The organism is Acinetobacter sp. CS-2, from assembly GCF_016599715.1.
In the GTDB taxonomy this organism is placed as follows: domain Bacteria; phylum Pseudomonadota; class Gammaproteobacteria; order Pseudomonadales; family Moraxellaceae; genus Acinetobacter.
On record NZ_CP067019.1, the window covers coordinates 1,489,660 to 1,547,330 of the forward strand.

At 40.8% G+C, this 57,671-nt stretch carries 58 protein-coding genes, 2 tRNA genes, 3 rRNA genes, 2 pseudogenes, 1 riboswitch and 1 other annotated feature (2 of these 67 only partly in view); of the genes and pseudogenes, 35 read left to right on the forward strand and 30 right to left on the reverse strand.

Annotated features, from left to right (window positions below):
- The 5 genes from ftsB to JFY49_RS07430 all read left to right on the forward strand — a co-directional run.
- Positions 1-27, forward strand: the final stretch of a protein-coding gene (gene ftsB / locus JFY49_RS07410) for a cell division protein FtsB (protein WP_200224671.1). It extends 378 nt beyond the left edge of the window; only the last 27 of its 405 coding nucleotides appear in the window; the start codon falls outside the window, past its left edge; it ends in the stop codon at positions 25-27.
- Positions 17-715 (forward strand): 2-C-methyl-D-erythritol 4-phosphate cytidylyltransferase, encoded by a 699-nt coding sequence (gene ispD, locus JFY49_RS07415; RefSeq protein WP_200224672.1) that lies wholly within the window; start codon positions 17-19, stop codon positions 713-715. The genes ftsB and ispD overlap by 11 nt, the downstream gene beginning before the upstream one ends.
- A gap of 101 nt (positions 716-816) precedes the next feature.
- Positions 817-1,953 (forward strand): rod shape-determining protein RodA, encoded by a 1,137-nt coding sequence (gene rodA / locus JFY49_RS07420; protein WP_166168392.1) that lies wholly within the window; start codon positions 817-819, stop codon positions 1,951-1,953.
- 61 nt (positions 1,954-2,014) lie between these two features.
- On the forward strand, positions 2,015-2,359 hold the full coding sequence (locus JFY49_RS07425; RefSeq protein WP_200224673.1) for a DUF6988 family protein: 345 nt from the start codon (positions 2,015-2,017) through the stop codon (positions 2,357-2,359).
- The gene (locus JFY49_RS07430) at positions 2,352-2,690 is read left to right on the forward strand and encodes a DUF6988 family protein (protein WP_200224675.1); all 339 of its coding nucleotides are present in this window, start codon (positions 2,352-2,354) and stop codon (positions 2,688-2,690) included. Before JFY49_RS07425 ends, JFY49_RS07430 begins: the two co-directional genes overlap by 8 nt.
- Before the next feature lie 46 nt (positions 2,691-2,736).
- Here the strand turns inward: JFY49_RS07430 and JFY49_RS07435 are convergent, their stop codons facing one another.
- The 10 genes from JFY49_RS07435 to JFY49_RS07480 all read right to left on the reverse strand — a co-directional run bounded on the left by JFY49_RS07435 (position 2,737) and on the right by JFY49_RS07480 (position 10,696).
- The gene (locus JFY49_RS07435; RefSeq protein WP_086196312.1) at positions 2,737-3,033 is read right to left on the reverse strand and encodes a cyd operon YbgE family protein; all 297 of its coding nucleotides are present in this window, start codon (positions 3,031-3,033) and stop codon (positions 2,737-2,739) included.
- Positions 3,034-3,036: 3 nt separating this feature from the next.
- Entirely contained in the window at positions 3,037-3,138 is a 102-nt protein-coding gene (gene cydX, locus JFY49_RS07440) for a cytochrome bd-I oxidase subunit CydX (protein WP_002120988.1), read from the reverse strand.
- 24 nt (positions 3,139-3,162) lie between these two features.
- The gene (cydB, locus tag JFY49_RS07445; RefSeq protein WP_086196311.1) at positions 3,163-4,308 is read right to left on the reverse strand and encodes a cytochrome d ubiquinol oxidase subunit II; all 1,146 of its coding nucleotides are present in this window, start codon (positions 4,306-4,308) and stop codon (positions 3,163-3,165) included.
- On the reverse strand, positions 4,305-5,891 hold the full coding sequence (locus JFY49_RS07450; RefSeq protein WP_166168401.1) for a cytochrome ubiquinol oxidase subunit I: 1,587 nt from the start codon (positions 5,889-5,891) through the stop codon (positions 4,305-4,307). The genes cydB and JFY49_RS07450 overlap by 4 nt, the downstream gene beginning before the upstream one ends.
- Positions 5,891-6,082 (reverse strand): cytochrome oxidase putative small subunit CydP, encoded by a 192-nt coding sequence (cydP, locus tag JFY49_RS07455; RefSeq protein ID WP_086196309.1) that lies wholly within the window; start codon positions 6,080-6,082, stop codon positions 5,891-5,893. The genes JFY49_RS07450 and cydP overlap by 1 nt, the downstream gene beginning before the upstream one ends.
- A gap of 446 nt (positions 6,083-6,528) precedes the next feature.
- On the reverse strand, positions 6,529-7,620 hold the full coding sequence (locus JFY49_RS07460) for a porin (RefSeq protein WP_200224676.1): 1,092 nt from the start codon (positions 7,618-7,620) through the stop codon (positions 6,529-6,531).
- Between the two features lie 304 nt (positions 7,621-7,924).
- Complete coding sequence (locus JFY49_RS07465; protein ID WP_086196307.1) at positions 7,925-8,338, reverse strand: HIT family protein; 414 nt, start codon at positions 8,336-8,338, stop codon at positions 7,925-7,927.
- Positions 8,339-8,370: 32 nt separating this feature from the next.
- Positions 8,371-8,640, reverse strand: a complete 270-nt coding sequence (locus tag JFY49_RS07470; protein ID WP_086196306.1) for a YARHG domain-containing protein — start codon at positions 8,638-8,640, stop codon at positions 8,371-8,373.
- Between the two features lie 81 nt (positions 8,641-8,721).
- Entirely contained in the window at positions 8,722-9,594 is an 873-nt protein-coding gene (locus tag JFY49_RS07475; RefSeq protein WP_200224677.1) for an NAD(P)-dependent oxidoreductase, read from the reverse strand.
- Positions 9,595-9,604: 10 nt separating this feature from the next.
- On the reverse strand, positions 9,605-10,696 hold the full coding sequence (locus tag JFY49_RS07480; RefSeq protein WP_180081597.1) for an alpha/beta fold hydrolase: 1,092 nt from the start codon (positions 10,694-10,696) through the stop codon (positions 9,605-9,607).
- 135 nt (positions 10,697-10,831) lie between these two features.
- Between JFY49_RS07480 and JFY49_RS07485 the strand changes: the two genes are divergently transcribed.
- From JFY49_RS07485 to trpB, 9 genes are all read left to right on the forward strand, one after another.
- Positions 10,832-12,019: an O-succinylhomoserine sulfhydrylase gene (locus JFY49_RS07485; protein WP_180043453.1), complete on the forward strand. Its 1,188-nt coding sequence runs from the start codon at positions 10,832-10,834 to the stop codon at positions 12,017-12,019.
- Positions 12,020-12,059: 40 nt separating this feature from the next.
- Entirely contained in the window at positions 12,060-12,389 is a 330-nt protein-coding gene (locus tag JFY49_RS07490) for a YbaB/EbfC family nucleoid-associated protein (protein WP_086196303.1), read from the forward strand.
- Between the two features lie 12 nt (positions 12,390-12,401).
- On the forward strand, positions 12,402-12,998 hold the full coding sequence (gene recR / locus JFY49_RS07495; RefSeq protein WP_092819481.1) for a recombination mediator RecR: 597 nt from the start codon (positions 12,402-12,404) through the stop codon (positions 12,996-12,998).
- Between the two features lie 226 nt (positions 12,999-13,224).
- Positions 13,225-14,367, forward strand: coding sequence for a ribonuclease D (locus JFY49_RS07500; RefSeq protein WP_166168416.1), 1,143 nt, complete (start codon positions 13,225-13,227; stop codon positions 14,365-14,367).
- A gap of 129 nt (positions 14,368-14,496) precedes the next feature.
- Positions 14,497-14,805 carry a YcgL domain-containing protein gene (locus JFY49_RS07505; protein ID WP_166168475.1) on the forward strand — a complete coding sequence of 103 codons (309 nt, stop codon included), beginning with the start codon at positions 14,497-14,499 and terminating at the stop codon, positions 14,803-14,805.
- Between the two features lie 22 nt (positions 14,806-14,827).
- Positions 14,828-15,211 (forward strand): hypothetical protein, encoded by a 384-nt coding sequence (locus JFY49_RS07510; RefSeq protein ID WP_086196299.1) that lies wholly within the window; start codon positions 14,828-14,830, stop codon positions 15,209-15,211.
- 21 nt (positions 15,212-15,232) lie between these two features.
- Positions 15,233-16,084 (forward strand): AAA family ATPase, encoded by an 852-nt coding sequence (locus JFY49_RS07515; RefSeq protein WP_180044321.1) that lies wholly within the window; start codon positions 15,233-15,235, stop codon positions 16,082-16,084.
- Positions 16,085-16,097: 13 nt separating this feature from the next.
- Entirely contained in the window at positions 16,098-17,285 is a 1,188-nt protein-coding gene (locus tag JFY49_RS07520) for a vWA domain-containing protein (RefSeq protein ID WP_200224678.1), read from the forward strand.
- 45 nt (positions 17,286-17,330) lie between these two features.
- Positions 17,331-18,539 (forward strand): tryptophan synthase subunit beta, encoded by a 1,209-nt coding sequence (trpB, locus tag JFY49_RS07525; RefSeq protein ID WP_180044317.1) that lies wholly within the window; start codon positions 17,331-17,333, stop codon positions 18,537-18,539.
- 166 nt (positions 18,540-18,705) lie between these two features.
- Here the strand turns inward: trpB and JFY49_RS07530 are convergent, their stop codons facing one another.
- The 3 genes from JFY49_RS07530 to JFY49_RS07540 all read right to left on the reverse strand — a co-directional run bounded on the left by JFY49_RS07530 (position 18,706) and on the right by JFY49_RS07540 (position 20,017).
- Positions 18,706-19,137, reverse strand: a complete 432-nt coding sequence (locus JFY49_RS07530; RefSeq protein WP_200224679.1) for a CBS domain-containing protein — start codon at positions 19,135-19,137, stop codon at positions 18,706-18,708.
- 132 nt (positions 19,138-19,269) lie between these two features.
- A complete protein-coding gene (locus JFY49_RS07535) occupies positions 19,270-19,644 on the reverse strand; it encodes a DUF2750 domain-containing protein (RefSeq protein WP_166168428.1) in 375 nt (124 codons plus the stop codon).
- Positions 19,645-19,783: 139 nt separating this feature from the next.
- Positions 19,784-20,017: a hypothetical protein gene (locus JFY49_RS07540; protein WP_166168431.1), complete on the reverse strand. Its 234-nt coding sequence runs from the start codon at positions 20,015-20,017 to the stop codon at positions 19,784-19,786.
- A 220-nt stretch (positions 20,018-20,237) separates the two neighbouring features.
- Here JFY49_RS07540 and JFY49_RS07545 point away from each other — a divergent pair, with 220 nt between their 5' ends.
- On the forward strand, positions 20,238-20,597 hold the full coding sequence (locus tag JFY49_RS07545) for a hypothetical protein (RefSeq protein WP_086196292.1): 360 nt from the start codon (positions 20,238-20,240) through the stop codon (positions 20,595-20,597).
- A 108-nt stretch (positions 20,598-20,705) separates the two neighbouring features.
- Entirely contained in the window at positions 20,706-21,026 is a 321-nt protein-coding gene (locus tag JFY49_RS07550) for a hypothetical protein (RefSeq protein WP_200224680.1), read from the forward strand.
- Here the strand turns inward: JFY49_RS07550 and JFY49_RS07555 are convergent.
- Together JFY49_RS07555 and JFY49_RS07560 are read right to left on the reverse strand one after the other, a co-directional pair.
- On the reverse strand, positions 20,953-22,428 hold the full coding sequence (locus JFY49_RS07555) for a M16 family metallopeptidase (protein WP_200224828.1): 1,476 nt from the start codon (positions 22,426-22,428) through the stop codon (positions 20,953-20,955). The two genes, JFY49_RS07550 and JFY49_RS07555, sit on opposite strands and share 74 nt — an antisense overlap.
- A gap of 14 nt (positions 22,429-22,442) precedes the next feature.
- Positions 22,443-23,591, reverse strand: a pseudogene (locus tag JFY49_RS07560) (M16 family metallopeptidase); the annotation flags it as partial.
- A gap of 252 nt (positions 23,592-23,843) precedes the next feature.
- On the opposite strand from JFY49_RS07560, the gene ftsY reads away from it, so the two are divergent.
- The 9 genes from ftsY to rrf all read left to right on the forward strand — a co-directional run bounded on the left by ftsY (position 23,844) and on the right by rrf (position 33,362).
- Positions 23,844-24,959: a signal recognition particle-docking protein FtsY gene (gene ftsY / locus JFY49_RS07565; protein WP_166168447.1), complete on the forward strand. Its 1,116-nt coding sequence runs from the start codon at positions 23,844-23,846 to the stop codon at positions 24,957-24,959.
- A 174-nt stretch (positions 24,960-25,133) separates the two neighbouring features.
- Positions 25,134-25,820: a nitroreductase family protein gene (locus JFY49_RS07570; protein ID WP_200224683.1), complete on the forward strand. Its 687-nt coding sequence runs from the start codon at positions 25,134-25,136 to the stop codon at positions 25,818-25,820.
- A gap of 187 nt (positions 25,821-26,007) precedes the next feature.
- Positions 26,008-26,601, forward strand: coding sequence for a nitroreductase family protein (locus JFY49_RS07575; protein WP_200224684.1), 594 nt, complete (start codon positions 26,008-26,010; stop codon positions 26,599-26,601).
- Between the two features lie 211 nt (positions 26,602-26,812).
- Entirely contained in the window at positions 26,813-27,481 is a 669-nt protein-coding gene (locus tag JFY49_RS07580) for a DUF2057 family protein (RefSeq protein ID WP_200224685.1), read from the forward strand.
- A gap of 497 nt (positions 27,482-27,978) precedes the next feature.
- A 16S ribosomal RNA gene (locus JFY49_RS07585) occupies positions 27,979-29,516 on the forward strand.
- 61 nt (positions 29,517-29,577) lie between these two features.
- Positions 29,578-29,654 (forward strand) — tRNA-Ile (locus JFY49_RS07590).
- 48 nt (positions 29,655-29,702) lie between these two features.
- Positions 29,703-29,778: transfer RNA gene (locus JFY49_RS07595), tRNA-Ala, on the forward strand.
- Positions 29,779-30,177: 399 nt separating this feature from the next.
- Positions 30,178-33,070: ribosomal RNA gene (locus JFY49_RS07600) — 23S ribosomal RNA — on the forward strand.
- 177 nt (positions 33,071-33,247) lie between these two features.
- Positions 33,248-33,362 (forward strand): 5S ribosomal RNA (rrf, locus tag JFY49_RS07605).
- The 16S, 23S and 5S rRNA genes sit together here with 2 tRNA genes alongside, the layout of an rRNA operon.
- A 273-nt stretch (positions 33,363-33,635) precedes the next feature.
- Here the strand turns inward: rrf and JFY49_RS07610 are convergent.
- From JFY49_RS07610 to JFY49_RS07640, 7 genes are all read right to left on the reverse strand, one after another.
- The gene (locus tag JFY49_RS07610; protein WP_200224829.1) at positions 33,636-34,223 is read right to left on the reverse strand and encodes a lytic transglycosylase domain-containing protein; all 588 of its coding nucleotides are present in this window, start codon (positions 34,221-34,223) and stop codon (positions 33,636-33,638) included.
- A gap of 201 nt (positions 34,224-34,424) precedes the next feature.
- Positions 34,425-34,967 (reverse strand): type 1 glutamine amidotransferase domain-containing protein, encoded by a 543-nt coding sequence (locus tag JFY49_RS07615; protein WP_200224686.1) that lies wholly within the window; start codon positions 34,965-34,967, stop codon positions 34,425-34,427.
- Between the two features lie 378 nt (positions 34,968-35,345).
- Complete coding sequence (locus JFY49_RS07620) at positions 35,346-35,831, reverse strand: GNAT family N-acetyltransferase (RefSeq protein ID WP_200224687.1); 486 nt, start codon at positions 35,829-35,831, stop codon at positions 35,346-35,348.
- Positions 35,832-35,933: 102 nt separating this feature from the next.
- Positions 35,934-37,133 carry an acyl-CoA dehydrogenase family protein gene (locus JFY49_RS07625; RefSeq protein WP_200224689.1) on the reverse strand — a complete coding sequence of 400 codons (1,200 nt, stop codon included), beginning with the start codon at positions 37,131-37,133 and terminating at the stop codon, positions 35,934-35,936.
- A gap of 24 nt (positions 37,134-37,157) precedes the next feature.
- Positions 37,158-38,444: an acyl-CoA dehydrogenase family protein gene (locus tag JFY49_RS07630; protein WP_200224830.1), complete on the reverse strand. Its 1,287-nt coding sequence runs from the start codon at positions 38,442-38,444 to the stop codon at positions 37,158-37,160.
- Between the two features lie 235 nt (positions 38,445-38,679).
- Positions 38,680-40,053, reverse strand: a complete 1,374-nt coding sequence (locus JFY49_RS07635; RefSeq protein ID WP_200224690.1) for an ABC1 kinase family protein — start codon at positions 40,051-40,053, stop codon at positions 38,680-38,682.
- A gap of 200 nt (positions 40,054-40,253) precedes the next feature.
- Positions 40,254-40,559 (reverse strand): hypothetical protein, encoded by a 306-nt coding sequence (locus tag JFY49_RS07640; protein ID WP_166171817.1) that lies wholly within the window; start codon positions 40,557-40,559, stop codon positions 40,254-40,256.
- A gap of 200 nt (positions 40,560-40,759) precedes the next feature.
- Between JFY49_RS07640 and JFY49_RS07645 the strand changes: the two genes are divergently transcribed.
- The 5 genes from JFY49_RS07645 to JFY49_RS07665 all read left to right on the forward strand — a co-directional run bounded on the left by JFY49_RS07645 (position 40,760) and on the right by JFY49_RS07665 (position 45,661).
- Positions 40,760-41,125, forward strand: coding sequence for a lysozyme inhibitor LprI family protein (locus tag JFY49_RS07645; RefSeq protein WP_200224691.1), 366 nt, complete (start codon positions 40,760-40,762; stop codon positions 41,123-41,125).
- Positions 41,126-41,228: 103 nt separating this feature from the next.
- Positions 41,229-42,239 (forward strand): 50S ribosomal protein L3 N(5)-glutamine methyltransferase, encoded by a 1,011-nt coding sequence (gene prmB, locus JFY49_RS07650; protein WP_180081632.1) that lies wholly within the window; start codon positions 41,229-41,231, stop codon positions 42,237-42,239.
- Positions 42,240-42,251: 12 nt separating this feature from the next.
- Complete coding sequence (gene aroC / locus JFY49_RS07655) at positions 42,252-43,346, forward strand: chorismate synthase (RefSeq protein ID WP_166171813.1); 1,095 nt, start codon at positions 42,252-42,254, stop codon at positions 43,344-43,346.
- Positions 43,347-43,458: 112 nt separating this feature from the next.
- Entirely contained in the window at positions 43,459-44,004 is a 546-nt protein-coding gene (locus tag JFY49_RS07660) for a GNAT family N-acetyltransferase (RefSeq protein ID WP_200224692.1), read from the forward strand.
- Positions 44,005-44,178: 174 nt separating this feature from the next.
- Positions 44,179-44,268: riboswitch (glycine riboswitch) on the forward strand.
- A 148-nt stretch (positions 44,269-44,416) separates the two neighbouring features.
- Complete coding sequence (locus tag JFY49_RS07665; protein WP_200224693.1) at positions 44,417-45,661, forward strand: D-amino acid dehydrogenase; 1,245 nt, start codon at positions 44,417-44,419, stop codon at positions 45,659-45,661.
- A gap of 78 nt (positions 45,662-45,739) precedes the next feature.
- Here the strand turns inward: JFY49_RS07665 and JFY49_RS07670 are convergent, their stop codons facing one another.
- Together JFY49_RS07670 and JFY49_RS07675 are read right to left on the reverse strand one after the other, a co-directional pair.
- On the reverse strand, positions 45,740-46,192 hold the full coding sequence (locus JFY49_RS07670) for a hypothetical protein (protein ID WP_200224694.1): 453 nt from the start codon (positions 46,190-46,192) through the stop codon (positions 45,740-45,742).
- An 87-nt stretch (positions 46,193-46,279) separates the two neighbouring features.
- The gene (locus JFY49_RS07675) at positions 46,280-46,930 is read right to left on the reverse strand and encodes a hypothetical protein (RefSeq protein WP_200224696.1); all 651 of its coding nucleotides are present in this window, start codon (positions 46,928-46,930) and stop codon (positions 46,280-46,282) included.
- A 99-nt stretch (positions 46,931-47,029) separates the two neighbouring features.
- Here JFY49_RS07675 and ispF point away from each other — a divergent pair, with 99 nt between their 5' ends.
- On the forward strand, positions 47,030-47,521 hold the full coding sequence (gene ispF / locus JFY49_RS07680) for a 2-C-methyl-D-erythritol 2,4-cyclodiphosphate synthase (protein WP_086197430.1): 492 nt from the start codon (positions 47,030-47,032) through the stop codon (positions 47,519-47,521).
- Here the strand turns inward: ispF and JFY49_RS07685 are convergent.
- The 3 genes from JFY49_RS07685 to JFY49_RS07695 all read right to left on the reverse strand — a co-directional run bounded on the left by JFY49_RS07685 (position 47,509) and on the right by JFY49_RS07695 (position 50,205).
- A complete protein-coding gene (locus tag JFY49_RS07685; protein ID WP_180176584.1) occupies positions 47,509-48,033 on the reverse strand; it encodes a protein tyrosine phosphatase family protein in 525 nt (174 codons plus the stop codon). The two genes, ispF and JFY49_RS07685, sit on opposite strands and share 13 nt — an antisense overlap.
- 62 nt (positions 48,034-48,095) lie before the next feature.
- A complete protein-coding gene (locus tag JFY49_RS07690; protein WP_180176592.1) occupies positions 48,096-49,187 on the reverse strand; it encodes a 3-deoxy-7-phosphoheptulonate synthase in 1,092 nt (363 codons plus the stop codon).
- 127 nt (positions 49,188-49,314) lie between these two features.
- Positions 49,315-50,205 (reverse strand): sulfite exporter TauE/SafE family protein, encoded by an 891-nt coding sequence (locus JFY49_RS07695; protein ID WP_086197427.1) that lies wholly within the window; start codon positions 50,203-50,205, stop codon positions 49,315-49,317.
- A 629-nt stretch (positions 50,206-50,834) separates the two neighbouring features.
- Here JFY49_RS07695 and lpxB point away from each other — a divergent pair.
- Positions 50,835-52,028: a lipid-A-disaccharide synthase gene (gene lpxB, locus JFY49_RS07700; RefSeq protein ID WP_180043970.1), complete on the forward strand. Its 1,194-nt coding sequence runs from the start codon at positions 50,835-50,837 to the stop codon at positions 52,026-52,028.
- Between the two features lie 3 nt (positions 52,029-52,031).
- Here lpxB and JFY49_RS07705 read toward each other — a convergent pair whose 3' ends face one another.
- Entirely contained in the window at positions 52,032-52,955 is a 924-nt protein-coding gene (locus JFY49_RS07705; RefSeq protein ID WP_180043971.1) for an AraC family transcriptional regulator, read from the reverse strand.
- Positions 52,956-53,146: 191 nt separating this feature from the next.
- On the opposite strand from JFY49_RS07705, the gene JFY49_RS07710 reads away from it, so the two are divergent.
- On the forward strand, positions 53,147-54,349 hold the full coding sequence (locus JFY49_RS07710) for an alkane 1-monooxygenase (RefSeq protein WP_200224697.1): 1,203 nt from the start codon (positions 53,147-53,149) through the stop codon (positions 54,347-54,349).
- Positions 54,350-54,871: 522 nt separating this feature from the next.
- A pseudogene (locus JFY49_RS07715) lies at positions 54,872-55,081 on the forward strand (MarR family transcriptional regulator); the annotation flags it as partial.
- 39 nt (positions 55,082-55,120) lie between these two features.
- On the opposite strand, the gene JFY49_RS07720 reads toward JFY49_RS07715, so the two are convergent.
- Positions 55,121-56,340 (reverse strand): IS3 family transposase gene (locus JFY49_RS07720; RefSeq protein WP_200224698.1). Its coding sequence is split into 2 segments (ribosomal slippage): positions 55,121-56,064 and positions 56,064-56,340, totalling 1,221 coding nucleotides; the frame shifts between segments, so codons are not numbered across the junction.
- Positions 55,949-56,065 (reverse strand) — a sequence feature (AL1L pseudoknot). It overlaps the preceding gene by 117 nt.
- Positions 56,341-56,555: 215 nt before the next feature.
- Between JFY49_RS07720 and JFY49_RS07725 the strand changes: the two genes are divergently transcribed.
- Positions 56,556-57,020: a hypothetical protein gene (locus tag JFY49_RS07725; RefSeq protein ID WP_086197414.1), complete on the forward strand. Its 465-nt coding sequence runs from the start codon at positions 56,556-56,558 to the stop codon at positions 57,018-57,020.
- Between the two features lie 374 nt (positions 57,021-57,394).
- On the opposite strand, the gene JFY49_RS07730 is transcribed toward JFY49_RS07725, so the two are convergent.
- A protein-coding gene (locus tag JFY49_RS07730; RefSeq protein WP_200223737.1) for an IS4 family transposase crosses the window boundary here: on the reverse strand, positions 57,395-57,671 show its final stretch. Its footprint extends 1,058 nt past the window's final position; 277 of the gene's 1,335 nt are visible here — the last part of the coding sequence; its start codon lies off the right edge, out of view — the gene reads right to left on this strand; the stop codon is at positions 57,395-57,397.

A 57,671-nucleotide genomic window follows, 5' to 3' on the forward strand; every position in this document is an offset into this window, starting at 1 on the left:
GGAGCACCCGTAGAAAGTGCACCATAAAATTTGGGCAGTTATTCCTGCTGCTGGTTCCGGAAGTCGTTTTTCTAAAACTGACCTTAAACAATATCAACAGATTCAAGATCGAACCGTACTTGAGCATACCGTTGCACGTCTGAATCAGTTACCTCTGGCGGGTTATGTTCTTGCTATTGGGGTACAGGATGATGTTGCAAAAACCTTGACATTCTCTCATCATGAAAAGGCTCATTTTTGTCCGGGTGGCGCAGAACGGGTGAATTCTGTTCTGAATGCCTTAAGCTATCTTGAAGCATTTGCAGCTGAAGAGGATTGGGTATTTGTACATGATGCTGCGCGTCCTTGTGTGACCCAAGACTGTTTGCAGAGTTTAGTGAATACGGCTATTCAGGAAAATTGCAGTGCGATTTTGGCGATTCCCGTACGTGACACCTTAAAATATGTTGCACAGGCAAATGCAATTGCCAAGACAGTTAGTCGCGACCATTTATGGCAAGCTCAGACACCCCAAATCTCAAGATTAGGTATCTTAAAACATGCCATTGAAAAAGCATTGCAGGATGGTATGACCATTACCGATGAAGCCAGTGCTCTGGAATATGTGGGCGAACCAGTAAAAGTGGTACAGGGCCGATCAGATAATATTAAAATTACCTATGCCGATGATCTGGAGTTGGCACGTTTAATATTAGCCTCCCAGCAAGTAGTTTAAAGTCTACAAGATAAAAATGCAGAAATATGGGACTTAATGATGTTATTTAAACACTTTAAACTTATAATTTGCGCTGTCTCTAGCTTGTTCAAATATTTCAAATGATACCATCCCCCCAGTATCGTTTTTTACGTCACTCTTTACGTGATGGTAGAAGCATTAAACATGACTCATCCAGATGGGCCAAATTACACTTAGATCCATGGCTGCTTTCTTTTCTGGTATTGAATTCAATATTGGGATTGATGGTGGTCTATAGCGCAACCCTGCAAGATAGCAGTATGGTGATTCGTCAGGCGACCAGTTTTGGTGTCGGTTTCATCCTCATGTTTTTATGTGCCCAGGTTCCGCCAAAAGTTTATCAGGCGGTCAGTCCATATTTTTATATGCTGGGCATGGTGCTACTGGTGCTGGTTCTGGTGATTGGTGATACGCGTTTGGGGGCAAAGCGTTGGCTGACGGTTCCGGGCATTGGCAGTATGCAGCCCAGTGAAATCATGAAATTTGCCATGCCGCTGATGATGGCATGGTATTTTTCACGTCGTGTATTTCCACCTACGTTTTTGCAGATCGTGACTGGACTCATCCTGATGATGATTCCGTTTGTACTGGTGGCACTACAACCAGATTTGAACATTGGTCTGATTATTCCCGGTGTTTTTGTCTTGTTCCTATGTGGCATGTCTTGGCGTTTGATTTTGGGAGCCCTAACGGCTTTGGCTGTTGCAGCACCGGTTTTATGGATGTTTGTACTGCAAACCTATCAAAAGAAACGTATCTTGACCTTATTTGATCCTGAGTCCGATGCATTGGGCGCTGGCTGGAACATCATCCAGTCCAAAATTGCTATTGGTTCTGGGGGGTTAACCGGGAAAGGATATTTGACCGGTACTCAGTCGCATTTGGGTTACTTGCCTGAACATCATACCGACTTCATTATGTCTGCCTATGCTGAAGAATATGGCTTTGTCGGGGTATTTTTATTATTTAGTCTGTTTGCTGCAATTATTATTCGTTGCTTGATGATTGGCTTGAATAGTTTTCATAATTTTGGACGCTTATATGCGGGTGCTATCGGACTGACGTTCTTTTTCTTTGTATTTTTAAACTCGGGCATGGCCAGCGGAATTTTACCTGTAACTGGGGACCCTCTGCCACTGATGAGTTATGGTGGCTCGGCAGTAATTTCGTTACTGGCGAGTATGGGGATTGTGATGTCGATCCATACCCATCGTTGATGTTGATATTAATATTGAAAAGCTAGATTTGATCTAGCTTTTTTGTTTTGTGGGAACATACATGGATTTATTTGAACAATCTTTGCTGATGATGGATGAGCTAAATAGGGAACTGGAAAGTTCTGAATTAATGGATGGGCTTATGCGATTAGATCTGGTTTATCAGTGTTGTTATATTTCGATAGAACATAGTGTGGCTGTTAAGTCCTTATTAAAAGAAAAACTTTATACATCCGCACTCGCATTGTTTCGTATTCAATTTGAGTCTGTTGTGCGTGCTTATTGGATATTATTTGCAGCAACGGATGAGCAAGTGTGTGAGTTGGGCGTGCTGGATTCAATAGAGCAGCTTACTTTAAAGGAACATAAAAGTATTAGCCCGTTTTACTGCAACGCCGATGATTGAAGCTTTGAAGGAAATTCAGGAAATCAAGCATATTGTCGCTCAACTCGAAGAGTTCAAGTTATTCTCTTTGGATTATCTTAATTCAATTGTACATAGTGGGAAGCAAACATTTTTGCGTCACACCTTTGGTTTGGGTGATGAACACAAAAAATTGATTATTAAGCAATCTAACAATTTAACGATGATGAGTGCACAGATTTATTTAAAACATACATTGCCTGATTGTCAAAAGCTTATTCAGATTTTTCTTCAAAAGTATCGTGAATGTTTTATGTTGCCTGAGGATATATCGAAAGAAGAGCGGGAAAAGATTTTAGCGCGTTATAAGTAGATGTAAAAAAGCCCACAAATGTGGGCTTTTTAGAACGTTTAAAGAATTAGGTGAGGAACCAGGTGTAATAACCCCAGATCATCAATGGCCATGCGATATATGGACTAAATAGCCATTTCCACAGCCAAAACTTAGGCAGAAATCCTACGCCGTAAATAAATCCACCTGAAATGCCAATCATGATCATCATCAAGGCTCTATGATTATAGTGACCATTGGCATCGAGCATGAGGGCTGGGTGAATTAGCAACACCGTAGCAAGAGGCAATGCCATCAAAAATGAAATGGCCATTACAAATTTATTTGGCTTGCTTCCTTCTGCTGTCATTGCGATCTCTGTCATTGTTTATTCCTCATCCAAATCTTGATGATGTTCGATATAAAGGGCACTTAATACGCCTGCAAAGCACGCCATTAAAATCCCGAGAATCCATGCGAAATACCACATAATTTTATCTCCTAAAACACAGCCTTAGTACAGGCTGTGTGAATTCTCTTGAATATGTTTTTTGGTAATTACGCCCCACATCTTATAGTAACACCAAGTGGTGTAACTCAAAATAATTGGAACAAAAATACAGGCAGCAACAGTCATTACAGTCAGTGTGTTTTTACTTGATACGGCATCCCACATGGTCAAGCTGGCAACAGGGTTGATGCTTGAAGGCATAAGGAATGGGAACAATGCAAAACCAGCTGTTAAAATTGCCCCAATTACCATCAGCGATGTACCCAGGAAGCTTAAACCTGCTTTGGCTTTCGCAGCAGCGGCAATTACAATCAGGCTTCCCAAGATTGCCATGATCGGTGCAATCATAGTGATTGGGTAAGTCGAGTAGTTATTCATCCAGCCATGGTTGCCATTGGTAATGACTTCTTTGGCAAGAGGGTTTGCAACTCCATTGGTATCAAATGGTTGCGCTAAAGTATAACCTTCAATATTACCGAAGTATAACCATGCTCCAGCGCCCAGGAAGCAAACCAAGAATACCACACCCATCAATTGAGTTGCTTTGGCAGAACGTGCATGTAAGTCGCCATCGGTACGAAGCATCAACCACGCACCACCATGCGCACTCAGCATGGATAAGCTGACAATACCACAAACCAGAGCAAATGGATTGAGTAGGGCAAAGAAGCTACCAGTATAAGTTGAACGTACGGTTTCATCTAAAGTAAACGGCACACCCAGGAACATATTACCAAAGGCAACACCGAAGACTAAAGCAGGAACTGCACCACCAACAGCCAAACCCCAGTCCCAAGAGTTACGCCATTTTTTGTTCTCAAGTTTAGAGCGGTAGTCAAAACCTACAGGTCTTAAGAACAGGGCAAACAGTACCAGTAATAGTGCCCAGTACATACCGGAGAATGCTGTTGCATAAACCATTGGCCATGCAGCAAACAGTGCGCCACCAGCTGTAATGAACCAAACCTGGTTACCGTCCCAGTGCGGGGCAATGGTATTGATTGCTGCACGACGCTCTTCATCGTTTTTGCCCACGAATGGCATGATTGCCATAGAGCCCATATCGAAGCCATCGGTGAGGGCAAAGCCAATCAGTAGTACACCTACCAAAACCCACCAGATTATTTTGAGTAATTCATATTCGATCATGATTGAGCCTCCGCAGCAGCGTGGTTTTGATCAGCGCCTTTTTCAAAGTGGTATTTACCAGTATGTAAAGAACTTGGACCTAAGCGAGCGAATTTGATCATCAAGTACATTTCGATAATTAGAAGTACTGTATAGAACGCTGCAAGTGCCAGGATTGAACCCCAAATATCACCAGTGCTTAAGCTTGAAGCAGAAAGATGTGTAGGTAGAACCTCACCAATTGTCCATGGTTGACGACCACCTTCAGCCACATACCAGCCAGTTTGTGTAGCAATCCATGGTAATGGTAAGCCGTAAAGCGCAAATTTAAGTAACCAAGGTTTGCTTTCTGCATTACGTTTAGCGACTGCAAAAGTTGCAAGGACAAACAGAAGCAGCATCAAGAAACCAGAAGCCACCATGGCACGGAACGAGAAGAACAGGGCAGTTACGTTAGGAACAGTATCTTTGGTTGCTGCTTTGATTTGCTCTTCAGAAGCATCTACTACATTTGGTGTGTATTTTTTAAGAAGTAAGCCATAGCCCAAGTCTTTCTGATTTTCTTTGAACGAAGCCATAAGTGCTGGTGAGCGGTCGCCTGCACGAAGTTTTTCAAGTTCGGCATATGCAGTCATACCATTACGGATACGAAGCTCATGTTGAACCATCAGGTCTTTCAGGCCAGTTACTTCTTTATCAAGCGAACGTGTTGCAATGATACCCATCACATATGGAATTTTGATGGCGTAGTCAGTGCGTTGTTCTTCCCGATTTGGAATACCAAACAATGTAAATGGAGCAGGTGCTGGGTGAGTTTCCCATTCTGCTTCAATTGCAGCCAATTTGGTTTTTTGTACATCACCCAGTTCATAACCTGATTCATCACCTAGTAAAATAACTGAGAATGTAGAGGCTAAACCAAAGATTGCCGCAATAGCGAAAGAACGGCGCGCGAAAGGTAAATCACGTTTTTTGAGCATGTAGAAACTGGAAATCGCTAAAACGAAAACGGCACCAGTGACATAACCTGAAGATACTGTATGGACAAATTTAACCTGAGCCACCGGGTTGAAAATCAGTGCGCCGAAGTCAACCAGCTCCATACGCATGGTTTCAAAGTTGAACTCTGCGCCCACAGGGTTTTGCATCCAGCCATTGGCGACTAAAATCCAAAGTGCCGACATGTTGGAACCCAGTGCAACCAGCCAGGTCACGCCTAAATGCTGAACTTTGGAAAGCCGGTCCCAGCCGAAGAAGAATAGACCAATAAAAGTCGATTCCAAGAAAAATGCCATTAATCCTTCAATAGCGAGTGGCGCACCAAAAATGTCACCGACATAATGCGAATAGTACGCCCAGTTTGTACCAAACTGGAACTCCATGGTTAAACCTGTGGTAACACCTAAGGCAAAGTTAATACCAAAAAGTTTTCCCCAGAACTTAGTCATGTCCTTATAAATTTCTTTACCGGAAATCACATAGGTGGTTTCCATAATGGCAAGAATAAAAGCCAGACCAAGTGTAAGAGGTACAAATATAAAGTGATACAACGCGGTCATTGCAAATTGGAACCGCGAAAGATCGACCACGCTTTCAGAAATCATCAACGTGTCTCCTTGATTTGGGAAGGGCTGCCAGCAATATGCTCGGCAACTTGAGTGTCAAAATTTTGAGGAATAGTAGGGGCATCGAACCAGATGTGTTTAATCGTCAGTAGGAGAGCAACCTTGATTATTAATATGATTGCGATCTCTCGAACTAAACGTTGATTGTAATCTTTCGGTATTAAGCTCATACAAATAAGCCTATTTTGTTAAACTTGATCTATATTATTAAACAAAAAATAACTAAAAATAAATAGATGAAACAATTAAAATAAAAATATATTATATTTGTTTTTTAAAACAATAATTTATGTTAAGGTTGTGATAAAAAATATACTGATTTTTTGCGATTATTAAGTTGACTAAAACACTGCGTATTTAATTTTTAATTCTGACTAAAATACTTATATATACTTTTAACTCCAACTAAAACACTTGTATCTTTTTAGGGGATATAAATAATTAATTGATAATTATTCTTGTTTGAAATTCCATTTAATATGTTTTATATAAATCCAATTAAACACCTTGACTTAAAATGCAGGAGGAATGAGAGAGGAAGTTAAAATTCTTGCCTCAAAAAAAAGACCACACGAATGTGGTCTTTTTAATAGCTTTCTAAGTAAATGAAGAGGGCTTAGAAGTTATATTCCATACCCAGGCCAATCACAGTTTTCTTATCATCTTTTGTTAACCAGTCACGCTTCTGCTGACCTACAACACCGTAGAAACGTGCTTGTTTATTTAGGTTATAATCGACACCTACGCCGTACTGGTCGATTTGACGGTCAGTTTTATTGTCTACAGAAGTATTGGCAGATAGATATTCAGCCTTTAATTTCCATGGTGTAGATGGAATTGTATAGGCAGTAGTAATACCGTAAGCATCTTCTTGTAAACCTTTATAAGAAGTTGTTACAGCAGGAGTACCACTTGTCGTTGATACTGTATCATCTGTAGGTTGAGCTGTTTGCCATAGGGCACCAAATACCAGACCGTTTACACCCGCCTTAGTTAAATCAACAGAACCAGTCACACGAACTGCATCTGAATAAATACCTGTTAGGCTATAAGCGTTGTATTTACCTGCCACGCCAAAGTTACCTGCAATTGCTGCAGCTACACCATAGTCTTTGTTGTCGTAGCTAAGTGAAGTCGAGATGCTATCACCAAAGCCATTACGTGTGCCTGTTTGACCTTTGGTATTATTATCAGTCGCTGAATCTTCACCTTGCTGTGCCATAATGCTGAATTGCAGGCCGCCCAGTAATTTTTTATCAGTTTCAAAACCGATTGAGTTACTTAAACGATCTTCACCATATAGCATGCTGGTCATATCAAGGTGGTTGTGATCGTTAAAAATATCTTGGTTATTGCCTGCAGCAGTTTTGAAGTAAGAATCGTAGTTACCGGCTTTTAATGTACCGATATCGGCAAATTTAAGACCTAAGAAACGGTTACGCATTCCCCAGTCTTTATCTTTATTGCCATCAGTTGAAACTTCCCACTCAGCTAAATAAACTGCTGATAATTTATCAGTCAATTTTTCTTCGCCTTTTACCCCTAAGCGAGAAGCATTGGAGTTTACTTCTGTAACGTTTTTGCCATCAAACTTATTGTTGTCCACTTGGTCTACGGTAACGTTTAACTTACCGTACAAAGTTGGTGCTGCTTGCGCTGCACTTACGCTTAAGGTTGCTACTGTAGCAGCGAGAAGCAATTTTTTCATTGAAATTTCTCCAAAAACACTTTTATGGGGCGGTTGCCCTGTTGACTCTTTTTATAGTTTGCTTGTGTACAAAAATTTACAAAAGCTCACCAACTTGCTAAGCAGTATCTGCAAACTTTGTGACAGGGAAGTGAAAGATAGATGACAGTTTGATGACGGAGAATATTGAATGAATTAATATTTTTTCATTGTTTTTCAGTGCTTTAATTTTTAATTAAATTCTATGCGAAAGATTGATTTAATTTTAAATATAAAAAAATGGAGCCTTTGCTCCATTTTTTACAAATTAAAATTCGAGTGAATTTTAAAGTTCAGCTTTAATCTTTTCAGCCAGTGCTTTAATTTTTTCCTGGTCACCCATATGTAATGCATGTTTTCCAAGCTCATGCACTGAACTTGGAATGAGGTGAAAATGTACATGCGGAACTGTTTGACCAGCAGATGCACCTGAAAGTTGCATCAGTACAATACCTTGAACATCAAGTGCTATTTTCATTGCCTGGGCAATTCTTTGCACAATCTGAATGGTATAGGCAGCGGCATCAGGTGGCAGATCGAGCAAGGTAATTGCAGGTGTTTTCGGGATGACCAACGTATGACCTTCTGCCTGGGGCATAATGTCCATAAAAGCCAGAACCTGTTCGTCCTCATACACTTTTATTGCAGGAAGTTCATTACGGATAATTCGTGCAAAAATATTTTGATCATCGTAAAGCATGTCTAGTCCTTGAAAGTGATTGGGTACTGTAATTATTTACAGTTCAATTCTTTCTGACGATCTTTGATGGCGTCAAGTCGTTGTTGCTCTTTTTCTGAAAATTTTGGCTTGGTTGTATAACAATTGTCATTGCCGAACTTGGCCTTGGCTTCCGGGTCTTTAAAGCAAAAACCTTTAGAGGCATAAATGACATCATGGTCATTTTTTAATTGTTGGCACTCTTGCTCTGCTGTCGCTGCAAAAGCAGTTGCCCCAAAGAAAGTTGTAAAACTAGCCAAAACTGCAACACTAAGCTTGGTCATGAGGGTTTCCTCTGTGAGAATATTGTGTAGAGCACTTCTACACAATATTAGGTTTATTTATTATTATTCAATGGCGAGTAATTACTCAAGTGTAATTTTATTCCAAGATTCGTACATTTTCACAGCACTAGAAAAGTCACTGTCTTTTTCTGTTAAATTACTGGCTGCCTGAATCAGACTTTGAGTCAAGGCAATCACCGGTGCTGACAGTTTGGCATCACGAACCAGATCAAGTGCAATTCCGGTATCTTTTGCCAATAATGGCAGAGCAAAAGTCAGCGGGAAGGCACGATTTAAAATACGTTGTGGTAACACCATTTCCGTTACGCCACTTTTACCGCTTGACGCATTAATGCAGTCTAAAGCTTCATGCAGATTTACCCCATGCGCTTTTAAGGTGGTGAAACCTTCAGCCACTGAGCAGAGATTGACGGCTAATAGCATATTGTTCACTGCTTTGACTGCGAAACCTGCACCTGATTCACCGACATGTTTAATCAGTTTCCCGAAAGCCTGAATAGCGGGTAGGGATTTTTCAAAAGCAGCAGCTTCACCACCAATCATTACGGTTAATGTGCCATTTTCCGCACCAATAGTTTGCCCGCTCACCGGTGCATCCAGAAAATCCACATTCGATATTTTTAATTGTTGGCTGAGCTTTTTTGCCGATTCGGGAACACCACTGGTGCAATCGACCCATACCGCACCCGATTTAATCTGAACCGTTGCAATAAGATCTTCAACTTCCTTGCTCGTTGGCAGGCAAGAAAAAATGATATCGGCCTGAACCGCTTGCTCAAGTTCTACAGCTTGGGTGCCATATTCAGTTGCATGCTGTTTGGCTTTTTCGAAATTACGGTTCCATACATAGACCGTATCAAAATGTTGAGGTAAATGTGCTGCCATACGGTAACCCATTGCGCCTAAGCCGATAAATGCAACTGACTGAATCATGATGTTTCCTTTATATTTTGCTCGATCTCTGTTTTAGCCAGGTGGTCATGAAAGGCCAGAACTCGTTGGCACTGGACTGGCTAGACATGAGTCCCAAATGACCACCCGGGATAAGAGTAAACGTGACATCCTGACTATTTGTCAATTCAATTAAAGGTTTAACGGCCTCTTTGGAAACAATCCGATCGCTACGACCCGCGCCTACCAGTAAAGAGCAGGCTATATGTTTTAATTCGATATGCTTATCCTGTAATCTGATAACACCGTTTTTGAGCGGATTTTGTAGCCAGACATTAAAAATCATGTCCTGATTGATACCGCCTGGATAGTCAATCATCTGGTTCAGGAAATTACCCATGGTGGCGTGTTCATATAAGGCTTGCAGGTTATCGAGGTTTGCTAGAAGCTGTTTCTGGCTTTGTATCCATCCCACAGGATCAATCATTTTAAAACCGAGTGAATTTAGTATGCCTGGGCTATGAATCAGATGCTTGGGTACAGTTCCTGAGTAAATCTTGTTTTGTAGGACCTTGTTTTTGGCAATCAGTTGATTGGCCTTTTGAAAAAGTTTGCCGGTACGGCCTGATGCATGACTGTCCACCGGACTGCCTAATACAATTAAATTTTTAACATGGTTTGGTTTTTGCAATGCGCAATACAACATGACAAATACACCGGCCATACTCCAGCCATGCAGTGAAATTTCATCACTATGCGAGTGAGTTCGGATCTGGTCTATACAATGCGGAATGGCATCATCAATAAATGACATGAAATTGAGGAAACGATCTCGATAGCTATATCGACCCCATTCGATTAAATAGACATCAAAGCCACTATGTTGAAAGTGTTTTACCAATGAACGGTAGGGATACAGGTCGTAAATGGCCATGTTGATTGCAAGGGGAGCAACAAAAACCAGGGGTTCTTTATATTGCTTATCTGCTGAGGCGTAATAGCGCACTCGGGTCTGTTTGTACTCTGCAATGACTTCATAGGGAGTGGCTTGCGATAAAACCAGTGATTTTGAGTTAAATAAAGTCTTTGACAGGTTTTTGAGTTTGCTTTTATGTTTGGCAATTTTATTTTTAACTTGAATCATTGCTGGGGATGCTGACATATGGGGGATTGATCGAAGTGTAGGCGATATTTATGCATTATACCTTGACCTTAAATGCCATAGACGCTCAAAATGTTGGCAATTATTAGCAATACAGTCCAGGACTGGGTAATACAAATGAGCCAACAAGACGACATTGAATACCAATTAGATACCTTAGCCATTCGTACAGGTCATACACGCAGTTTTGAAGGCGAGCATGGTGAGCCAATTTTTCTCACTTCATCATTCGTCTATGAAAATGCAGCAGAAGCCGCAGCTAAGTTTTCTGGTCAGGAACCTGGTAACATTTATTCGCGCTTTACCAACCCGACAGTTGCGATGTTTGAAAAGCGCCTTGCCGCATTAGATGGTGCGGAACGTGCTGTTGCAACCAGTACTGGCATGGCAGCCATCATGGCTGTGGCTATGTCTTATTTGAAACTGGGCGATCACGTCATCTGTTCACGTGCGGTGTTTGGTTCAACGGTTTCTCTTTTTGAAAAATACGTGGCTAAATTTGGTATAGCAGTCGATTTTGTTGATTTAACCGATCTTGATGCGTGGAAAAATGCAATCAAGCCTGAAACCAAATTACTGTTTGTTGAATCTCCGTCCAATCCACTGGCTGAAATTGCCGATATTCAGGCCTTGGCGGATCTGGCTCATGCCAATGGTGCATTACTGGCGATTGATAACAGCTTCTGTACGCCGGCATTGCAACAGCCAATTAAATTAGGGGCTGACCTGGTTGTCTATTCAGCAACCAAATATCTGGATGGTCAAGGTCGCGCATTAGGTGGTGCTGTGGTAGGTAATCACAAATTGCTTGAAGAAGTATTTGGTTATGTTCGCACCACTGGCCCGTCAATGAGCCCATTTAATGCCTGGGTTTTTTTGAAAGGTCTGGAAACTCTGCGTTTACGTATGCGTGAACATTCAGCAAATGCACAAAAACTGGCTGAATTCTTAAATCAGCACGACAAAGTAGAAAAAGTATATTACGCTGGTTTGCCTTCACATATCGGTCATGAGCTTGCAGCTAAACAGCAAAGCGGTTTTGGTGGTATTGTGTCCTTTGAAGTCAAAGGTGGGCGTGAAGGGGCTTGGAAAGTTATCGACAATACCCAGTTTATTTCCATTACCGGTAACCTGGGCGATGTGAAATCAACTATTACTCATCCAGCAACCACTACTCACGGTAAGCTTTCACCAGAAGCCAAAGAAGCTGCAGGGATTCGTGAAGGATTAATCCGTGTATCTGTTGGTTTGGAAGATATTGATGATATTATTCGCGACATTAGTCGTGGTTTAGATTTAATTTAATTTTTTATCTTATTTTTAAGTTTTGTGTTCGGAGTATTTTATGAACATTAACATGTTGATGCAGCAAGCACAGCGTATGCAAAAAGATATGGAAGCCAATGTTAAAAAGGCCAAAGAACAGCTTGCGCAAACTGAAGTTCATGCTGAAGCAGGCGGCGGTCTGGTTAAAGTCACCATGACTTGCCGTAACGTGGTAAAACGTATCGAAATCAGCCCTGAATTGCTGCAAGATGATGCTGACATGATTGAAGATTTAATCGCGGCTGCAATGAATGATGCTGCACGTCAGGCTGAAGCGATTTCTGAGGAAAAAATGAAAGCGGCAAATTCTGGTATGGGCTTGCCACCAGGTCTTTCAGGTTTATTCTAAGGAATACGTCCAGTGTTTAGTGATCGATTTGATCAACTGGTTCAAGCCTTACGGATTTTGCCAAGTGTTGGGCCGAAATCGGCTCAGCGCATGGCATTACACCTGATCATGAAAAACAGGGAAGGTGCAGTCGGGCTGGCACATGCTTTAAATGAAGCAGCTACCTATATTCAGGAATGTAGCGTTTGTCATTCGCTCACTGAAAATGAAGTCTGCGATATCTGTCTTTCGCATGAACGTGATGATCAGCTGCTCTGTGTGGTGGAATCACCAGCAGATGTGATGGCGATTGAACAAAGTGGCAGTTTTCGGGGTAAATACCATGTGCTGGGTGGACATTTGTCTCCACTGGACGGAATTGGGCCGGAAGAAATCGGGATTCCCTATCTGATTCAGCGCCTGAGTCAGGGCACGGTTTCAGAAGTTATATTGGCAACCAATGCTACTGTAGAAGGTCAGGCGACAGCACATTATCTGGTTGAAGCAACCAAGCATTTACCGATTCAAATGACTCGGATTGCTCAAGGTGTTCCTCAAGGGGGAGAACTTGAATATGTGGATAGTCATACTTTAAGTCAGGCGGTGCATAATCGTATGCGTATGAAATAAGTACCCAGGTGCTTATTTCATTATTTTTGACAAGAATAAGAACTGGGTGGCATTTACGAGAAAAATAGTCTTAAACTTATACAAAAAAAATATAAAAAAATGTTGATTTTTTATTTAAATATTAAAATATGGTGAATATATACGCTAGATGTAGATTTTGTTATATCTAAATGTTATATATCGGTTAATATACTTTTCAAGAGAATCTGCTTTTAGACTCGGTAATATGTTTCAGTTCATTCATCAACAAAAAGATTTAGAAGATATTCTGCACTTGATGGGGCAGACATCCATTTATGGATTGGATACCGAATTCATCAAGGTGGATACTCTTTGGCCTAAACTCGGTGTATTTCAAATTAATGTTGCGGATCGGGTTTTTTTACTTGATGGCACAAGTTTAGACCTGTCGGCATTCTGGAAAAAATTGTTTCAGGCCCAGCAGAATATTTTCCATGCCTGCAGTGAAGATATTGATTTAATTTATCATTACTCACAGCAAAAAAGCCTAAGCAATGTTTTTGATACCCAGATTGGCATGTCTTTTTTAGGTCATGGGCTACAGGTAAGCTATCAAAATGCGTTAAAGCACATGCTGGATGTGGACATTGATAAAGACCAGACCCGATCTGACTGGTTGGCGCGTCCGTTAAGCTCTGAGCAACTCACCTATGCGGCGAATGACGTACTATATCTGATGAATCTATCGAATAAGATCCAGCAGGAATTAGGCGATAAGCACTTACTGGATTTTGCCCTGGAAGATTGCCGTCATCTGACCCATGAAATTGGTCAGGAAACACCTCTAGAGTTGCTTTATCACGATATTGGAAACTACCGGCATTCACGCCGTCAATTGATGCAGTTGCAACAACTGGCTGTGTGGCGCGAACAGATGGTCAAAGCCTTGAATTATCCTCGCAGCTTTATTCTGAAAAATTCCACCCTGATTGATCTGGTGGAAAAAAATCCGCGTAATCATTTCCAGTTGTCTAGTATTAAAGATATTCGTCAAAATATTGTGCGTGAGTATGGTAAAACCATTCTGGACCTACTTAAGTTTTTGCCTGAACAGGCAGAATGGCCACTGCGTATGGCACGTCCAATTCGTCACTCATCCAAAGAAATTGGTGAAAGAGTGGAGAATGTCATTCAGGCCGTGGTGCAGGAAACTACGGTACCTAAAGAAGTATTGATGCGTAAAAAATGGCTCAATGCACTATATCAGCATGTGGTATTTCATAATGATGAACAGGATTTGCCCGCTTATCTGCTTGGTTGGCGCTATGATGTTCTGACCAAGCCACTGATTGATGTGTTACATGCAGATGAAAGTTATCTGTCTACGCAAATGAAAGTGATGGATTAATTTTTAACCATTTTGTTCAAAGAATTAACATTTACACACAATCACGACTGATGCGTTAATAATCACTAATGTATCGGTCTTTTTTTTAATGTATGCTTTGTGCTGAGTTTTATGAGTCCTGTTTCAACTATGCACTGTTCAATTTTTAAATCTAGCAAAAAAGACGAAATGTATCTTTACATCGCCCGTTCAGAAACTTCTGAGAATGAAGCTGAGGCAGTAAATCCGCTGGAAATCTTGCCAGAAGCGATGCGTGTTGCATTTGGTCGTGCAACTTTTGTTATGGATTTGGAGTTAACCGAAAGCCGTAAACTGGCGCGTGTCAATGTATTACATGTGATTGACTCTATTGAAACCAAAGGTTTCTTTATTCAAGTCCCTCCAGAAGGATTAATCAATCCGAATGCGGTTGCACCCGAAGGGCTGCGTGGCGCTTAAAGGCTAATCAGGAGTTGTAACGATGAATAGTTTTTTTTCACTACTAGATTCAATTCCTGAAGATAGCATTGCCGTCACGGTATATCTGCTAGGAAGCGTGATTATTCTTTGGGCCTGGTATGTTATTGCAAAACGTTTGCCTAAGCCGCTAGGTGGAATGACATGGCTCATCGGCTTTGCCATTTTACTAACGCCGACAGTTTCTGAAGGAAATAATGCTGCTATCGCTCCGGCTTTTTTTGGACTGCTATTTGGTCTTTTAACCAAAGAAAAAGCTTTGGTCTGGACCAATGCTTCTCTCATTCTCTTTGTGATCGGGCTTGGCCTGATCATTGGCGCTTTATGGTCAAAATATATGGCCAACAAAGCAAAGTTTGTCGCAAACAACAATAGTTCACCACTTTAAATAAAACAATAAGGTTAAATCATGTCTGTGGATACTCAACAATTTCTTGGTACAGATCAGTACATTGCGACTGATAGTTTAAAACTTGCTGTCAAAGCGGCACGTAGCTTGCAAAAGCCGCTTTTGGTTAAAGGTGAGCCGGGCACAGGTAAAACCCTGCTTGCTGAACAAGTCGCAGAAAGCTTGGGACTGAAGCTACTCACCTGGCACATCAAGTCGACTACAAAAGCACAGCAAGGTCTGTATGAATACGATGCTGTATCCCGTTTGCGTGATAGCCAGTTAGGTGATGACCGTGTTTATGACATTAAAAACTACATCAAGCCTGGAAAATTGTGGGAAGCGTTCACCAGTGAACAACGCTGTGTCTTGTTGATTGATGAAATTGATAAAGCAGACATTGAGTTTCCGAATGACTTATTGCATGAACTCGACAAAATGTCATTTTTTGTTTATGAAACCGGGGAAACCATCACGGCGACACAGCGTCCAATCGTGATTATCACTTCAAATAATGAGAAAGAACTGCCAGATGCATTCTTGCGCCGCTGTTTCTTCCATTATATTGAATTCCCTGATGAAGCGACCATGCGTGAAATTATTGACGTGCATTTTCCGCAAGTGTCTGCAGCTTTGGTGAATGAAGCTTTACAAGTATTCTTCAAGCTTCGCCAGATTCCGGGCTTAAAAAAACCACCATCCACTTCAGAACTGATTGACTGGTTAAGCCTGCTGATGGCTGATGATATGCCTGAAGATATTTTACGCAAGCATGATAAATCCAAAGCGATTCCACCCTTGTATGGTGCCCTGATTAAAAACGAGCAAGATGTCCAGTTGCTTGAACGTTTAGCCTTTATGTCGCGTCGCTAAGGGAGAAACACGCATGTTTGTGCGATTGTTTTATACCTTACGCAAATACGGTGTGCCAGTATCAACCCGTGAACTGATTGATCTGAATGAAGCTGTAGCTTCAGGCTTGGTATTTGCCAATCAGGAAGAGTTCTATGGACTCGCAAAAACGATTATGGTTAAAGATGAGCGTTTCTTTGACAAGTTTGACCGAGCCATGAAAGATTACTTTGATGGCATCTCCACTTTTGATCTGGATGATTTGCTTAATCAGGTGCATAAGTTACCAAAAGACTGGTTTGATCTGGAACTTCTGGAAAAGCATCTCACGCCTGAGCAGCGGGAAGAACTGAAAAAAGCCGGCTCACTGGAAGAGCTGATGAAGATGCTGGAAGAGCGTCTTCGTGAGCAGCATAAGAAGCATCAAGGCGGTAACAAGATGATTGGTACCGGTGGCACTTCACCCTTTGGGGCTTATGGTGATCATCCTGAAGGTGTGCGTATTGGTGGACCGGGACGTAAACGTTCTGCGGTTAAGGTTTGGGAACAGCGTAAATACCAAAACCTGGATGATGAACAGATTTTAGGTACACGGCAAATGCAAATAGCACTCCGCCGTTTACGCAAGTTTGCCCGTCAAGGCGCAGCTGAAGAGCTTGATATTAATGGAACGATTCGTGAAACCGCCAAGCAAGGTATTTTAGATGTACAGCTGGTTCCGGAACGTCGCAACCGTATTAAAGTGCTGATGTTGTTCGATGTTGGTGGGTCGATGGACTCGTATATCGCTGAATGTGAAAAACTGTTCAGCGCGGCCAAAACCGAATTTAAAACTTTAGAATATTTTTATTTTCATAACTGTTTGTATGACTATGTCTGGAAAGACAATATCCGCCGTTCTAATACGCGCATGAATACCTGGGATTTATTCAATACTTATGGGCGCGACTATCGGGTAATTGTGGTAGGGGATGCCAGTATGGCACCTTATGAGCTGAACTCAGTGGGTGGTTCTGTTGAATATATGAATGATGAAGCAGGTAATGTCTGGTTACAGCGTTTACGTCAACATTTTGAAAAGACGGCCTGGCTTAATCCAGAACAAGACAGTTATTGGCATTACACCCATACCATTGGTCAGATCAAACAAATCTTTGAAGATCATATGTATCCCATGACCTTAAAGGGTTTGGAAGACATGACAAAATATTTGGCTCGTTAAACGTATTGAAATTAAATGCGTTCTTTTTAAATGAAGGAATTGAAAATGGATCATCAAATTAATGGCATCCCATTACCCAATGAAGAAGGTTTCTTTGGACAATACGGTGGTCAGTTTATTCCACCTCATTTAAAAGAAGCGATGGATGAAATTAATGTCGCGTATGAGCAAATTCGCCATACTGCAGAATTCCAGAATGAACTAGCCGATTTATTTGCCAACTATGTGGGTCGTCCAAGCCCGCTGTTTCATGCCAAGCGTTTGTCTGACCAATTGGGTGGAGCACAAATTTACCTGAAACGTGAAGATTTAAACCATACCGGTGCACATAAGATTAACCATTGCCTAGGCGAAGCTTTGCTTGCCAAGTACATGGGTAAGAAAAAAGTCATTGCTGAAACGGGTGCAGGCCAGCATGGTGTGGCACTTGCAACTGCATGTGCCTTAGTCGGTATTCCATGTGAAATTCATATGGGGCAAGTGGATATTGAAAAAGAACATCCGAACGTGGTGAAGATGAAGATCTTGGGTGCCAACCTGATTTCTGTTACCCGTGGTACGGCAACATTAAAAGATGCAGTAGACAGCGCGTTTGAAGAATATCTCAAAGATCCGAAAAACTTTATTTATGCGATTGGTTCAGTGGTTGGTCCACATCCATTCCCGAAAATGGTGCGTGACTTTCAGGCAATTATTGGTGATGAAATTAAAGTTCAGACCAATGACCGTTTTGGTTCAAACCCGGATTATATCGTAGCTTGTGTTGGTGGTGGCTCGAATGCTATGGGTGCCTTTTCTGCATTTTTAAACGATGCCGATGTAAAACTAGTAGGTGTAGAACCTGCGGGCCATGGTTTAGATACTACGATGCACTCAGCTACCCTGACTTTGGGTAAACCAAGCCAACTTCACGGAATGGCATGTTATGTCCTTGAAGATGAACAAGGTGAGCCTTTGCCGGTACACTCGATTGCTTCAGGTCTGGATTATCCGGGCGTAGGTCCACAGCACAGCTTGTTGAAAGACTTGGGTCGTGTGGAATATACCACAGCAACAGACCAGGAATGTTTGGATGCTTTTATGACACTTTCACGTGTAGAGGGAATTGTTCCTGCACTTGAAAGTTCTCATGCAGTCGCCTGGGCTTTGCGTGAAGCGCCAAAAATGGCGAAAGATGTGAAAATTGTCGTGAATGTTTCGGGTCGTGGCGATAAAGACTCGGATTATGTGGCAGAAAAATTAGGTTTGAACTAATTATAAAATCTCCCTCTTACATCATATGTGCTCATTTTTTTAAAGAAAGAAGGTTTCTTTTTCCATCTTTATAAGAAGATAGCTAAAATCTCTCTTTATGAAAGGGAGCTTTAAAGCACATTAAAAAACCTCTCGAAATGAGAGGTTTTTTAATGTGCCTTGAATCTTAACTGGCGATATATTGCTGCAATTGATCGATTAATTTGCGTTGATCTTCCATTACGGCTTTGACCAAATCACCAATCGAGATTAACCCTACCAGTTTTGAATTTTCAACTACAGGAAGATGACGTAAATGGCGATCAGTCATTAAACTTAAACAGTCTTCAACACTGGTGGATTTAGTTACGGTCAGTACTTTAGCAGTCATGATTTCACCGACTGTCGTTTCTTTAGAGGTCCGTTCCATCAACGTCACTTTACGCATGTAATCACGTTCAGAAAGAATACCGACCACTTTCTCTTGATCAGTCACGACCAGTGCACCAATGCCTTTATCTGCCATAAGCGAAATTGCTTCAAGTACCGTTGATTCTGGATCAATCGTAAAAATGCTTTTATCAATTTTATCGTGAATAACTTGTGCAACATTAGTCATTTATTATCATCCTTTTTGTTCCTTATTTGACATTAAACTTAGCGCGAAATCAGAAAAATGCAAATACTTTTCAGGTCATTAATAAAAATTTACATTTCTCTGAATTTCACTTTTAATATCTGCAGCAAATCCTCAAGCAGATTGTAAAGATTCAGCAAAAAAGAAATGCCGCATCTGTTGTGTGGTCAATTTAAATTTTTGGCTAGATGAATTACAAAGTGCAGGGGTAACATTTAAACGAGTGAGTGTTGGTAACAGCAAGTCCTGAAAATCTGCCGAGGTAATCTTACGTGGTGTATAATTTGGCCAATGACGTTCGGCATATTTTTGTGCCTGTAGACCGTTTAGCCAAAAGGGAAAAATAAAATCTTCATGGTCAGACATCATGGCCCAACCCTGCTGATGATATAAACCCCACAGTACACCACAATACATCATAGATTTTAAAATCGTGATCTTAAAAAATAAGTCTTTAGGAATAGGCTGTAATGAATTAATTTGATTCATACCCGAATACATGTAGTGAATTCAGCATTTATTGTAAGGAATGAAGATGAAAGTTCAGTGTAAGCTTTGAGAAACTATGTAAATAAATATGTATTTAAAAACAGAAGGCATTAAAAAACGCCACCTTGGTGACGTTTGATTAGGCTTGCATCGTGGCCAGTTTCTGCCAATATTGTGCTTTGAGTGAGTCGCGTTCTACCCGGAAACCTTGATAATAAAGTTCTGCTAAAAATAAGGCAGCTTTACCATGTCCGGCACGAGCCACTTCTTCCAGTTTTTGAACTGCATCTGCAAAATTCATTTGAGACTGAATGGTATTGACTGCATCTGCATATGCATGTTCTAGGTCTTGATGAGAGAGTTGTTGAATCATAGTAAACTCCTTATTGTAATTATGATTGCTAGATAGACTAATAAGTTTCTCTTGAAACTAATTTAACTAGGTATTGTTAAATTAATATTACATCGAATCTAAATTGTCAAACAATATCTATGGGCTATATTATTAAATTCAAGGTTACATGATTAAACAATATACAAAATGATTTTTGCTTAGTATGTTAATGAGAGTTTGAAAATATAAGGAGAATAACATGACAAAAACATTAGATGGTTTTACATTCGATTTGCCTCCTACTGTAGATCAAATCATTGAACTTGCACATCAGCATCGTAAAAATTTAGACGAAGCCATTTTCCATCAGGAAATTCACTTGGGTAATTATTGTTTGGCACAGCGTAAAAGAGTTTATGATTTTACTCGCCAGCTTGATATACAGCAACGTGAGGATTTTTATAGTATCTATAATGGTGAGTTGCTGCGCATAGCGGACGATGATGAACTGCATCCCGTGCATGCTGAAAGAGGAGTGGGGGCTTTTGCAATTCTAGTGGTATTAGTGATTATCGCACTGGTGCTTTACTTTGCAGTAATCCGGAATGTCATTGTCTAATCGCTGAATTGATTTGCTTGATTTCTGTGGTAAATATGGCGAAATTGAGCAAATCTACTTGTACTTCTTTATGCTGCATCCTACACTACCTTGAATTCGAGGTAGGTTATGCGTAGCGCTGTACAGAAAATTGTTCAATTAAAATCTCAAATAAAGCTGGAAGATATTTATAACGGATTTGTCGTTACAATCATTGCCATTATTCTGATTCTTGCTTTCATTGCCTTGCATCGTCCCATTACTGTTAAACAATTTGAAAATGTCGTGCAACTTTCAGCTCAAGCCAATTATCCAGCGACCCAGGAAATGGCCCTACTTTTGATACAGCAACCTCAGATTCCTTATGCACAATATTTCAAATTGATGCAAGCGCATCATCTGGAGATGACACAGGCTCATCAGTTACCTCCTTTACAGGCGGAGCAATAATTGTTTTAGGGATTGGCTCAACCGAAGGCGTGTTTGAGTGAACTTGGGGACTTAAATCTTGTTTAAGTATTGTCTCCAGCGCGGCTTTGTCTAATTTATCATTGACCACAATAATAGTGAGGCGTTCAGGATGTAGATGTTTTTGAAGGGCATTCTGAACATCTTGCACGGTAATTTTTTCTAATAATTTGGGATAATTGCTCAGGTAGTCAGCGGGCTGATTGTAAAATCCTAGCGAACCTAACTGTGCATTGATACTGGCATTACTACTATAATTATTTGGAAAAGCGCGTAACATCCCGGCCTTGGTTTCTTCCAGCTGTTTTGGGTTAATAGGTTGGCTGACAAAATTGATCAAGGCCTGATGAGCAACTTGTATGCTGTCGAGCAATTGGTCTTGTCGGGTGGAATAACTAAAACTAAAAGTTCCGGGAGCCTGACTAAATGAAAATGAACTATAAGCTCCATAGGTAAAACCGCGCTTAACCCGTAGTTCTTTCATTAAGATAGAATTAAAACCACTTCCCCCAAACATCTGGTTGGCCACTTCTAGGGCGAGTCGATCCGGATCAAAATGTGTAGGGCCCAGTTGTCCCATCATGACATGTGCCTGACTGGAGTTAAACTTGATATGGCGAATATCAAAAACTGAGTTATCGACTGGTTGAGCTAGAGGTCTAGCTTTTTCTCCGTGTTTTAGGTTAGCTGCGATGTGTTCAGCAAGTTGCTGTGCCTGTTTGGGACTGAGTTGACCGGTAATGGCAATGTTCAGGTTCTGTGCTACCAAAAATTGTTCCTTAAACTGCTGTAATTGTGCCGGTGTGATTTTGCTAATACTGCGCTGAGTCCCGGTAATGGGTTCGGCATAGGCATGTTTTCCATATAAAGCACGGTAAAACAGGATATTCATCATGCGGCCAGGGCTTTCCTGGATCTGTTTCTGGCCTACTTGAGTATTGCTTAATACCAGATTGATACTGGGTTTTTTAAAGGTGGAATGGTTGAGTACTTCCAGCAGCATGGCTATAGCCGGTTCAAGTTTTTTAGGCTCAGACAATACCCGTAATTTTACAATAAACATGTCCCGATACGCCTGAGCACTAAATCGTGCCCCTACATTTTCAAAAATATGGGCAATTTCATTGGCCGTATATTTTTCTGTTCCTTCATCAATTAATTTTGCTGCCATATTAGCAATACCAAATAAACTTGGTGCGATTTCTTCATCCCGGGCCGAGCCTGCATTAAAGGTCAGCTGAATATCAACCATAGGTAAATCCTGTGATTCTACAAATAGCGTACGAATTTGATATCTGTTTTTTAGCTCATGCACATAGGGGGCGTGGAATTGATTTTGTGGATGGGTGATTTTCAAGCTTTGTAACAGGGGGATTGATTTCAGCTGTGTTGAATAGTCATCTGGGCTTGTCCGGCAATGTCATCCTGACTATAGACTAAATTGGAGACATATTTAGCTGTCACTCGCTTGATTTCTGTGGGTTTGACCAGCTCCGTTTTGAGCAGCTCAATTTCAGCTTGAATGGCTTGTTCTGCCTCTGGCAAACTCAATCCGTCTGTAGGCAAGGCTGAAATACTCAATAAGCTATCTCCGCGGCTATAAGGATCATAAGACACACTGACCGAGGTTAATATTTTTTTGTCCCTAACCAGACGATCTTGTAGTCGTGAAGAAATTCCACTGTCCAAGATGTTCTTGATGATGGTTAAGGCATAAGCATCTTGCGGATTTTGGGCTGTAGCCAGTGAGCGCACGTTCCAGGCCATAAGCAGGTTTGCTACTTTTACTGGAAAATTCAATTCCATATGGCGATAACCGATATGGTCAAATTCTAATACGTCATTGCGTGGCGGGGTTTTTCTGACAGGGATATCGGCAAAATACTTTTGTACTTGCAGCAAGGTTTGTTCAGTGTCGACATCACCGACAATCACAAGGAGAGCATTATTGGGGCTATACCAGTCACGATACCATTTTTTGATATCTTCAAGTCGAATGTTTTGCAGATTTTTCATGTGGCCAATCACCGGTTGGCGATAATGGCTGGTTGGATAGGTGATCCATTTAAAACGTTCGAAAGCTAGGGATCGGGGATTGTCATCTGTGCGTAGGCGCCGTTCTTCCATTACCACTTTAATTTCAGGATCAAAATCCTGCTGGCGTAATAACAGGTTGCTCATCCTGTCTGCTTCAAGTTCTAAAGCCAGTGGGAAATAGGTTTTAGGGTAGAGCTGGTAATAATTGGTGTAATTGGTAAAAGTTGAAGCATTGATGCGTCCACCATACATACGGCTTAAGCGGGTAAATTTATCATCGGGAACTTTTTGCGTACCTTTAAACATCATATGTTCCAGTACATGCGAAATGCCTAATAAGTTCCCCGATTCATCACTGCTGCCTACCCGGTACCAGATTTGCGTCATGACCATAGGAGAACGGTGATCTTCCCGAATAATTACTTTTAAACCGTTTTTGAGTGTAGTTTCAAAGGTCGTAGGTGTCAGTTTACTGCGAGTGTCTGCATGTACCCAGCCACTTTGAAGCATCAATAAAGCCAATGTGAGCGTTAAAACTGGATTTTTAAAAAAAGACGGCTTTAAAAAAAGTGGGTAGCTGCTTTCGAGCACAAGATTTACCCCCAGTCATAAATTATATTTATGATCATTTTTCAGAAACTTTTGCTTGAAAGCAAAGGTTAAGTTGTTGGTTTTTGGTGTGTTCAGTGTCTATTGGAAAACGCAGGACAAAACTATGCTAGAATCCTTGTTTTTTAACGCTATGCTTTTCAAGGATTCGGCATGCAACAGCAATCTAATGGGCAAAATAAATTTTTGATTGATGCTGATATCGGGGATGACGATGTCACTTTACCGAATTTACCTGCGGTAAATATCCCTATTGTTGAAACTCAAAATAAACAAGCTACTGTTTCTGCGCCTGTAGCCACAGAAACCGAGCAAACAGAAATAGAGCAAGGCGCTACGTCTAAAGGTGGCTTTTTTAGCCGCATGAAAGAAGGCTTGACCAAAACCCGTAAAAACCTTGCCGATGGTATGGTCAACATTCTCATTGGTGGTAAAGAAATCGATGATGAATTGCTGGAAGAAGTGGAAGAGCAATTACTGGTTGCAGATATTGGTGTAGATGCAACCAAAACCATTATTGCCAATTTAACTGAACGTACTGCACGTGGTGATCTGATTTATTCACATTCGCTTTATAAAGCGTTGCAAGAAGAATTGGTGGCATTGCTTGCTCCGCGTGTTAAGCCTTTACATATTGATCCAAATAAAAAACCATTTGTGATTTTGGTGGTAGGGGTTAATGGCGTGGGTAAAACCACTACGATTGGTAAGTTGGCAAAACGTTTGCAAGGCGAAGGCAAAAAAGTCATGCTGGCTGCGGGCGATACCTTCCGTGCTGCAGCAACAGAACAATTACAAATTTGGGGCGAACGCAACAATATTTCAGTGGTTGCACAGGGTCATGGTGCAGACAGTGCATCCGTCATTTTTGATGCTTTTGAAAGTGCACGTGCCAAAGGCGTGGATGTGCTGATTGCTGATACTGCGGGTCGTTTGCATAACAAAGGTCATTTAATGCAAGAGTTGACCAAAGTAAAACGTGTGATGCAAAAAATTGATGCGACAGCACCGCATGAGATTATGCTGGTGGTGGATGCGGGTACTGGTCAAAATGCAATTAATCAGGTTGAAATGTTTGATGAAGCTGTTGGCTTGACAGGGCTCACCATTACCAAGCTCGATGGCACGGCTAAAGGCGGGGTGTTATTTAATATCGCCAGCCGTACCCATGTACCTATTCGCTTTATTGGTGTGGGTGAGAAAATTGATGATCTACGTCCATTTTCGGCAAAATCATTTGTTGCAGCATTATTCGAAACTGAAAAGTAAAATGCGTGATATTTCACACAAACTCCGCTAAATGCGGAGTTTGTTATTTTAGTAGTAATTGTTTGATTTAAAAAACAACATTTAAAAATCCATGATCCAAAGAACTCTCTTATAAAACCGTTAGAATATGAAAAAATCTTAAAAGCTTTAGCATTCTTATTGGGGAGTACTGTTGTGGCATTATTAGAGAAAATTGGTCATGTCCTTACCACAGATATCACCAAAGAATTAAGATTTAAAAAAAGAGCTGTTGAGGATGTGAATGAACTGACTTTTGTCGATCAATTAAAAAAACGTCGCAGTATTTATGTTCTAGGAAGAAAGGTTCATTTTAGCCAGGCCTATTTGGCAGAGTTGATTCAAGAGGCTGTGCGAAGCTGTCCATCTGCATTAAATTGTCAAAGTTCTAGAATTGTGGTGTTGTTTGGTGATTCCCATAAGCAATTTTGGGAAATTGTCAAAGAAGTACAACGTAAACTAGTCGCCGTACATGTATTCGCCGGTACAGCAATGAAAATAGATCAATGCATGGCAGGGTATGGAACGGTACTGTTCTATGAAGATCAGAACATTATTCAAAAATTGCAAAAGAAAATTCCTTTTAATGCTGATGATTTTCCAATCTGGTCAGAACAGACATCGGGTATGGCGCAATATGCAGTATGGACAGCCTTGGCTGATTCAGGCATCGGTGCCTGTTTGCAGCATTATAATCCGAGTATAGATACGGCAGTTGCGGAACATTTTCACATTAATGAATCTTGGTTGCTGCGAGCACAGCTGGTTTTTGGTTCCATTGAACAAGAAGTAGAGATTAAACAAGAACCTCAAAATGCTGAACGATTTAGAATTCTGAATTAATCTGATCGTGATATCAATAAAGCATTTTTTATAGGTGCTTTATTGTTTTATATCGGTTGAAAATCAACTATAAAACTATTCTATAAATAAAACACAATGTCACTTTTTTAATTGCGGAATACTTCTAAAATTAACATAAGATCAATATATTCTAATTACGGTTATTAAAATTCCAAGAAGGTGAGCCATGTCATTTTTAGCCCATATGAAACAACGCCGTACTATTTATGCAATTGGTCAAAACGTTCCGATCGCAGCTGATCAAATCGAAGAGATTATTAAAGAGGCAGTACGAAATAGCCCTTCGGCTTTCAATTCACAAACTTCACGTATCGTGACTCTATATGGAGAATCACATGCGAAATTCTGGAGTATCGTACGTGAAACATTACGTAAAATTGTGCCAGAAGATTCATTTGCAAGTACTAATGCAAAAATTAACAGTTTTGCAGCCGGTTATGGCACGGTACTGTTTTTTGAAGATCAGGATGCGGTAAAATCTCTCCAAGAACAATTCCCCTTATATGCTGAGCATTTTCCAGCATGGTCAGAGCATTCGACTGGCATTGCACAGTTTGCTGTATGGGCATCATTGGCAGAACAGCATATTGGTGCTTCCTTGCAGCATTACAATCCCGTGATTGATGATGAAGTGGCAGCCACCTTCGATATCCCTGAAAACTGGAAATTACGTGCCGAATTGGTGTTTGGTTCAATTGAAGTACCAGCGGGAGAAAAAACATTTCTTGATGATAGTATCCGTTTCAAAAGATTTGACTGATCAATGTTTTACTTAAGTCAAGTTAAGAGAGTGCTGAAATGGCACTCTTTTTATTGATAAAGGGAATGATAGATAAATCAATTAAGCTGCAAAGCTTATCTCAACAAAGTCTTGAAAATACAGCTGTATTAAAAATAGCATTGTCATAAAATTGTCATTTGTTAATTGCATAGTGCAAATTATTTTTAATATTCAAAGAAGAGATAGTGGGATGAGCCTAAAATTAACTTTTGCTGCAGCTGCATTGATGGTAAGTAGTGCTGCATTTTCAGCCGTTACTATTTCAGCACCAGAAGAAATTAAAATTCTAGCGGTGAATGATCAGGAAGTTAATACGGGATTATTTCGTGCCAAGAACAATCAATACAAAGTTGATGCAGGTATTAGCAATATTAGTATGCGTTACACCCAGTATTTTGAACATTTGAATGGTGAACATGATATTGTGAAATCATCTGTGGTGACTGTCCGCACGCCCATTTTGCAAGATGGTGAAGAATATCGACTGGACCTGATCAATGTGCCAGCAAATTTTGAAGCTGCAAAAAAATATGCTGAACAACCTGTGGTGGCATTGTTTGATAAAAATAATCAGATGCTGGTGCAGCAAGTAGGTGCAAACACAGAACAAAAACCATGGTTAGGACAAGGTATATTTTCAAAAACTACAGATTTGACTCAAAAGAAAACAGCTTTGCAGAATCAGCCAGCACCTATATATACACAAGCAGCCGTGCAATCAAAAATGGTGGCAGCTACTTTTAGTGAGTCGTTAACTTCAGGAGTAACTGTTGATCAGCAACTGATTCAATTATGGCAAAAAGCAAATAAAGCAGAACGTCAGAAGTTTATGTCATGGCTAGCAGAGCATTCCAATTAATAAATCTCAATAAAACCAGCGTAAAGCTGGTTTTATTATTTTGAGAAGGACGAATAAAAATTAAAATGGTAAAAATTATCTAAAAAATGAATGTTGCAATGTGTAAAAAACACTCAAAATAGTCTTTAAATATGCTAAAAATACCTTATTAGGTTAAAAAACAAACACTCGAATGTAAAATTATAGAAAATTCTATAATAGGGGTTGTGTTGATTTAAAAACTCTATAGAATACGCTGCATCCCGACGCGATACAGCAAACGAACTTAGCTGAACAGGTTAAGTTGTTAAATGTTTATTGCGTTATATTTTCTACTGACGAGGTAGGAAATAGATCATTAAGAGATTATGAAGAACAACTTGTGTGGATTTTTACTGGTTGATTGATCGAAATTATTTTCATTGATTGATGGTAGAAATTACTCGAAGTTTATTTGAGAAATATTTGTCAGAAAATTGATGAGCCAAGATTGGTGCACTATATGCACTATTGATTTTAAACTGAAGAGTTTGATCATGGCTCAGATTGAACGCTGGCGGCAGGCTTAACACATGCAAGTCGAGCGGAGTATTGGTGCTTGCACTAATACTTAGCGGCGGACGGGTGAGTAATGCTTAGGAATCTGCCTATTAGTGGGGGACAACATCTCGAAAGGGATGCTAATACCGCATACGCCCTACGGGGGAAAGCAGGGGATCTTCGGACCTTGCGCTAATAGATGAGCCTAAGTCGGATTAGCTAGTTGGTGGGGTAAAGGCCCACCAAGGCGACGATCTGTAGCGGGTCTGAGAGGATGATCCGCCACACTGGGACTGAGACACGGCCCAGACTCCTACGGGAGGCAGCAGTGGGGAATATTGGACAATGGGGGGAACCCTGATCCAGCCATGCCGCGTGTGTGAAGAAGGCCTTTTGGTTGTAAAGCACTTTAAGCGAGGAGGAGGCTACTCTAGTTAATACCTAGGGATAGTGGACGTTACTCGCAGAATAAGCACCGGCTAACTCTGTGCCAGCAGCCGCGGTAATACAGAGGGTGCGAGCGTTAATCGGATTTACTGGGCGTAAAGCGTGCGTAGGCGGCTTTTTAAGTCGGATGTGAAATCCCTGAGCTTAACTTAGGAATTGCATTCGATACTGGGAAGCTAGAGTATGGGAGAGGATGGTAGAATTCCAGGTGTAGCGGTGAAATGCGTAGAGATCTGGAGGAATACCGATGGCGAAGGCAGCCATCTGGCCTAATACTGACGCTGAGGTACGAAAGCATGGGGAGCAAACAGGATTAGATACCCTGGTAGTCCATGCCGTAAACGATGTCTACTAGCCGTTGGGGCCTTTGAGGCTTTAGTGGCGCAGCTAACGCGATAAGTAGACCGCCTGGGGAGTACGGTCGCAAGACTAAAACTCAAATGAATTGACGGGGGCCCGCACAAGCGGTGGAGCATGTGGTTTAATTCGATGCAACGCGAAGAACCTTACCTGGTCTTGACATAGTAAGAACTTTCCAGAGATGGATTGGTGCCTTCGGGAACTTACATACAGGTGCTGCATGGCTGTCGTCAGCTCGTGTCGTGAGATGTTGGGTTAAGTCCCGCAACGAGCGCAACCCTTTTCCTTATTTGCCAGCGGGTTAAGCCGGGAACTTTAAGGATACTGCCAGTGACAAACTGGAGGAAGGCGGGGACGACGTCAAGTCATCATGGCCCTTACGACCAGGGCTACACACGTGCTACAATGGTCGGTACAAAGGGTTGCTACCTAGCGATAGGATGCTAATCTCAAAAAGCCGATCGTAGTCCGGATTGGAGTCTGCAACTCGACTCCATGAAGTCGGAATCGCTAGTAATCGCGGATCAGAATGCCGCGGTGAATACGTTCCCGGGCCTTGTACACACCGCCCGTCACACCATGGGAGTTTGTTGCACCAGAAGTAGGTAGTCTAACCGTAAGGAGGACGCTTACCACGGTGTGGCCGATGACTGGGGTGAAGTCGTAACAAGGTAGCCGTAGGGGAACCTGCGGCTGGATCACCTCCTTAACGAAAGATTGACGATCGGTAAGAATCCACAACAAGTTGTTCTTCATGACGATGTATCTGAGGGTCTGTAGCTCAGTTGGTTAGAGCACACGCTTGATAAGCGTGGGGTCACAAGTTCAAGTCTTGTCAGACCCACCACTACTGACGAAGTACGGAAAATCAGAAACATTGACTTATTGATAAGCTGGGGACTTAGCTTAGTTGGTAGAGCGCCTGCTTTGCACGCAGGAGGTCAGGAGTTCGACTCTCCTAGTCTCCACCATGTATCTTCGGATGCATAATAAGCAAACGGTTAGATAGCTTATAGAGCTTAGTAAGAAAGCGGCGTATAATGCGCGGCATTGTTATTAACCTCTGTGATTTATCACAGTTTCTCGATCTGACGAAGACGAGAAAAATCATTAACAGAATATATTTGAGTTGAAATAAATTGTTCATACTCGTTTTAAAATCGACATTAGCAGTCATTTATGACTGGTTGATGAAGATTAAGAAATGAGTTACTAGCGATTAAACTGAATCAAGCGTTTTGGTATATGAATCTAATTGAAGCTGTACAGTGCTTAAGTGCACAAACGCCAACTGTAAGAAAGTGATGAGAAATCATCATAATCTGTTGCTTATCCTACTTGTAGGGATAAACGACTGTTTGGGGTTGTATAGTCAAGTAATTAAGTGCATGTGGTGGATGCCTTGGCAGTCAGAGGCGATGAAAGACGTAATAGCCTGCGATAAGCTCCGGGGAGGCGGCAAATATCCTGTGATCCGGAGATTTCTGAATGGGGAAACCCACTTACCATAAGGTAGGTATCGTAACATGAATACATAGTGTTACGAGGCGAACGAGGGGAAGTGAAACATCTCAGTACCCTTAGGAAAAGAAATCAATTGAGATTCCCTCAGTAGCGGCGAGCGAACGGGGAAAAGCCCATTAAGTCATATAAGCTTTAGTGGAATGCTCTGGGAAGTGCAACCATAGTAGGTGATAGTCCTGTACACGAAAGGGCTTATATGATGATGTCGAGTAGGGCGAGGCACGTGAAACCTTGTCTGAATATGGGGGGACCATCCTCCAAGGCTAAATACTCCTGACTGACCGATAGTGAACCAGTACCGTGAGGGAAAGGCGAAAAGAACCCCTGTGAGGGGAGTGAAATAGATCCTGAAACCGCATGCATACAAGCAGTGGGAGCCGACTTGTTCGGTGACTGCGTACCTTTTGTATAATGGGTCAGCGACTTATATTCAGTAGCGAGGTTAACCGAATAGGGGAGCCGTAGAGAAATCGAGTCTTAATAGGGCGTTTAGTTGCTGGGTATAGACCCGAAACCGGGTGATCTATCCATGAGCAGGTTGAAGGTTAGGTAACACTGACTGGAGGACCGAACCCACTGTCGTTGAAAAGCCAGGGGATGACTTGTGGATAGGGGTGAAAGGCTAATCAAACTCGGTGATAGCTGGTTCTCCCCGAAAGCTATTTAGGTAGCGCCTCGGACGAATACCATTGGGGGTAGAGCACTGTTTCGGCTAGGGGGTCATCCCGACTTACCAAACCGATGCAAACTCCGAATACCAATGAGTACTATCCGGGAGACAGACTGCGGGTGCTAACGTCCGTAGTCAAGAGGAAAACAATCCAGACCGCCAGCTAAGGCCCCAAAATCATAGTTAAGTGGGAAACGATGTGGGAAGGCATAGACAGCTAGGAGGTTGGCTTAGAAGCAGCCACCCTTTAAAGAAAGCGTAATAGCTCACTAGTCGAGTCGGCCTGCGCGGAAGATGTAACGGGGCTAAAACTATGTGCCGAAGCTGCGGATGTATACTTTGTATACGTGGTAGGGGAGCGTTCTGTAAGCCGATGAAGGTGGATTGAGAAGTCTGCTGGAGGTATCAGAAGTGCGAATGCTGACGTGAGTAACGACAAAGCGGGTGAAAAACCCGCTCGCTGAAAGACCAAGGGTTCCAGTCCAACGTTAATCGGGGCTGGGTGAGTCGACCCCTAAGGCGAGGCCGAAAGGCGTAGTCGATGGGAAATTGGTTAATATTCCAATACTTCAGTGTAATGCGATGAGAGGACGGAGAAGGTTAAGTCAGCCTGGCGTTGGTTGTCCAGGTGGAAGGAAGTAGGCATGCATCTTAGGCAAATCCGGGGTGCTCTATGCTGAGATCTGATAGCAAGCTGTACTTGTACAGTGAAGTGGCTGATACCATACTTCCAGGAAAAGTCTCTAAGCTTCAGTTACACTGGAATCGTACCCGAAACCGACACAGGTGGTCAGGTCGAGTAGACCAAAGCGCTTGAGAGAACTCTGCTGAAGGAACTAGGCAAAATGGTACCGTAACTTCGGGAGAAGGTACGCTGCTTTTGGTGATGGAACTTGCTTCCTGAGCTGAGAGCAGCCACAGAAACCAGGCCCCTGCAACTGTTTATTAAAAACATAGCACTCTGCAAACACGAAAGTGGACGTATAGGGTGTGATGCCTGCCCGGTGCTGGAAGGTTAATTGATGGGGTTAGCGTAAGCGAAGCTCTTGATCGAAGCCCCAGTAAACGGCGGCCGTAACTATAACGGTCCTAAGGTAGCGAAATTCCTTGTCGGGTAAGTTCCGACCTGCACGAATGGCATAATGATGGGGGCGCTGTCTCCAGCAGAGGCTCAGTGAAATCGAAATCGCCGTGAAGATGCGGTGTACCCGCGGCTAGACGGAAAGACCCCGTGAACCTTTACTGCAGCTTGACATTGAACTTTGATCTTACTTGTGTAGGATAGGTGGGAGGCTTTGAAGCTGGGACGCTAGTCCTAGTGGAGCCAATCTTGAAATACCACCCTGGTAATATTGAGGTTCTAACTCTGTCCCGTTATCCGGGACGAGGACCATGTCTGGTGGGTAGTTTGACTGGGGCGGTCTCCTCCTAAAGAGTAACGGAGGAGTACGAAGGTGCGCTCAGCGTGGTCGGAAATCACGCGTAGAGTATAAAGGCAAAAGCGCGCTTAACTGCGAGACCCACAAGTCGAGCAGGTACGAAAGTAGGTCTTAGTGATCCGGTGGTTCTGTATGGAAGGGCCATCGCTCAACGGATAAAAGGTACTCTGGGGATAACAGGCTGATACCGCCCAAGAGTTCATATCGACGGCGGTGTTTGGCACCTCGATGTCGGCTCATCTCATCCTGGGGCTGAAGCAGGTCCCAAGGGTATGGCTGTTCGCCATTTAAAGAGGTACGCGAGCTGGGTTTAGAACGTCGTGAGACAGTTCGGTCCCTATCTACCGTGGGCGTTGGAAATTTGAGAGGATCTGCTCCTAGTACGAGAGGACCAGAGTGGACGAACCTCTGGTGTACCGGTTGTGACGCCAGTCGCATCGCCGGGTAGCTATGTTCGGAAGGGATAACCGCTGAAAGCATCTAAGCGGGAAGCCTACCTCAAGATAAGATTTCCCCGAGACTTTATGTCTCCTAAAGAGCCGTTGAAGACTACGACGTTGATAGGTTGGATGTGGAAGCATAGTGATATGTGAAGCTGACCAATACTAATTGCTCGTGAGGCTTGACTATACAACACCCAAACAGTTGTTGTATAAAGCATCAATTAATTCGATATTAAGCAAAACAGCTTGATTTAGTGAACGCTAAAGAACAAAATACGACAGCTCAGATATACCTGTTAATGAATTCTATTTGACCAAGCATTGGCATCTAAATAAGACCAAACGCAAAGTCATAAACAGTTGTGCTGGCGACCATAGCAAGAGTGAACCACCTGATCCCTTCCCGAACTCAGAAGTGAAACCTCTTAGCGCTGATGGTAGTGTGGGATTACCCATGTGAGAGTAAGTCATCGCCAGCTCATTATTCGAAAACACCCTCAGTCAAAGATTGGGGGTGTTTTTTTGTGTGGGGGAATAAGATATATTCTTTTTAAGTAAAACTTATAGTAGTTGAGCAGATAATGTTAGATCATACTTTGTTGTATCTATATGAAAAAATTGAAAATAAATTGTTAGATTCAAAAATAATATCTACAACTTTCTCATAATTTTTAATCCCTGTTGCACTTCATTTGAGAATCTAGGAAATAATAAAAAGCCCTAAAACTGGGCTTCGAATAACAATTTAGCGTTTATAAAGCATTTTTTAGATTCTTTTGATGTTGCTTTACCTGTTTAGCATACCGTTTACCTTGTTTACGCATTTTACGATTATTCTCATAACCTGACGGACCTACATTATAATAGGCAAGTGCCTTCTTCCAGTTACCGGATGATTGATTATATTTAGAAAGAATATAAGTCCCACATTGGATATTACTGCTTTCATTGTATAAGTCACCTGGACAAGTTTGTTGCCAATAACGTGGAATGACTTGGGTTAATCCGACCGCCCCAGCAGGCGAAATTACAGAGTTTCTATAGCTTGATTCCTGTTGAATCATCGCAGCCAATAATATTGGATCTACATTATATTTGTCTGCACTTTGAATAATCATGGGAGAAACGCGGTTTGCAGTAGCTGGTTCAACTGAATAGGCTTTTTGTATACCTGTAGATAATTTTTCAGATCGTTTAGCAATTGAATTACTATTTAAAGAAGTACACCCGACAAAAGTGAGAGTAGTAACAATGATAGCTACGGATACGGATTTAAATGTAAATAAATGATAGTTAGATTTTTTTGAGGATAAATATGAGAAATGCTGTGTAAAAAACAAAGTCAAAAACCCAAAGTAAAATTTTATTGCAGTTATGCTAGTGGGCTGAATAGGATGAGTCAAGCACTGACATTTTGATGGATTAGATCAATGTGATAAATATTTCTCTGATCTCAATTTATAATTAAAAATAATTCAATTATTTAAATGATAAACAAATTGTCCCATTAATTTAATGAGACTTTTCACTTAAAAATATTTTTAATGATCTAGTTCCTGCAAAATTGCCTGATTAAATGCAGGAATATCATCTGGAGATCGTGATGTGATTAAAGGCCAATTATTGGTATTGCATCGATGTACTTCTTTATCTAACCATTTGGCACCCGCATTTTCCAAATCTAACCGGATACTTTTATAAGAGGTTAAATTTTTATCTTTAATTCGCTGTGCATTGATTAAGATCCAAGGACCATGGCAAATAGCAGCAATCGGTTTGGCATTATCGGTAAAGTGCTGAATAATTTTATGAGCATCTTCATTTAAGCGTAGCGTATCAGCATTTACTGTCCCTCCTGAGATGACTAAAATATCATAATCTTCTGGAGAGACTTTAGCCAAAGTTGTTTGTGGAGTGTAAGCCATTGCATGTTCTTTATCTCTCTTGACAGTTTGGACATCTTTTTGCTCTTCTGCAGCATGAATGACTTCAATTCCTTTAGATTGTAGAAATTCAAGGGGTTTGATCAGTTCATCTTGTTCAACACCGACATTGGAAGTTATGAATAATGCTTTTTTAGTCATGTTAATGATCCTGAATCATTTAGATAAGCTTTGACATTAACAAAACGACTCAATGAAGCTGTACAATTTTTAGCTTATTCTTGTTAAGGTTTGAAAATACTAAAAAATAAGCCTCATAGCTAGATGATGCCTATTTTATCTTATGAGGGGTGATTAACTTCTATTTTAGCTTTTTGCTTATGTCGTTTATTCTTTTTATTAGGGAAACTTCCTGTTTCCTGATGCTTTTAGCATAAATTTATGACTCGATATGCTGTAGAAGTTAATAAATATTTTCAGTGTAAGTCAAAGTAGACAACAAGATATTAATTAAATCTTAATAACCCTGATGAGTTAAATGAATATGATTTTTTATATAAAACAATAAAATAAGACCAATTATAGTTGTTTTTCCATCCAGATTTCACAGGCATGGCTATGTCCGGTGTTTCCCTTAGGTTGATCTAAATATTGAAAACCTAATTTTTCATAAAGTTTCACTGCTTGCCAAAGTTCCTTGGTGGTTTCCAGATAACATGATTGAAAACCATGCAGCTGTGTAAACTGAAAGGCTTTTGCTAAAAGTTGTTTGGCGAAACCTAAGCCTCGAACTTCAGGCAAAAAGTACATTTTCTGAATTTCTAAAATTGTAGAATCACCCTTTAAAGGTGATAAGCCACCGCCACCCAGAATTTTACCCTGTTGATTTTCAATTACCCAGTATTGGGCATTTGATTGCTGATAAACTGTATATAAATTATCTAAAATAGGATCGGCTACAGCAAAACCAGATTCAGGAGCAAGGCCAAACTCTTTAGAAACTTCACGAATAATCTGTGCAATTTCAGCATTGTCTTGGGGTTGAATAGGTCTGATTTGGTACATAAAACTCAATGAGTAAAATAAAAGGAGATGGATTTTTATAACGCGATATCTAATAAAAATCCATCTTTTGTCCGGTTTTATGCGTAGAAAAAAGCGACAAATTTATTTTAATTCACTGGAATTTTTGCCTAACTCACGTCGAGCAATAATCAGTTGCTGAATTTGTTGAGTACCTTCAAAAATATCAAGAATTTTTGAGTCACGTGCCCATTTCTCTAACAATTCCTCTTCGTTATAGCCCACGCTTGCTGCAAGTTCGACACATTTTAAGGTAATTTCATTACAGATACGGCCTGCCTTGGCTTTGGAAATGGAGGCTTCACGTGAATTTGGCTTTTTATTGTCAGCCATCCAGGCTGCTTTCATGGTGAGTAAACGAGCAGCTTCCCATTCTGCTTCCATGCGGTAAATCTGCGCAGCAATATGCGAGCTCTGTAGATAGGGAGTCTGGTAATTTTCATTTAACTGATCTTTGAAAATTTCCTTAATTCTTTCCAATGAGGCTTTGGCACATCCCACCGCCATAGCAGCAACCAGTGGGCGGGTATTGTCAAAAGTTTCCATAACGCCAGCAAAACCTTTGGCTACATCAATTTCAGCATGACCCAACAAATTTTCTGCAGATACACGGCAGTCAATGAAGCTGATGACAGCCGTATCTGAGGCTTTGATGCCTAGTTTATGTTCCAGGCGTTCTACTTTCATGCCAGCTGTACCTTTAGGAACAACAAAGGATTTAATCGCAGCACGTCCGAGTTTTTTATCTAAAGTTGCCCAGACTACAACAGCATCAGCACGTTCCCCAGAGGTGACGAAAATCTTTTCACCATTTAGGATGTAATCATCACCGTCTTTTGTCGCTGTAGTACGAATGGCGGCAGAATCTGAACCACAGCCGGGTTCGGTAATGGCCATAGCTGCCCATGTGCCTTTAAAACGTTCCAGCTGTTCATCATTTGCAACTGCCGCAATGGCCGAGTTACCTAAACCTTGACGCGGCATACTGAGTAATAAACCGGTATCGCCATAACACATTTCGATCACGCCAAGTACCGTGGACATATTAACGCCATTTTTATTTCCGACATCGGTATTACCACGTTTTCCTACAGCAGCTCCGGCATTGATGCCTTCTCCACCATCATTCATTCCATCAATAAGGGAGGCAAACATGTCGAGTTCTTTGGGATAGCTGTGTTCGGCTTTGTCATATTTACGTGAAATCGGGCGTAATACATTTAAAGCTGATTCATGGGCTTGATCTATCAACATTTTAAATTTTTTAGGATTTTGTAAATTCATCTGCATCATTCCTTATTGGATAGATTAAGCATGTAAGCCTGAATGCAAGATCGCAGTGGCACGTAAGTCACGATACCAGCGCTCAACTGGATGTTCTTTGGTAAAGCCATGGCCACCCAGAATTTGTACCCCATCAGTACCAATTTTCATGGATTTTTCAGCACAAAGTAGACGTGCTAGATAAGCCTCACGATGGAAGGGTTTTCCTGCTTCAGCCAGGCTGGCGGCATTTAAAATCAGCATGCGTATGGCATCAATTTCAATAGCCATATCTGCAATCATAAAGGCGATACTTTGGCGATGTGAAATAGCTTCACCAAATGCAGTACGTTCATTGGCATATTGAATACAGTAAGCTTTGACTGCTTCACATGTGCCAACTGCCATAGCACACCACATTAAGTTTCCCAGATCTAAAAATGCCAGATAATCAAAGTCATCATCACCTAACAGTTCAGCAGGTGTATTATGGAATTTTAAGCTAACGGTTTCGGTTGCCTTTAGACCCATAGCCGGACTTTTTTGAGCCGTAATACTGAGATTACGTTTAACAATAAATACTTCTGGCGAGCCATTGAGCTCAGCATTGACCAGAAACAGATCTGCAGTTTTACCTAAAATCACCAAGGTTTTTTCGCCATTAATATAGTATTGCCCATTGATTGAACTGGCTTGGGTTTTTAATTTCAGTGGATTAAATGCAGGAGTGGCTTCCTGGATGGCAAAGGTAGCGCGTATCTCGGTATCATTTGCAAAACTGGACAAATAGGTCGCCTGAACTTTTTCAGAACCCCATTGGGTAATGGCATTAATCACGCTAAAGGTTGAAAGTAATCCGGCAGTTAAGCTGAAATCACCTTTGGCCAAATGTTCTGCAATCAAAATATTGCTTAAAATATTTTTTTCGGTGGCCACTCCACCCAAGGCTTCAGGCAAAGCATAATAATTTAGTCCCAAGTCTGTTGCATGTTGCCAAAGCATTGCAGGAAATTGTTCGTTATTGTCTGCCTGAGCTGCCAGTGGATAAAGCACTTCGGATGCAAACTGATCCATGGCATCACAGCTCATTTGCTGTTCTTCAGTCAAACTTAAATCAAAGAGTGATTTCGGTTGATTGGGCAAACGTTGCTTACTGACACCGGAGCTGGCTTTAAAAACTTTTTGGGTTTTGCTTAAGGTTTTAAAACCCATTTTTGAACTTTGATAGAGAGATTTTTCCAGAAATTTACGCAGTTTGAATTGATCCAGCATATCACTGCCGGCAATTCTGGTCATGAGGGATAGCCCAAGTCCTTGAGCCTTATTTACCATATTGGTCATTTTTGTCATCCATTGGTTTTCGATTCTTTATATTTTTATGCTGACATGTGGATATCGAAATGACTATGTCATCGCTGACAATTAAAATTGACTTGGATAAACGGTTAAAAATCAATTTAAATTTGATTAAATTATTGAATATTATTTATTTTATTATAAGTAAAACTTGGTATGAAAAATGAAAATTGACTAGAATGACAAGACATCATTCTAGTCTTTACACAGCTTATAGAAAATTCGCCACCATTTTCCGTACATTGGTTTTTGCATCAATGACGGTCATGAAGGTATAAGCACCAATGAATTTACGGCTAATAAACATAAACTCTTTAGGTGGCACACTGAAATAACGCGATGCCATCGATTTGGAAGCACGTTGCATGACACGGCTATGAAGCTGGCTTTTTTTCCAGTCATAGCGCTGATTTGCATCCATCACACCTTCAGGTAAGTCTGGATTATTCATAATGCTGCTAAAGGCTTCGGTGGCTAATAAAAACACTTTAGCCATATCTGGCTTGATACTTTGCGGAATAGAATCAAAAAATTCATAACCGGTCATGGCATGAACCATTTCATCGATATTGTGATCATAACCGGCTTTGATCAGATTACGAGCGACTTTCAGCAAATGTTCATCAAACTGGCGGATGGCCCCGAAATCCAGTAATACAATCTTGTCTTGAGCTTCTGCACCATCTCCCAAGCGGACCAGATAATTGCCAAAATTTGGATCAGTCTGCATTTCACCCCATTCAAAGATCTCACGAACGGCAATCTCGAGAGAGGCCTCACCTAATTGGTTACGACGTTCTTGAGGAAGAGAGAGCATGACCGGGCTGTTGATCGGTACTCCACGCTCAAAAGTCATGCACAGCACTTGGTCGGTACAATATTCATCCACAATTTGTGGGACAATATAACGAGAATCATCTTTTAAACGTTCGGCAAAACGGCGAGTGGTCGCGGCTTCAATCTTGTAATTGACTTCACGATGCATCATTTCACGAACTTCATCAAACCACTGATCAAATTCACGGGTTTGCGGCACCATACGGGTCAGTTTGAGCATGTTTCTAAATAGGCTCATATCTGAATCAATCGCATCAGCGACGCCCGGATATTGGATTTTTAATACGATTTCCAAACCGTCTGAGTTGCGTGTGGCGCGGTGTACCTGGGCTAAAGAGGCTGTGCCCAAAGGTTCACGGTCTATGGTCAAATCATGCAGCTTAGAGCCGAGTTGCTGTTCCAGTTGTTGTTTGATGGCCGGCCATGCAAGTGCAACAGTCTGATTATTTAAGGTATTTAAAGCTTGGGTAATTTCTTCAGGTAAAAAATGTTCGCCATAGAGTGCCATCATTTGCCCAATTTTCACAATCGAGCCTTTCAATTTTCCGATTTCAGAAACTAGATAGTCAGCTTGTTCCTTCATGGCTTTTTTACGTTTTTTTTCTTTTTCTGCTTCGCTTGAAAATATGGTGGTTGCACTTGATGCAGCCCAACGCGTTCCTGCGAGTAATGATGCTTTAGCGATAGATAAGCGTCGATCCATGGAAGAGGTTTTAAGTTGTTTAAGCTTATCGTTCTGATCTGACATTAAACAAAATCCTTTAATCAGCAAGTCGCAGAATATTTAATTGTAACGGATATTACCGTTTATTCACGTATTAAAAAAGTTCAACATGCTGAATGGAGAGTAAATATGTTTAATTTAATTTATTTTCCATCAAAATATAATAGGGTGCTTAACTAAAATCGCTATTCAGATGGACTCAAGCTTCAATGCTGGGCTGGTATTTACATCCGAAATTGAATTTTGATATCGCCTTTTTGCTGTAACAATTTTTTATTGTCTTGAATGTATTTAAAAATCATGGCCTGAACCGTATCGTGCTGAAAGCCTAGTGCATAACCTTTAACAATGACGATACTCGGCAAACTAAAAAACAGATATTTGGCATCATCTTCTGATGGGCTGCTATGAATTGCCTGTTCTAGTAGTGTTTGTTGAAAGAATTTTTTTTCCTTCTGTACCTGTGCAGAATTGGTATCATTCCAGTAGTTTTCACGCATCGCCATTAAATTATTGTGTTTGTAGCTCATAACAATAAAAATATTTTGTAGAAAAAGAATTGAAAATATATGGGGCTATTTTAGCCAGATTCAATATGCAATATGAATGATTTTTTTGAGTGGGGGAATAAATGATCGAGTTATAGGAATTTGCACATGATTGATGTAGTATCACGGCATAAACACAATAATAGTATTTGATATTAAGTCTTTTAGGGCAGGGGAATATTATGCGATTAGCAATATCAGTGATGCTGAGTCTGGCTGCTTTCTGGTCAAATTCAGTTTTAGCTCAAGGCTATTCTGACGAATATAATAAATGTCTCAACACTTCTTATGGTGAAATTGGAACAGTCAAAAAGTGTGTCGAAAAAGAACTGAAAAATCAGGAAAAACTTTTAAATAAAGCGTATAAGGGCTATATAAGCAAGAATGTGCTTAATCAAAGTAGTATAGAGCAACAGCATAAACTTTGGCTTAACCGTGTAGATCAAAAATGTTATTTAAAAGTAACGTCTGCCTATATGGCCGTTAAACAATCCAAGTGTGTACTCGAAATGACAATGGAGCGTACTTACTATTACCAGACTAAATAAATTCGCCCTAGATATTTGTTTTTAATCTGGTCGAAACATTATAAAACCCCACAAAACAAGGTATCATAAGGCGTTTTAAAAATTGACCTTGGAGATGCCTTAAGTGGATCAACTGACTATTAGCCCTGAACATTTACAGGAAGCCGCTGAAAACCTAAGCACAATTCGCGATTTTATCCGTTTTGGTGTTTCAGCTCTACGTCAATACGATGCACACTTAGGTCAAGGTACAGAAGATTTTTTTGCTGAAAGTTCGGCTTTGGTTCTGCAAACACTGGCATTGGACTGGAATGCCAACCCGGAAATTTTAGATGCGAAATTGCTGCCAAGTGAAAAAGCAGAATTTATCAGCTTGCTGGAACGCCGCATTAACGAGAAAGTGCCAACCTCTTATTTATTAAATCTGGCTTATTTCTGTGGCAAACCGTTTTATGTCGATGAACGTGTACTGATTCCACGTTCTCCAATTGCCGAATTGATTAATCAGCGCTTTGCACCTTACTGCCTGGATGAACATGGCCAGATGCGTGAAGCTTTAAACAATCTTCCTGAAAATGATCATCCACAAACACCGCGTCGCATTTTAGACATGTGTACCGGTTCAGGCTGTATTGCAATCGCTCTGGCTTATGCATTCCCTGAATCTGAAGTGGATGCCACCGATATTTCTAAAGAAGCTTTAGAAGTGGCTTCTATTAACGCTGAACATCACAACATGCAATATCAGGTTGCATTGATGGAATCCGACTTATTTGCAAAAATTCCTGCTGAGAATCAATATGATTTAATCGTATCTAATCCTCCGTATGTGGATGCAGAAGATATGGCGGATTTACCTGCGGAATTCTTGCATGAACCTGAGCTTGCACTTGCAGCAGGTCAGGATGGTCTGGATCTGGTGCGTAAAATGCTGGCACAAGCAGCGGATTACCTGACTGAAGATGGCTTGATTGTCATTGAAGTGGGCAATTCTGAATGGGCGATGAAACAGAACTTTAATACTGTAGATTTCCATTGGCTCACTTTCCAGAATGGTGGTTCAGGCATTTTTGCTTTAACTGCAGAGCAGTGCCGTAAATACCGTGATTTATTTGTACAATCTGTTCAAGCATAAGGAGTTGTCAACATGGCAGGTAATAGTATTGGACAACTGTTCCGTGTAACGACTTGCGGTGAATCTCATGGCGTTGGCCTGATGGCGATTGTCGATGGGGTACCGCCAGGGATACAACTGACTGAAGCAGATTTACAAAAAGATTTAGACCGCCGTAAACCGGGTACCTCTAAATTTGCGACCCAGCGTAAAGAACCGGATGAAGTCGAAATCATTTCCGGTGTCTTTGAAGGTAAAACCACAGGTACATCGATTGGTTTACTGATTCGTAATACCGACCAGAAATCGAAAGATTATGGCAATATTGCGCAAACATTCCGCCCAGGTCATGCTGACTATACCTATACCCAAAAGTATGGTTTCCGTGACTACCGTGGCGGTGGTCGTTCAAGCGCACGTGAAACGGCTATGCGTGTAGCTGCGGGTGCCATTGCCAAGAAATTCTTGTTTGAAAAATTTGGTATCGTGATTCGTGGTCACGTGACCCAGATTGGCACTGAAAAAGCTGAAAAACTGGATTGGAATGAAGTTCCAAATAATCCATTCTTCTGTGGTGATGTGGATGCCGTACCACGTTTTGAAGCTTTAGTGACTTCATTACGTGAACAAGGTACCAGCTGCGGTGCGAAGCTGGAAATTCTTGCCGAGAATGTGCCTGTGGGTTGGGGTGAGCCGGTATTTGACCGTCTGGATGCAGATATTGCGCATGCCATGATGTCTATTAATGCTGTTAAAGGTGTTGAAATTGGTGATGGTTTTGCGGTTGCTGAACAGTTTGGTCATGAATCACGTGATGAATTGACCACAGCTGGCTTCCTGGCAAATCATGCTGGCGGCATTCTGGGTGGAATCTCAAGTGGTCAAACCATTCGTGTTGCAATTGCACTGAAACCGACGGCAAGTATTACCACTCCGGGTAAAACCATTAATATCGACCGTGAAGATACCGATGTATTGACCAAAGGCCGTCATGACCCGTGTGTAGGCGTGCGTGCAACTCCGATTGCTGAAGCGATGTTTGCCATTGTACTCATGGATCACTTCATGCGTCATCGTGCCCAGAATGCCGATGTGGTTGCGCCGTTTACTCCGATTGAGCCTAAGTGAAGAGTAAAGCACACTGCTTTGCCCGAATGCAGTAAGTAATGTGCTTTTTATTGCCTGATTTTTTATCTATTATTTGTGGTAATTTCTATGAAACAGACATTTTTAGAAAAAAATGAAAGCATTAAAATATAGACTGGCAAATGCCAATGATGTTGAAACTCTTGTTGCGTTGATCAATCAGGCCTATCGTACCAATACAGGTTCTAGCTGGACCAGTGAGCAGCATATTATTGCTGGAGACAGGATTAATGCCCAGCAGCTAAAGCAAACCTTGGCACAAGAGAATTTTTATCTGTATATAGCTGAAGTTATAGAAGATGGGCAAATGCATTTAGTGGCATGTATCGGCTTAACCTTTCAGCAGAATAGTGTGGAAATAGGCACTTTTTGTGTAGCTTCAGCTTGGCAAAATCAGGGTATTGGCAAACATGTTTTAAAATATGCTGAGAAAATGGCAGTAGAACACTGTCCTACATTAAGTCATTATGAAATGTGGGTGCTGGATAGCAGAACAGAGCTGATTCAATATTATGCACGGTGTGGTTATGCTAAAACGCAGCATACCGAACCTTATCCCATTCATGCTAATGTCGGACAACCCTTGATTGATTTGCAATTACAACAGATGTCAAAGTCAGTGCTGAGAGGTATAAGTTAAGCACTCAAAAAGTACATAACCTTAAAATAATAGCCTAAGCTATATCATTTAACTAAACTGGTTTGAATTTCAAGTATTTGAAAAATATGTCTATTCATAGCCTGATAACAGTGCTTAACAAATCAATCAATTTAGTGCTCGCACATGGTATAAAAATTGCTCATATTAATATAAATAATTATTGCAGGAGAGATGTTCTTCTGTGAACACGCCGAAGGAGCAATGACCCCGGAAACTCTCAGGCAAAAGGACTGTAATAATTTTAAAAATCTGGAGAGAAGTATAGAAAAATATATGCTCACCGAAGGGGATGGTCGGCGTTATTAATTATAATGATGTGATCGAAGCTCTCAGGTAACCATGACAGATGGGGCGTATAGAAATGTAGATCTACATTTCCAAGGAGTGTGCTATGTGTCATATTGTTGTGATTGGATCAGGCATTACAGGTGTTACTACTGCCTACGAGCTTGCCAATTTAGGCTATAAAGTCACGGTTTTGGATAAGCATTTGTATCCTGCCATGGAAACTTCATTTGCCAATGGCGGACAACTTTCTGCCTGTAATGCAGAGGTCTGGAATCAAAAAGCCACCGTACTCAAAGGTATTAAGTGGATGTCCAATAAAAATGCACCATTATTACTCAACCCATCTTTTGATCTGCATAAATATGGCTGGTTAATGGAGTTTCTGGGTAATATTAAACATTATGAAACCAATACTCGTGATACCGTTAAAATGGCACTTTTAGCGCGTGAGCGCTTATTTGCAGTTGCTGAAAAAGAAAATATTCAGTTCAATCTGGAAAAACGCGGGATTTTGCATTTTTACCACACCAAATTAGATTATGAGATCGCCACCAAAGTTAATGATCTGCTGATCAAGGGTGGACTGGAAAGAATGGCAGTTACTCCTGCAGAAATCAAAGCCATAGAACCAAGCTTGAAAGGTGAATATTATGGCGGTTTTTATTGTCCTGGAGACGCGACCGGCGATATCCATAAATTCACCAAAGGTTTGGCTGAAGCCTCTGAAAAGTATGGGGTAAAATACCTGTTTGGTATGGAAGTCACGGATGTAAAACACCATAACAAAGGTGTCACTGTGCTTTGCCATGCCAGTAATGAAAATATGCACCTTGATGCAGCTGTAGTGGAATCACTGGGAGCTGATGCTGTGGTGGTTTGTGGTGGTGTTGGAAGCTATCACTTGGCAAATTTACTTGGTGATCGGGTCAATGTCTATCCTGTGAAAGGTTATTCTATTACCCTGAACCTGAATGATGAAGATAGTGTCAAAAATGCGCCGTGGGTCAGTTTGCTGGATGAAAGTGCAAAAATTGTGACTTCACGCTTAGGTGCTGATCGTCTGCGTGTTGCAGGCACGGCTGAGTTTAATGGCTATAACCGGGATATTCGCGCAGACCGTATTCAACCGCTGACAGATTGGGTCAACAAGAATTTCAATATGAGTACTGAAAATGTTGTACCTTGGGCAGGTTTACGTCCGATGATGCCCAACATGATGCCAATGGTCAGTCGGGGTCGCCGTGAACGGGTTTTTTATAATACCGGTCATGGTCATTTAGGTTGGACTTTATCTGCAGCGACAGCGGTAATGATTAGTCAGCAAATCGCTTCGCAGCATCTTATTTGAGTTATTAAAAAAGCATGAAGTTCATACTTCATGCTTTTTATGATTCTATCTATTTTGGTTAATTAAATTCTGTGAGATCTAAAAATGATAATTATAAGAACCTTTAAGCCAAATATTATTAAAATTTTCCCAGTTAAGTTTACCGTTTGGCGTATAGCCATCTAAAGAACCAATTTTGATTTTATCAAATAGGAGATCATAGTGAAGCTCTGTTAATTTATCGTATTCATGTTTTTGTTTATCGGATGGAACTGGATATTTACCATTCCAAATAATGGATTCAGTAAAAAATTTTAAAAATTTAGATTCTTCATCAGTAATATCTATTTGTGCATCTTTTGCAAGAATGATTAAGTTGTGAGAGGATTTAAATTTTATATCTTTTCTCACACAGATAGCTTTGTAAAGAACTTCTAATGAAAGTCCACATAACATGGGAAAAACAGGATAACAAGCGATCCCCATAGAAAAGCCACTGCCTAATTTTAAATGTTCAGCAATATTATTTCTGAATCCCTCATGGCAAACCATAGCGCGCCAGCAGAGGCTCTTAAATCATTTGATTTGTTATACCAATATTGATGAGTCTTTTTTCTAAATTCAAAAGAACCGATATCTTCAATCATAAAGCCGGTATATACCTACAAAACGTTCACAGCCTTTTTGTTTGGTTGTAACCGATAAAAGTGCTTTATTAAAATCGAAATGGTATTTGCAATCGTGTTCGTTATCGACAATTTCGCTTTTTTGATCAGCGGTGGTATAGGCTAAAAAAGGAATCGTTTGTGTTTCTAATTTATTGTTCGGGTTACGGTAGGCTACGCCCTCAATTTTAATTTTATCTTTGGTCAGTTGATGGACTTGTAAATGTACCGGTTGATGGGCAAATTGACCCTTTTCAAATTTTAAATAGTGATTGGTCAAAGTCTGGTTCAATGAGGTATAAAAATTCAGATCTTCAATGCGTATTTCAAATTGCTGCTTATAACAGTCCAGGCTTTTACATTGCTGTAAGCGCTTAAACCATAAATGGTGTGTATCTTCGAGTAAATGTACCGGCGCATCGCTGACTAAAAAAGCCGTGATATAGTGATTAGAGAGTTTTTCTCGCGATTTTGCAAAATTGTCAGCACAAATATTTTTCATTGAGGCTGTATCAGGCTGTGTACAGTCAATGTCTTGAGCATATACCATGGTTGAGCACAAACAGCCAATACTGAATAATGTGCCTAATGTTTTAATGAGATTAATATCGGTATTCACCAGCATGATCGCTTATAATTTCACTATGTTGCGCTGCTGTAACTATAGCGAAATAGAAAGCGTGAATACAACATCTCAATCATTTATTTCTTAAGGATGCTTAACGTGGTCGCACAAATTCGAATTGGTCAGGGAATGGATGTACACGCCTTTGAAGAAGGTGATTTTGTTACTTTAGCTGGGGTCAAGATTCCACATAACCAAGGCTTAAAAGCCCATTCAGATGGTGATGTGGTATTGCATGCACTCTGTGATGCATTATTGGGGGCATTGGCTCTGGGCGATATCGGACAGCATTTTCCTGACACCGATGCAAAATTTAAGGGAGCAGATAGTCGCGTTCTACTTAAACATGTCTATCAACTAATTTTAGATCGTGGTTATGTGTTAAATAATGCAGATATTACGGTCGCCTGTGAACGTCCAAAACTGGCCAAATATAATCTGGAAATGCGTCAAAGTATTGCAGATGTTCTGGATGTACATGTTACACAAATTAGCGTTAAAGCCACAACCACAGAAAAATTAGGCTTTACCGGACGTGAAGAAGGTATTTTATCGACTGCAACAGTGTTGATTTCGCATCAGGCAAAATGATCTGGATGGATCAGCGACTGCTGTAGTTCCTGGGTAGCTTTGCGACCTTGCAGTTGTAGGGCTACTGCATGAATTAAGCCGGTCCAGGTTTCATTCGGTTCCCAAATACTGTGCATCAGTTCTTGCGCTGTAGGCATGTCTACATTCATATAATATTGACGGTATAAATACATTAAACAGCTGACATGATGGTTGGTTGCACAGTGAACCCAAACCATCTGTTCTTGTACTAGATGATTGAGCAGGTCCAATACCAGTAAACATTGGTCATCAGAAGGTGTTTCTGCTGAAATGGGCAGCTTAATATAATTTAAGCCTAAATCTAAACAAACTTTATCTTCATGATCTAAATGCGGCTCGGCGTCAGACAAGGCCAAATTCACAATTGTGGTTACACCGTATTCTTTAATCAGCTTTAGCTGTTCCGCCTTAGGCTGGGCAGAAGTGAATAGATGCTCGTGAATAAACTGGAAATTTTTGATATGACTGAGTGCATGTTCAATTTCATTCATCAGATAAAATTTTTCCTAATGTTAAAGTAGAAACGCCATCTGGTCAGATGGCGTTTTAGCTCTTAGCGATTTGGTAAAACGTCTTTCAATGCTTCATGCATATCGAGCAGGGCTTTTTCAGTGGTTTCCCAATCGATACAGCCGTCAGTCACCGATTTGCCATATTCCAGATTGTCCAGATTTTCAGGAATATCCTGACGACCACCTTTCAGATGACTTTCAACCATAATGCCCACAATCGACTTGTTGCCATCCTGAATCTGTTCAGTGATGTTTTTCAGTACCAGCGGTTGCAGGTACGGGTCTTTGTTGGAGTTGGCATGGCTGGCATCAATCATGATCTTGTTGCTGACTTTGGCTTTGGCCAAGGCATTTTCAGCTTCTGCAACAGAACCTGCATCGTAGTTAGGCTTCCCATTACCGCCACGAAGTACTACGTGTGCGTACTGGTTACCGCTGGTACGAATGACAGAAACCTGACCCTGATCATTCAGGCCGAGGAAGCTGTGACCATGTTTCACCGACTGCATGGCATTGGTTGCAACGGTCAAGCCGCCATCAGTACCATTTTTAAAGCCTACAGGTGAAGATAAACCTGAAGACATTTCACGGTGCGTCTGGCTTTCAGTGGTACGGGCACCAATTGCTGACCATGAAATCAGGTCTTGATAATATTGTGGCGAGTTTGGATCGAGTGCTTCAGTCGCACATGGTAATCCTTTCTCATTCAGTTCAACCAAAAGCTGACGACCAATACGCAGACCTTTTTCAATATTGAAAGAGTCATTCATGTCAGGATCATTAATCAAACCTTTCCAGCCTACCGTGGTGCGTGGTTTTTCAAAATAGACACGCATGACGATATAAAGGCTATCTTTAACTTTTTCGCTTAAAACTTTGAGACGATCGGCATATTCATGTGCAGCCACGGTGTCATGAATTGAGCAAGGACCAATGACGACAAACAGGCGTTTGTCTTTACCATCCAGGATATTGCGAATAGTTTCACGGCCTTTAAGGACGGTTTGATAGGCTTGCTCAGTCAAAGGTAACTCTTTTTTTAATTCTGCAGGAGTTACAAGAGGCTGAATGCTTTGTACATTCACGTCGTCGATGTCAGATTGTGTAATAGGTTTTGACTGTAGTGTATTCATTGCCGTCACTGGTTCGATCATACAAAAAATTATTTCATCCCCTGAATATAACACGAATATACATTCACCATGTTATAAAAAAGATCAATATATAGGTCAAAAAAAAGTGATGAATCGTATAGTTAAATTAAACATGTGCAGTTTTTTCAATGCTGATCACTTGTGCGGTAGCCGGTTTCGCCACAGGTTTTGCCTTGACTGGATGCAGCATGAAATTCATACCTAAGGCAAACAAGGTAATGCCCAGAATCTTACGGATAATTTTTTCCGGCAAGCGGGAACTAATCAAAGTACCTACTACAATTGCAGGAATGGAACCAACCAATAACCAGCCAAGCAAGTGTAAATCGACATTACCTGAACTCATGTGCCCAAGTCCTGCAACCAAAGTCAACAATACAGCATGCACCACATCGGAACCAATAATTCGGATCATGGGTAAATTTGGGAACATCAAAACCAGTGCCATAATACCGAATGCACCAGCACCGACTGAAGATAAGGTAACGAATATTCCCAATACAATGCCCATAATCACGATATAAGCACGTTTGTCTTTGGCTTGTAAGTTAACCTTTTCCAGATCCTGCGTCATATCAACAGGTACATCTTTACGCAGCTTGTTAAAAAATTGTTCAATATGACCACGGAATACGATAGAAACACCGGTCAGGGTCAACATAAAGCCTAGGACCATGGTTAAGACAGCTTTATAGCTACTGGATTGGCTGAGATAGTTTTCTAGTACCCAATGCGTTGCAAATGAGGCAGGAATACTGCCTACAGCAAGCCAGATGACAATCGGCCAAACAATATTCATTTTTTTTGCATGAACTAAAGACCCGCAGAATTTTGAAATAGCGGCATATAGCAAGTCTGTTCCAATGGCGATATGTGGTTCGATTCTAAATAGGCTAATCAGGATAGGAGTCATTAAAGAACCGCCACCGACACCTGTAATCCCAACGCAGAAACCAACCAAAACACCTGCTAAAATAAATTCTAATGGACCAAACATGGTTATATGCCAAATATCAAAAACGTGCATATGTTATGACTTTTTCATATAAGTCGTTGTCTTGATTATTGATTTGCTTATTCTAAAAAGAGATAAAGCGGGATTTTATTTTCTTATGTTGTGCGTTAATACTTTTGTCTGATTAAAATTAAATATTGAAAATTCAGCAGGATATGAATTCTTGAAATAGAGATCGGAATAATGGAAGTTGATTATATAGCAGTTCAACTTAGACACTATCTGGGCTACTGTTATGTGATGCATTTTCACAAAAAGTTTCGATAGCCTTTTTTATAGTGGAACTATTCATATAGGTCATATAGTCACAATTTGCAGTCTATTTTTTTCATGAAATATCCATGAAGCGATTTGTCCTTGAAAACCAGAACATTAATGAAAAATATTAGGCTGAAAATAAAATGTTTGTTGATCTATCGCCACTGTGTCTGAAAAGATTTTAGAATTTCCTGCTGAAGCCATGTTTGTATCGAACGCAAATTTTTCCCAACACGGCATTTAAATTTATTGTTTTGCTATAGTTTGAAGAGATTAATGCTTAGTCATGTAAAGATAAAGGACTATGCTAAAATATTAAACTATTCAGCCGCAGGACGTATGGGGAAAAACACTTGCAAAATAGAAAACTAAAAATTGGAATGGTGGTTGGTGAGGTTTCAGGCGATACCCTTGGCGCTAAACTGATCCGTAGTTTTCGTGAGCAAGGCATAGATGCCGAATTTGAAGGCATTGGTGGTCCACAGATGATTGCTGAAGGTTTCAAAAGCTATTATCCGATGGATATTTTATCGGTCATGGGCATTGTGGAAGTTTTAAAAGATCTGAAAAAACTTTTCGCCGTGCGTGATGGTTTAGTTGATATCTGGAGCAAAGAGCCGGTGGATGTCTTTGTCGGGATTGACGCGCCAGATTTTAATTTACGTTTATCTAAAAGTCTGAAACAGAAAAACTTACCGATCAAAACCGTGCAATATGTCAGTCCTTCAGTCTGGGCATGGCGTCAGGGACGGGTACATGGCATCAAAGCCAGTATTGATCTGGTACTGTGTTTATTTCCTTTTGAGAAAACCTTTTATAAAAAATTTGATGTGCCAGCTGCTTTTGTCGGGCATCCATTGGCCAGTCAATTGCCATTGCAAAACCCGCTGATTGAAGCCAAGCAGGAGCTGGGCTTGAATGTGGAACACAAGCACATTGCACTGTTACCGGGGAGTCGTCGTGGTGAAATTGAAAGATTGGGCCCATTGGTACTTGATGCAGCGAAAATCGTTAGTCAGAAACATCCTGAATATATGTTTCTGATTCCAGCTATTAATGAGGCGCGCAAACAGCAGATTGAAGCATTACTGCAACAATATCCTGCTGATTGTGTGGCTAAAGTCTGTTTGCTGGAAAATATCGATACGGAATCGAAAATTGGCCGTCAAGTGATGAATGCTTCCAATATTGTGGCATTGGCTTCGGGAACCGCAACTTTAGAAGCGATGTTGTTACATCGTCCGATGGTGACTTTTTATAAACTAAACTGGCTGACCTATCATTTGGTCAAATTCCTGATCAAGATTCCGTATTATTCGTTGCCGAATATTATTGCCGGGAAAAAGGTCATTCAGGAACTGATTCAGCATGATGCAACGCCAGAAAATCTGGCTGCTGAAATTGAAAAACTGATGAACGTTGAAACTGCACAAATTCAGGCGATGCAGCACATCACCATGCACAAGCAGCTGTTGTCAAGCAATAGTGAAGACCCGGTTCAGGCCATTCTGAATACCTTGAATGCAGGCACATCTGATCAAGCCTGATTTTTACTGGAACTGCTGGCGATATTGGCTCGGAGTTAAATTAAACAGGCGTTTAAAAGTCTGGCTAAACGCCGTTTCGGAAGAATAACCAACACGATGGGCAATTTGCTGTATCGACAATTGTCCTTCGCGTAAATGCTGTGAAGCCAAACGGAAACGGTATTGCTGTAAATAGGCCAATGGTGTTTCTCCTACAATACTGCTAAATAAGGTGGCGAACTTGGAACGCGACATACAACATTGTTCAGCCAGACTTTCTACCGTCCAGGCCTGATCAGGCTTACCGTGAATAGCGGCCAAAGCATTGGCCAGTTCGGTATGTGCCAAAGCCCTGAGCCAGTTATTGGAATCGCTTAACTGGGCAATATAATCGCGTACACATTCAATAAAAAGAATACTGACCAGATGATCGAGAATTTTGTCGCGACCCGGACGAATTTGATAGGCTTCTACGGCCAAAAAATGTAATCCGATTTGTAGCCATTCAGGGGTAGTGCTGCCGGTAATATGCTGAATATGAATATAGTCGGGCAGGGCATTCAGTAAGGGACGTGCCATAATGGTATCAATATGACAGCGGATCGCCAGAATCAGTGCTGGTTCACCGCTGGTACTTCCAAATTCAATGGTTTCTTGCCTTTTTTCATCAAAAAGCCCGGTAATATTAAGTGCTTCAACTAAATTGCTTTTATGACTGCTATGGCAAGAGTGGTTTTGCCCTGATGGGATCAGCACCAGATCACCTGCTTCGACCTGCAGTTGGGTGTGTGGATTCAGTTGAATGGTCATATGGCCCACCAGAACCACATAGCCAATCATGGCATCTTGTTCCTGATAAGCATAAGCCCAGTGACCTTGCGGTTTTAAATAAATATATTCAGATTTATTCAGATGAATATCGTCAAAAATTTTACTTAAGGCATCCATGTCTTATCGTTCTGTCATCATTGAATAAAAATTATAAAATTCTGGATTTATGCCAGCATGTGTTTTTAGGTCAAAAATTGGCTAGATATGCCAAGGACGTTTGCATAGTTTTTTTGGACGTTTACAACTGTTCTTGAGGACCTATTTCTAGAAATATAACGTTAGAACAAAAAATAGGGAAGATCGCCAGCATGAATGCACCAGTAAATTTAAATCAAGCCACACTTCAGACCCTGCCTAATGCTTCAGGCTTAGCCCTCGACAAAAAACGTTATTGGTGGCTGCTGAGCCCCGGTTTACCGGTGATCGGTATGGGGATTTTGGCTGGCTATCAGTTTGGTCCTAAAGCCACAAAAAAAATATTTGCCTTGGGTGGTCCTTTATTGCTGCATGTGATTATTCCAACGGTCGACGCGATTGTCGGTAATGACGGTAATAATCCTGATGATGAAGAAATTAAGTCACTTGTAGCAGACCCTTATTATGACCGCATTGTGAAACTGTTTATTCCTTTGCAAATGGCTGCCAACCTTTTTGCCGGTTATGTGGTAAGTCGTAAAGAAACCTCTTTTCTGGATCAAATCCTTTTGGGCATTTCCATGGGAGCGATTAATGGCGTGGGAGTCAATACGGCACATGAGCTGTCGCATCGATCGCATAAAAAGGATCATTATCTTGCCCATGCCACATTAGCACCGCTGTTTTATAATCACTTTCGGGTTGAACATCCTTATGGACATCATAAGCGTGCTGCAACGCCTGAAGATCCTGCTTCTTCGAAAATGGGTGAAACTTTCTATGAGTTTTGGCCAAGAACGGTATTTGGTGGAATTAAATCGTCCATTGAAATTGAAAAGAACCGTTTAAAACGCAAAGGTTTATCTTTCTTTAGCAAGGAAAATGAACTGTTTCAAGGCTGGGCGATGAGTGCCGGTTTTCATGCCAGTATGCTGAAGCTATTTGGTAAAGACGTGATTCCTTATTTGGCCACACAGGCATTTTATGGCATCAGTTTGTTTGAAATTATTAACTATATTGAACATTACGGTTTAATGCGCGATAAAAAGGAAGATGGAACTTATACACGTATCATGCCTGAGCATAGCTGGAACAATAACAATATTACTACCAACCTGTTTTTGTACCAGTTGCAGCGTCATTCCGATCATCATGCCTATCCGACACGACCATTTCAGGCCTTACGTCACTTTGATGAAGCACCTGAATTGCCAAGTGGTTATGCCACCATGTTATTACCAGCTTTAATTCCATCGCTCTGGTTTAAAATGATGGATAAACGTGTATTTGATCATTATAAAGGTGATTTAAATAAAGCCAATATTCATCCAAAACGCCGTGCCAGCATATTCAAGAAGTTCGGTGTGTCTTTATAAAGTATTCTGCGCTGTTCTATTTGGAAATTTTCTATCAATAAGTATATTTAAAAAGCACTTATTTTTACAGAGATAGAAAATTTCCCGTTCTTTTTTGAAGAAAATATATGAATGATATTGATAAAGCCTGGATGTAAAATTCATCATTTTTGTACGTTATGGCGCACAGGAATTTAAGGTGTTTATGGATTAGTGTAATAGATTTTTCCTGTGCCCAAATCATACAGGAACAGGAAGTTCAGCAATAAAAAAATAAATAGAAGTAAAGAAAAAATTCTTAGATCAGCAAGGTGATGTACGATAGGAGTCAGATCTAAGCATCAAATACGAAAAGGCCCGACATGATGTCGGGCTTTTATTTTATACAAATTTTGTATATTTTTTACACAATTTATGAGAGACTTAATTTTTGAATGAGCAATAAAAATAATTTAATATGTATTGCTAAAAAAAATGACTTTAAATAAAATTTGGAACATTAAAATAATTTAAATTACAACAATAAGTTAGAGGTTTTTTGACATGACAAGAAAATACAGTAAATTTTTTTCTGCAGCATCTGAGTTTAATCTGGATAATTTTCCATACTACTGGATTACTCAAGTACATTCTCAATATGTTCAGAATGTGGATCATGCGTTAAAAAAATATGGTTTAGACAATTCTCGTCGGCGTATCTTGTTGGCTTTAAAGTCCAAGCCCAATGCGAGTGTATCCGAGCTATCCGAGATGTGAACCGTACCGGGTTTGTCGGAGAGTTTTTTATTTAAGTTAGGCCACCTGACCTAACGGGTTAATCTTATCATAGTACATTGCTTCAAAATCAAAAGGTGATACATAACCCAGTGCACTATGTACACGCTCTTTATTGAACCAATCTACCCAATTTAGTGTCGCAAGTTGTACATCCGCTAAACCTTGCCAATCTGCTTTTAGATATTCAATCACCTCTGTTTTGTATAAGCCATTCACCGTTTCAGCCAAAGCATTATCGTATGAATCACCAGTCGTACCGACTGATGCTCGTAAATTTGCTGCTTCTAAACGATTGGTATAGCGAATGGAAAGATATTGCACACCTCTGTCGGAATGATGAATCACATTCTTTGGCATGCCTCGATCATGCAATGCTTGCTCCAATGCATCGAGCACCATATCTGTATTCATCCGTGTAGATACTTTCCAGCCAACAATTGCTCGTGAGAACACATCAATAATAAAGGCGGTATAGACCCAGCCTGAATTTGTTTGAATATACGTAAAGTCACTGACCCACAGTTGGTCAGGATGATCAGCAGTAAAATTACGTTTCACTAAATCATCTGCTCGTTTTTGGTCATCTCGGCTACGGGTGGTTTGTTTGTTCTTACCTCGCCAAACACCTTGTATACCTAGCTTTTTCATTAATCGAGCAACAGTACAGCGTGCAATAATATAGCCTTCACGTTTCAGTTTTTGCCAGACTTTACGTACACCATACCGACCTGAACTTTCCTTCCAAATTCGTTTAATCTCCTCAGCATGATGCAAGTCATGTAAATCTCGCTTTGCTCGATGTTCTGGATTTTCACAGAGATCTAGAGTCCGGTAATAGGTTGAAGGTGCGATCGGTAAAATTCTACAAATCGCCTCGACTCCGTACAGCTCTTTATTATTATGGATAAAATCCACCATTATTTGTGTGGGCGGTCGAGCTCCGCCTGGGCGAAAAAAGCGGCTGCTTTACGTAAAATTTCATTGGCACGCTTTAATTCTTTGATTTCACGTTCCATTTGCTTCATTTTTTCTTGATCAGATATCTGTTGTACTTTGACAGGATTTTGTTGATCTGAATATTTCTGATACCAAATACGAAGTGTTTCAGGCGTACAACCAATCTTAGATGCAATAGCTGTGATTGCGGCCCAATTCGATGGATAATCTTTTTCGGATTCAATCAATAATTGAACCGCTCTTTCTCTGATTTCAGGGGTATATTTTACTTTTTTCATCGGGACATTCTCTCAGAAAGCTTGGTCTCCGACAAACCCGGTACGGTTCAGGTATTTGATGTACCTGAAATAGAGGATAAAAAGCAGTTCATTGAGTATCTGTCTTCTGAATTAAATAAATTGTGATGACAGTTCAAAACTCAGTAAAACTTAAAGAATATGCGTCCCTTTATCTTAGGGTTCTAGTATCTTTCCCATGTAAACGAGTATGAGTCATGGGTCTAATTCTTCTCCTTATTGTTATCTTAATAACAGCTTTTGTAATGGTAAACCCTTTCCAACAAAAGTCTGGTGGAAAGTTTAAAGAAATGACTAAAAATAAGTTTGGTCATAAAGTTTCCAGTGCAATAGACTTTCAGCACCCCATAATTGAGATAGTTGGCCCTCAGCTTGATCATTCTGTCAGTAAAGTTGTCAATGCTCTTTTGATCATGGATACCACAAACACAGAATATACCTATGCAATTATGGTGATTGTTGGTGGTATTCAAGTAGGTTATCTAAGTGACGAAGATGCTGAAAAATTTCTCAAAATTTTAAACGATAAGCATCTATATGAAGATACTGGAATTGAAGTAAAAGCGCTTATTTATGGGGATTGGGGCAATGCTGATCAAATTGCAAATTTTAAAATAAATTTAAATCTCCCTAAAAATTTTGAAGATTCAGAAATCACATAATTAGATTGCTAAAGAGGCCTCCATTGGGAGGTTTTTTTAATGCCAGGAGAAAAGTATTTAACTTATACTTCAAATGCATTTATTTACATTCTGTACAAAAAACAATCTAAATGGGGTTGGAAGGCTACAAATCCAAATGATAGTTTTGATGTATACCAAAATCATTAAGCATTTGAGGTGAGTAATGAAATTATGGAATCTGCTTGGTCTAAGCGTAGCAAAAAGCTATTGTCAAAAAGTTATAAAAAAAAACTCGGTATTCGAAAGCTGACTTTGATGAAATTGTCAGAAAAGCATTATTAAAAGATTTTGCCAACTATAAAATTGATTAACATTTACCAAATGAATAAGCTCATCGAAAGGTGCAATGCTGTTCACTTAAGAGGAGCAGCATTGTGATCTACCGGATAACGGGTTTTTGACATCTTAACCGTTCGGGGTGTTGTTGGCCTCGAACGCCTTTCCAGAAACAGGCTACCCATCCCTGATCTCAGCTCCGATAGCCGCCTGCCAGTCCCTGACAAAGGGTTGGCATTCGCCATCACAATCAGCTGAACGGCTATGTACTGGCATGCAGGCTTAAAACGGATATCCGAAGGTGAACGCCCAAAGGCTACCGCTGCAAATGCCGCTTCTCGCCGAATAATATTG

Excerpts from the sequence above, each read along its gene's own strand:
- JFY49_RS07705 (WP_180043971.1), bottom strand. The coding sequence starts at position 52,955 with ATGGATGCCTTAAGTAAAATTTTTGACGATATTCATCTGAATAAATCT.
- JFY49_RS07725 (WP_086197414.1), top strand. The coding sequence starts at position 56,556 with ATGGGTCTAATTCTTCTCCTTATTGTTATCTTAATAACAGCTTTTGTA.
- JFY49_RS07670 (WP_200224694.1), bottom strand. The coding sequence starts at position 46,192 with ATGGTTTGCCATGAGGGATTCAGAAATAATATTGCTGAACATTTAAAA.
- JFY49_RS07625 (WP_200224689.1), bottom strand. The coding sequence starts at position 37,133 with ATGAATTTACAAAATCCTAAAAAATTTAAAATGTTGATAGATCAAGCC.
- JFY49_RS07485 (WP_180043453.1), top strand. The coding sequence starts at position 10,832 with ATGAGCCAACAAGACGACATTGAATACCAATTAGATACCTTAGCCATT.
- JFY49_RS07645 (WP_200224691.1), top strand. The coding sequence starts at position 40,760 with ATGCGATTAGCAATATCAGTGATGCTGAGTCTGGCTGCTTTCTGGTCA.
- JFY49_RS07695 (WP_086197427.1), bottom strand. The coding sequence starts at position 50,205 with ATGTTTGGTCCATTAGAATTTATTTTAGCAGGTGTTTTGGTTGGTTTC.
- JFY49_RS07665 (WP_200224693.1), top strand. The coding sequence starts at position 44,417 with ATGTGTCATATTGTTGTGATTGGATCAGGCATTACAGGTGTTACTACT.
- JFY49_RS07550 (WP_200224680.1), top strand. The coding sequence starts at position 20,706 with ATGCGTAGCGCTGTACAGAAAATTGTTCAATTAAAATCTCAAATAAAG.
- cydP (WP_086196309.1), bottom strand. The coding sequence starts at position 6,082 with ATGAGCTTAATACCGAAAGATTACAATCAACGTTTAGTTCGAGAGATC.
- JFY49_RS07615 (WP_200224686.1), bottom strand. The coding sequence starts at position 34,967 with ATGACTAAAAAAGCATTATTCATAACTTCCAATGTCGGTGTTGAACAA.
- JFY49_RS07685 (WP_180176584.1), bottom strand. The coding sequence starts at position 48,033 with ATGAATGAAATTGAACATGCACTCAGTCATATCAAAAATTTCCAGTTT.
- JFY49_RS07575 (WP_200224684.1), top strand. The coding sequence starts at position 26,008 with ATGTCATTTTTAGCCCATATGAAACAACGCCGTACTATTTATGCAATT.
- JFY49_RS07450 (WP_166168401.1), bottom strand. The coding sequence starts at position 5,891 with ATGATTTCTGAAAGCGTGGTCGATCTTTCGCGGTTCCAATTTGCAATG.
- JFY49_RS07500 (WP_166168416.1), top strand. The coding sequence starts at position 13,225 with ATGTTTCAGTTCATTCATCAACAAAAAGATTTAGAAGATATTCTGCAC.
- JFY49_RS07675 (WP_200224696.1), bottom strand. The coding sequence starts at position 46,930 with ATGCTGGTGAATACCGATATTAATCTCATTAAAACATTAGGCACATTA.
- JFY49_RS07510 (WP_086196299.1), top strand. The coding sequence starts at position 14,828 with ATGAATAGTTTTTTTTCACTACTAGATTCAATTCCTGAAGATAGCATT.
- JFY49_RS07435 (WP_086196312.1), bottom strand. The coding sequence starts at position 3,033 with ATGACAGAGATCGCAATGACAGCAGAAGGAAGCAAGCCAAATAAATTT.
- rodA (WP_166168392.1), top strand. The coding sequence starts at position 817 with ATGATACCATCCCCCCAGTATCGTTTTTTACGTCACTCTTTACGTGAT.
- aroC (WP_166171813.1), top strand. The coding sequence starts at position 42,252 with ATGGCAGGTAATAGTATTGGACAACTGTTCCGTGTAACGACTTGCGGT.
- JFY49_RS07475 (WP_200224677.1), bottom strand. The coding sequence starts at position 9,594 with ATGATTCAGTCAGTTGCATTTATCGGCTTAGGCGCAATGGGTTACCGT.
- JFY49_RS07425 (WP_200224673.1), top strand. The coding sequence starts at position 2,015 with ATGGATTTATTTGAACAATCTTTGCTGATGATGGATGAGCTAAATAGG.
- JFY49_RS07430 (WP_200224675.1), top strand. The coding sequence starts at position 2,352 with ATGATTGAAGCTTTGAAGGAAATTCAGGAAATCAAGCATATTGTCGCT.
- ftsY (WP_166168447.1), top strand. The coding sequence starts at position 23,844 with ATGCAACAGCAATCTAATGGGCAAAATAAATTTTTGATTGATGCTGAT.
- JFY49_RS07530 (WP_200224679.1), bottom strand. The coding sequence starts at position 19,137 with ATGACTAATGTTGCACAAGTTATTCACGATAAAATTGATAAAAGCATT.
- JFY49_RS07660 (WP_200224692.1), top strand. The coding sequence starts at position 43,459 with ATGAAAGCATTAAAATATAGACTGGCAAATGCCAATGATGTTGAAACT.
- JFY49_RS07630 (WP_200224830.1), bottom strand. The coding sequence starts at position 38,444 with ATGGTAAATAAGGCTCAAGGACTTGGGCTATCCCTCATGACCAGAATT.
- JFY49_RS07470 (WP_086196306.1), bottom strand. The coding sequence starts at position 8,640 with ATGACCAAGCTTAGTGTTGCAGTTTTGGCTAGTTTTACAACTTTCTTT.
- JFY49_RS07540 (WP_166168431.1), bottom strand. The coding sequence starts at position 20,017 with ATGATTCAACAACTCTCTCATCAAGACCTAGAACATGCATATGCAGAT.
- JFY49_RS07515 (WP_180044321.1), top strand. The coding sequence starts at position 15,233 with ATGTCTGTGGATACTCAACAATTTCTTGGTACAGATCAGTACATTGCG.
- cydB (WP_086196311.1), bottom strand. The coding sequence starts at position 4,308 with ATGATCGAATATGAATTACTCAAAATAATCTGGTGGGTTTTGGTAGGT.
- JFY49_RS07545 (WP_086196292.1), top strand. The coding sequence starts at position 20,238 with ATGACAAAAACATTAGATGGTTTTACATTCGATTTGCCTCCTACTGTA.
- JFY49_RS07520 (WP_200224678.1), top strand. The coding sequence starts at position 16,098 with ATGTTTGTGCGATTGTTTTATACCTTACGCAAATACGGTGTGCCAGTA.
- trpB (WP_180044317.1), top strand. The coding sequence starts at position 17,331 with ATGGATCATCAAATTAATGGCATCCCATTACCCAATGAAGAAGGTTTC.
- JFY49_RS07465 (WP_086196307.1), bottom strand. The coding sequence starts at position 8,338 with ATGCTTTACGATGATCAAAATATTTTTGCACGAATTATCCGTAATGAA.
- JFY49_RS07690 (WP_180176592.1), bottom strand. The coding sequence starts at position 49,187 with ATGAATACACTACAGTCAAAACCTATTACACAATCTGACATCGACGAC.
- JFY49_RS07620 (WP_200224687.1), bottom strand. The coding sequence starts at position 35,831 with ATGTACCAAATCAGACCTATTCAACCCCAAGACAATGCTGAAATTGCA.
- JFY49_RS07460 (WP_200224676.1), bottom strand. The coding sequence starts at position 7,620 with ATGAAAAAATTGCTTCTCGCTGCTACAGTAGCAACCTTAAGCGTAAGT.
- JFY49_RS07640 (WP_166171817.1), bottom strand. The coding sequence starts at position 40,559 with ATGAGCTACAAACACAATAATTTAATGGCGATGCGTGAAAACTACTGG.
- JFY49_RS07505 (WP_166168475.1), top strand. The coding sequence starts at position 14,497 with ATGCACTGTTCAATTTTTAAATCTAGCAAAAAAGACGAAATGTATCTT.
- cydX (WP_002120988.1), bottom strand. The coding sequence starts at position 3,138 with ATGTGGTATTTCGCATGGATTCTCGGGATTTTAATGGCGTGCTTTGCA.
- JFY49_RS07710 (WP_200224697.1), top strand. The coding sequence starts at position 53,147 with ATGAATGCACCAGTAAATTTAAATCAAGCCACACTTCAGACCCTGCCT.
- JFY49_RS07635 (WP_200224690.1), bottom strand. The coding sequence starts at position 40,053 with ATGTCAGATCAGAACGATAAGCTTAAACAACTTAAAACCTCTTCCATG.
- JFY49_RS07480 (WP_180081597.1), bottom strand. The coding sequence starts at position 10,696 with ATGATTCAAGTTAAAAATAAAATTGCCAAACATAAAAGCAAACTCAAA.
- JFY49_RS07580 (WP_200224685.1), top strand. The coding sequence starts at position 26,813 with ATGAGCCTAAAATTAACTTTTGCTGCAGCTGCATTGATGGTAAGTAGT.
- JFY49_RS07535 (WP_166168428.1), bottom strand. The coding sequence starts at position 19,644 with ATGAATCAAATTAATTCATTACAGCCTATTCCTAAAGACTTATTTTTT.
- JFY49_RS07490 (WP_086196303.1), top strand. The coding sequence starts at position 12,060 with ATGAACATTAACATGTTGATGCAGCAAGCACAGCGTATGCAAAAAGAT.